At 71.0% G+C, this 55815-nt stretch carries 58 protein-coding genes and 3 pseudogenes (1 of these 61 only partly in view); 26 read left to right on the forward strand and 35 right to left on the reverse strand.

Going from position 1 to position 55815, the window contains the following annotated elements; translation table 11 throughout:
- Positions 1-101: 101 nt before the first annotated feature.
- A pseudogene (locus tag AB0B76_RS38230) lies at positions 102-790 on the reverse strand (IS6 family transposase).
- A gap of 401 nt (positions 791-1191) precedes the next feature.
- Here AB0B76_RS38230 and AB0B76_RS38235 point away from each other — a divergent pair.
- On the forward strand, positions 1192-1914 hold the full coding sequence (locus AB0B76_RS38235; protein ID WP_360384852.1) for a helix-turn-helix domain-containing protein: 723 nt from the start codon (positions 1192-1194) through the stop codon (positions 1912-1914).
- A gap of 71 nt (positions 1915-1985) precedes the next feature.
- Positions 1986-2288: an integrase core domain-containing protein gene (locus AB0B76_RS38240; RefSeq protein WP_360384854.1), complete on the forward strand. Its 303-nt coding sequence runs from the start codon at positions 1986-1988 to the stop codon at positions 2286-2288.
- A 113-nt stretch (positions 2289-2401) separates the two neighbouring features.
- Here AB0B76_RS38240 and AB0B76_RS38245 read toward each other — a convergent pair whose 3' ends face one another.
- Positions 2402-2692, reverse strand: coding sequence for a hypothetical protein (locus AB0B76_RS38245; RefSeq protein ID WP_360384856.1), 291 nt, complete (start codon positions 2690-2692; stop codon positions 2402-2404).
- A gap of 735 nt (positions 2693-3427) precedes the next feature.
- Between AB0B76_RS38245 and AB0B76_RS38250 the strand changes: the two genes are divergently transcribed.
- Complete coding sequence (locus tag AB0B76_RS38250; RefSeq protein ID WP_360384858.1) at positions 3428-3712, forward strand: hypothetical protein; 285 nt, start codon at positions 3428-3430, stop codon at positions 3710-3712.
- Between the two features lie 279 nt (positions 3713-3991).
- On the forward strand, positions 3992-4258 hold the full coding sequence (locus AB0B76_RS38255; protein WP_360384860.1) for a hypothetical protein: 267 nt from the start codon (positions 3992-3994) through the stop codon (positions 4256-4258).
- Positions 4259-4513: 255 nt separating this feature from the next.
- Here AB0B76_RS38255 and AB0B76_RS38260 read toward each other — a convergent pair whose 3' ends face one another.
- The 8 genes and pseudogenes from AB0B76_RS38260 to AB0B76_RS38295 form a co-directional block, all read right to left on the reverse strand.
- On the reverse strand, positions 4514-4648 hold the full coding sequence (locus AB0B76_RS38260) for a hypothetical protein (protein WP_360384862.1): 135 nt from the start codon (positions 4646-4648) through the stop codon (positions 4514-4516).
- A gap of 303 nt (positions 4649-4951) precedes the next feature.
- A complete protein-coding gene (locus AB0B76_RS38265; RefSeq protein ID WP_360384864.1) occupies positions 4952-6142 on the reverse strand; it encodes an SPFH domain-containing protein in 1191 nt (396 codons plus the stop codon).
- Entirely contained in the window at positions 6103-6339 is a 237-nt protein-coding gene (locus AB0B76_RS38270) for a hypothetical protein (RefSeq protein ID WP_360384866.1), read from the reverse strand. The genes AB0B76_RS38265 and AB0B76_RS38270 overlap by 40 nt, the downstream gene beginning before the upstream one ends.
- A 180-nt stretch (positions 6340-6519) precedes the next feature.
- Positions 6520-6777 carry a hypothetical protein gene (locus AB0B76_RS38275; RefSeq protein ID WP_360384868.1) on the reverse strand — a complete coding sequence of 86 codons (258 nt, stop codon included), beginning with the start codon at positions 6775-6777 and terminating at the stop codon, positions 6520-6522.
- Between the two features lie 349 nt (positions 6778-7126).
- On the reverse strand, positions 7127-9034 hold the full coding sequence (locus AB0B76_RS38280; protein WP_360384870.1) for a GAF domain-containing protein: 1908 nt from the start codon (positions 9032-9034) through the stop codon (positions 7127-7129).
- A gap of 600 nt (positions 9035-9634) precedes the next feature.
- Positions 9635-9745 (reverse strand): annotated as a pseudogene (locus tag AB0B76_RS38285) (IS6 family transposase); the annotation flags it as partial.
- Positions 9714-9944, reverse strand: coding sequence for a hypothetical protein (locus AB0B76_RS38290; RefSeq protein ID WP_360385088.1), 231 nt, complete (start codon positions 9942-9944; stop codon positions 9714-9716). The pseudogene AB0B76_RS38285 and the gene AB0B76_RS38290, both read right to left, overlap by 32 nt.
- 68 nt (positions 9945-10012) lie before the next feature.
- Positions 10013-10123: an SHOCT domain-containing protein gene (locus tag AB0B76_RS38295; RefSeq protein WP_360384872.1), complete on the reverse strand. Its 111-nt coding sequence runs from the start codon at positions 10121-10123 to the stop codon at positions 10013-10015.
- A 267-nt stretch (positions 10124-10390) separates the two neighbouring features.
- On the opposite strand from AB0B76_RS38295, the gene AB0B76_RS38300 reads away from it, so the two are divergent.
- On the forward strand, positions 10391-10780 hold the full coding sequence (locus tag AB0B76_RS38300; RefSeq protein WP_360384874.1) for a hypothetical protein: 390 nt from the start codon (positions 10391-10393) through the stop codon (positions 10778-10780).
- Between the two features lie 167 nt (positions 10781-10947).
- Here the strand turns inward: AB0B76_RS38300 and AB0B76_RS38305 are convergent, their stop codons facing one another.
- Positions 10948-11604, reverse strand: coding sequence for a TRIC cation channel family protein (locus AB0B76_RS38305; RefSeq protein ID WP_360384876.1), 657 nt, complete (start codon positions 11602-11604; stop codon positions 10948-10950).
- 64 nt (positions 11605-11668) lie between these two features.
- On the opposite strand from AB0B76_RS38305, the gene AB0B76_RS38310 reads away from it, so the two are divergent.
- Together AB0B76_RS38310 and AB0B76_RS38315 are read left to right on the forward strand one after the other, a co-directional pair.
- Positions 11669-12916, forward strand: a complete 1248-nt coding sequence (locus tag AB0B76_RS38310; protein WP_360384878.1) for an amidohydrolase family protein — start codon at positions 11669-11671, stop codon at positions 12914-12916.
- A gap of 9 nt (positions 12917-12925) precedes the next feature.
- Positions 12926-13009: pseudogene (locus AB0B76_RS38315) on the forward strand (IS6 family transposase); the annotation flags it as partial.
- A 28-nt stretch (positions 13010-13037) separates the two neighbouring features.
- Here the strand turns inward: AB0B76_RS38315 and AB0B76_RS38320 are convergent.
- The 6 genes from AB0B76_RS38320 to AB0B76_RS38345 form a co-directional block, all read right to left on the reverse strand.
- Positions 13038-13550, reverse strand: a complete 513-nt coding sequence (locus AB0B76_RS38320; protein WP_360384880.1) for an integrase core domain-containing protein — start codon at positions 13548-13550, stop codon at positions 13038-13040.
- A 244-nt stretch (positions 13551-13794) separates the two neighbouring features.
- The gene (locus tag AB0B76_RS38325) at positions 13795-14373 is read right to left on the reverse strand and encodes a hypothetical protein (protein WP_360384882.1); all 579 of its coding nucleotides are present in this window, start codon (positions 14371-14373) and stop codon (positions 13795-13797) included.
- The gene (locus AB0B76_RS38330) at positions 14336-16522 is read right to left on the reverse strand and encodes an alpha-galactosidase (protein WP_360384884.1); all 2187 of its coding nucleotides are present in this window, start codon (positions 16520-16522) and stop codon (positions 14336-14338) included. The genes AB0B76_RS38325 and AB0B76_RS38330 overlap by 38 nt, the downstream gene beginning before the upstream one ends.
- Before the next feature lie 41 nt (positions 16523-16563).
- Positions 16564-17388: a carbohydrate ABC transporter permease gene (locus tag AB0B76_RS38335; protein WP_360384886.1), complete on the reverse strand. Its 825-nt coding sequence runs from the start codon at positions 17386-17388 to the stop codon at positions 16564-16566.
- Entirely contained in the window at positions 17385-18290 is a 906-nt protein-coding gene (locus AB0B76_RS38340; RefSeq protein WP_360384888.1) for a sugar ABC transporter permease, read from the reverse strand. The genes AB0B76_RS38335 and AB0B76_RS38340 overlap by 4 nt, the downstream gene beginning before the upstream one ends.
- A gap of 1 nt (position 18291) precedes the next feature.
- Positions 18292-19584, reverse strand: coding sequence for an extracellular solute-binding protein (locus tag AB0B76_RS38345; RefSeq protein WP_360384890.1), 1293 nt, complete (start codon positions 19582-19584; stop codon positions 18292-18294).
- A 190-nt stretch (positions 19585-19774) separates the two neighbouring features.
- Here AB0B76_RS38345 and AB0B76_RS38350 point away from each other — a divergent pair, with 190 nt between their 5' ends.
- The 7 genes from AB0B76_RS38350 to AB0B76_RS38380 are packed head-to-tail and all read left to right on the forward strand — an operon-like array spanning position 19775 to position 25651.
- The gene (locus AB0B76_RS38350; RefSeq protein ID WP_360384892.1) at positions 19775-20491 is read left to right on the forward strand and encodes an SDR family oxidoreductase; all 717 of its coding nucleotides are present in this window, start codon (positions 19775-19777) and stop codon (positions 20489-20491) included.
- 37 nt (positions 20492-20528) lie between these two features.
- On the forward strand, positions 20529-21236 hold the full coding sequence (locus AB0B76_RS38355) for a FadR/GntR family transcriptional regulator (RefSeq protein ID WP_360384894.1): 708 nt from the start codon (positions 20529-20531) through the stop codon (positions 21234-21236).
- A complete protein-coding gene (dgoD, locus tag AB0B76_RS38360; protein ID WP_360384896.1) occupies positions 21233-22378 on the forward strand; it encodes a galactonate dehydratase in 1146 nt (381 codons plus the stop codon). The genes AB0B76_RS38355 and dgoD overlap by 4 nt, the downstream gene beginning before the upstream one ends.
- On the forward strand, positions 22372-23184 hold the full coding sequence (locus AB0B76_RS38365; protein ID WP_360384898.1) for a hypothetical protein: 813 nt from the start codon (positions 22372-22374) through the stop codon (positions 23182-23184). The genes dgoD and AB0B76_RS38365 overlap by 7 nt, the downstream gene beginning before the upstream one ends.
- Entirely contained in the window at positions 23181-23813 is a 633-nt protein-coding gene (locus AB0B76_RS38370) for a bifunctional 4-hydroxy-2-oxoglutarate aldolase/2-dehydro-3-deoxy-phosphogluconate aldolase (protein ID WP_360384900.1), read from the forward strand. Before AB0B76_RS38365 ends, AB0B76_RS38370 begins: the two co-directional genes overlap by 4 nt.
- Positions 23810-24742 carry a sugar kinase gene (locus AB0B76_RS38375; protein ID WP_360384902.1) on the forward strand — a complete coding sequence of 311 codons (933 nt, stop codon included), beginning with the start codon at positions 23810-23812 and terminating at the stop codon, positions 24740-24742. Before AB0B76_RS38370 ends, AB0B76_RS38375 begins: the two co-directional genes overlap by 4 nt.
- An 18-nt stretch (positions 24743-24760) precedes the next feature.
- A complete protein-coding gene (locus AB0B76_RS38380) occupies positions 24761-25651 on the forward strand; it encodes an SMP-30/gluconolactonase/LRE family protein (RefSeq protein ID WP_360384904.1) in 891 nt (296 codons plus the stop codon).
- Positions 25652-25679: 28 nt separating this feature from the next.
- Here the strand turns inward: AB0B76_RS38380 and AB0B76_RS38385 are convergent, their stop codons facing one another.
- The 7 genes from AB0B76_RS38385 to AB0B76_RS38415 form a co-directional block, all read right to left on the reverse strand.
- The gene (locus AB0B76_RS38385; protein ID WP_360384905.1) at positions 25680-27764 is read right to left on the reverse strand and encodes an NPCBM/NEW2 domain-containing protein; all 2085 of its coding nucleotides are present in this window, start codon (positions 27762-27764) and stop codon (positions 25680-25682) included.
- A 956-nt stretch (positions 27765-28720) separates the two neighbouring features.
- Positions 28721-30217, reverse strand: coding sequence for a S53 family peptidase (locus AB0B76_RS38390; RefSeq protein ID WP_360384907.1), 1497 nt, complete (start codon positions 30215-30217; stop codon positions 28721-28723).
- 265 nt (positions 30218-30482) lie between these two features.
- Positions 30483-30626 carry a hypothetical protein gene (locus AB0B76_RS38395; protein WP_360384909.1) on the reverse strand — a complete coding sequence of 48 codons (144 nt, stop codon included), beginning with the start codon at positions 30624-30626 and terminating at the stop codon, positions 30483-30485.
- A gap of 157 nt (positions 30627-30783) precedes the next feature.
- Entirely contained in the window at positions 30784-31974 is a 1191-nt protein-coding gene (locus AB0B76_RS38400) for an ABC transporter permease (protein WP_360384911.1), read from the reverse strand.
- Positions 31971-32657 carry an ABC transporter ATP-binding protein gene (locus AB0B76_RS38405; protein ID WP_360384913.1) on the reverse strand — a complete coding sequence of 229 codons (687 nt, stop codon included), beginning with the start codon at positions 32655-32657 and terminating at the stop codon, positions 31971-31973. The genes AB0B76_RS38400 and AB0B76_RS38405 overlap by 4 nt, the downstream gene beginning before the upstream one ends.
- Positions 32654-33766 carry a peptidoglycan-binding protein gene (locus tag AB0B76_RS38410; protein WP_360384915.1) on the reverse strand — a complete coding sequence of 371 codons (1113 nt, stop codon included), beginning with the start codon at positions 33764-33766 and terminating at the stop codon, positions 32654-32656. Before AB0B76_RS38410 ends, AB0B76_RS38405 begins: the two co-directional genes overlap by 4 nt.
- The gene (locus AB0B76_RS38415; protein ID WP_360384917.1) at positions 33763-34254 is read right to left on the reverse strand and encodes a hypothetical protein; all 492 of its coding nucleotides are present in this window, start codon (positions 34252-34254) and stop codon (positions 33763-33765) included. The genes AB0B76_RS38410 and AB0B76_RS38415 overlap by 4 nt, the downstream gene beginning before the upstream one ends.
- A gap of 102 nt (positions 34255-34356) precedes the next feature.
- Between AB0B76_RS38415 and AB0B76_RS38420 the strand changes: the two genes are divergently transcribed.
- Both AB0B76_RS38420 and AB0B76_RS38425 read left to right on the forward strand, forming a co-directional pair.
- Complete coding sequence (locus AB0B76_RS38420; RefSeq protein ID WP_360384919.1) at positions 34357-35019, forward strand: response regulator transcription factor; 663 nt, start codon at positions 34357-34359, stop codon at positions 35017-35019.
- A gap of 11 nt (positions 35020-35030) precedes the next feature.
- The gene (locus tag AB0B76_RS38425) at positions 35031-36170 is read left to right on the forward strand and encodes a HAMP domain-containing sensor histidine kinase (protein WP_360385079.1); all 1140 of its coding nucleotides are present in this window, start codon (positions 35031-35033) and stop codon (positions 36168-36170) included.
- Positions 36171-36666: 496 nt separating this feature from the next.
- Here the strand turns inward: AB0B76_RS38425 and AB0B76_RS38430 are convergent, their stop codons facing one another.
- Entirely contained in the window at positions 36667-37686 is a 1020-nt protein-coding gene (locus AB0B76_RS38430; RefSeq protein ID WP_360384921.1) for a YafY family protein, read from the reverse strand.
- Between the two features lie 97 nt (positions 37687-37783).
- Here AB0B76_RS38430 and AB0B76_RS38435 point away from each other — a divergent pair, with 97 nt between their 5' ends.
- Positions 37784-38302 carry a VOC family protein gene (locus tag AB0B76_RS38435; protein WP_360384923.1) on the forward strand — a complete coding sequence of 173 codons (519 nt, stop codon included), beginning with the start codon at positions 37784-37786 and terminating at the stop codon, positions 38300-38302.
- Positions 38303-38599: 297 nt separating this feature from the next.
- Here the strand turns inward: AB0B76_RS38435 and AB0B76_RS38440 are convergent, their stop codons facing one another.
- Positions 38600-39283 (reverse strand): hypothetical protein, encoded by a 684-nt coding sequence (locus tag AB0B76_RS38440; RefSeq protein WP_360384925.1) that lies wholly within the window; start codon positions 39281-39283, stop codon positions 38600-38602.
- 161 nt (positions 39284-39444) lie between these two features.
- Between AB0B76_RS38440 and AB0B76_RS38445 the strand changes: the two genes are divergently transcribed.
- Both AB0B76_RS38445 and AB0B76_RS38450 read left to right on the forward strand, forming a co-directional pair.
- Positions 39445-40557 carry a histidine kinase gene (locus tag AB0B76_RS38445; RefSeq protein WP_360384927.1) on the forward strand — a complete coding sequence of 371 codons (1113 nt, stop codon included), beginning with the start codon at positions 39445-39447 and terminating at the stop codon, positions 40555-40557.
- On the forward strand, positions 40554-41210 hold the full coding sequence (locus tag AB0B76_RS38450; protein WP_360384929.1) for a response regulator transcription factor: 657 nt from the start codon (positions 40554-40556) through the stop codon (positions 41208-41210). The genes AB0B76_RS38445 and AB0B76_RS38450 overlap by 4 nt, the downstream gene beginning before the upstream one ends.
- Here AB0B76_RS38450 and AB0B76_RS38455 read toward each other — a convergent pair.
- From AB0B76_RS38455 to AB0B76_RS38470, 4 genes are all read right to left on the reverse strand, one after another.
- The gene (locus AB0B76_RS38455; RefSeq protein WP_360384931.1) at positions 41195-41332 is read right to left on the reverse strand and encodes a hypothetical protein; all 138 of its coding nucleotides are present in this window, start codon (positions 41330-41332) and stop codon (positions 41195-41197) included. The two genes, AB0B76_RS38450 and AB0B76_RS38455, sit on opposite strands and share 16 nt — an antisense overlap.
- A gap of 99 nt (positions 41333-41431) precedes the next feature.
- A complete protein-coding gene (locus tag AB0B76_RS38460) occupies positions 41432-41917 on the reverse strand; it encodes an SRPBCC family protein (protein WP_360384933.1) in 486 nt (161 codons plus the stop codon).
- 107 nt (positions 41918-42024) lie between these two features.
- Positions 42025-42900: an AraC family transcriptional regulator gene (locus tag AB0B76_RS38465; RefSeq protein WP_360384935.1), complete on the reverse strand. Its 876-nt coding sequence runs from the start codon at positions 42898-42900 to the stop codon at positions 42025-42027.
- 92 nt (positions 42901-42992) lie between these two features.
- Positions 42993-43847: a hypothetical protein gene (locus tag AB0B76_RS38470; protein ID WP_360384937.1), complete on the reverse strand. Its 855-nt coding sequence runs from the start codon at positions 43845-43847 to the stop codon at positions 42993-42995.
- A 92-nt stretch (positions 43848-43939) separates the two neighbouring features.
- On the opposite strand from AB0B76_RS38470, the gene AB0B76_RS38475 reads away from it, so the two are divergent.
- Both AB0B76_RS38475 and AB0B76_RS38480 read left to right on the forward strand, forming a co-directional pair.
- The gene (locus AB0B76_RS38475) at positions 43940-45100 is read left to right on the forward strand and encodes a nitroreductase/quinone reductase family protein (RefSeq protein WP_360384939.1); all 1161 of its coding nucleotides are present in this window, start codon (positions 43940-43942) and stop codon (positions 45098-45100) included.
- Between the two features lie 578 nt (positions 45101-45678).
- Positions 45679-46320 carry an NAD(P)H-binding protein gene (locus AB0B76_RS38480; RefSeq protein ID WP_360384941.1) on the forward strand — a complete coding sequence of 214 codons (642 nt, stop codon included), beginning with the start codon at positions 45679-45681 and terminating at the stop codon, positions 46318-46320.
- Between the two features lie 180 nt (positions 46321-46500).
- Here AB0B76_RS38480 and AB0B76_RS38485 read toward each other — a convergent pair whose 3' ends face one another.
- Together AB0B76_RS38485 and AB0B76_RS38490 are read right to left on the reverse strand one after the other, a co-directional pair.
- Positions 46501-47349: a hypothetical protein gene (locus tag AB0B76_RS38485; RefSeq protein ID WP_360384943.1), complete on the reverse strand. Its 849-nt coding sequence runs from the start codon at positions 47347-47349 to the stop codon at positions 46501-46503.
- Between the two features lie 310 nt (positions 47350-47659).
- Positions 47660-49300 carry a GH25 family lysozyme gene (locus tag AB0B76_RS38490; RefSeq protein WP_360384945.1) on the reverse strand — a complete coding sequence of 547 codons (1641 nt, stop codon included), beginning with the start codon at positions 49298-49300 and terminating at the stop codon, positions 47660-47662.
- Positions 49301-50089: 789 nt separating this feature from the next.
- Here AB0B76_RS38490 and AB0B76_RS38495 point away from each other — a divergent pair.
- Positions 50090-50641: a hypothetical protein gene (locus AB0B76_RS38495; RefSeq protein WP_360385081.1), complete on the forward strand. Its 552-nt coding sequence runs from the start codon at positions 50090-50092 to the stop codon at positions 50639-50641.
- Between the two features lie 189 nt (positions 50642-50830).
- Complete coding sequence (locus tag AB0B76_RS38500; RefSeq protein ID WP_360384947.1) at positions 50831-50980, forward strand: zinc-binding dehydrogenase; 150 nt, start codon at positions 50831-50833, stop codon at positions 50978-50980.
- Positions 50981-51026: 46 nt separating this feature from the next.
- Here the strand turns inward: AB0B76_RS38500 and AB0B76_RS38505 are convergent, their stop codons facing one another.
- On the reverse strand, positions 51027-51752 hold the full coding sequence (locus AB0B76_RS38505; RefSeq protein ID WP_360384949.1) for a peptidoglycan-binding domain-containing protein: 726 nt from the start codon (positions 51750-51752) through the stop codon (positions 51027-51029).
- A 3-nt stretch (positions 51753-51755) separates the two neighbouring features.
- Complete coding sequence (locus tag AB0B76_RS38510) at positions 51756-51920, reverse strand: hypothetical protein (protein ID WP_360384951.1); 165 nt, start codon at positions 51918-51920, stop codon at positions 51756-51758.
- A 79-nt stretch (positions 51921-51999) separates the two neighbouring features.
- Here AB0B76_RS38510 and AB0B76_RS38515 point away from each other — a divergent pair, with 79 nt between their 5' ends.
- The 3 genes from AB0B76_RS38515 (at position 52000) to AB0B76_RS38525 (ending at position 55357) form a co-directional block, all read left to right on the forward strand.
- Positions 52000-52524 carry a DUF6232 family protein gene (locus tag AB0B76_RS38515; RefSeq protein WP_360384953.1) on the forward strand — a complete coding sequence of 175 codons (525 nt, stop codon included), beginning with the start codon at positions 52000-52002 and terminating at the stop codon, positions 52522-52524.
- Complete coding sequence (locus AB0B76_RS38520; protein WP_360384955.1) at positions 52521-52841, forward strand: hypothetical protein; 321 nt, start codon at positions 52521-52523, stop codon at positions 52839-52841. The genes AB0B76_RS38515 and AB0B76_RS38520 overlap by 4 nt, the downstream gene beginning before the upstream one ends.
- Positions 52842-52960: 119 nt before the next feature.
- On the forward strand, positions 52961-55357 hold the full coding sequence (locus tag AB0B76_RS38525) for a hypothetical protein (protein ID WP_360384957.1): 2397 nt from the start codon (positions 52961-52963) through the stop codon (positions 55355-55357).
- A gap of 70 nt (positions 55358-55427) precedes the next feature.
- Here the strand turns inward: AB0B76_RS38525 and AB0B76_RS38530 are convergent, their stop codons facing one another.
- On the reverse strand, positions 55428-55815 hold the 3' portion of the coding sequence (locus tag AB0B76_RS38530; protein WP_360384959.1) for a hypothetical protein. Its footprint extends 68 nt past the window's final position; only the last 388 of its 456 coding nucleotides appear in the window; its start codon lies off the right edge, out of view; its stop codon occupies positions 55428-55430.

Raw genomic sequence — 55815 nt, forward strand, 5'->3', positions numbered from 1 at the left:
CCGGGCGGCGGCGCTCCGCCGCCCGGCCGGGCCAACTCATCCGCAAGGGCGCTGTTGCGTTTGCCGATCGGAGGGTGCGTTTGAGCGAGTGCGGCCGGTCTTCAGATAGCGGTAGCAAGCTCGGTGAACGCCGCGGCGACGCGGAGTCCGCGCGGCGCGTCGAGTCCGAGTTCGTAGTGGCCGCGGCGGAAGTTCTGCATGAACGCGTGTCCGGCGATGATGACCTGTGCTGTCTGCTCCGTTCTCAGCCCGCGCATCGATCTCAGCCGGTGCTTCAGCCGACTGTGATCAGCCTCGATCGGATTATTGGCGTACTGCTCGACGTGGTGCCACGCCGACGGGATCAGCTCGTCCAGGACGGCGGGGTAGACCGCGGCAGCGTCGGTGACCACCTCGGTGGGCTCAACCTTCAGCATGGCAGCGCCCGGCGGAAGCATCGCCGCGCGGCGTCGGCGTCCTGACGTGCCGAGACCAACACGTCGATGACCTGCCCGTGCTGGTCGACGGCGCGGTACACATACCGCCAGACTCCGTTGACCTTGACGCAGGTCTCGTCGACGAACCACCGGTCGCCGGGGGAATGCCGGCCAAACCTGGCAGCGTCGGCAAGCAGCGGTGTGCAGCGTTGCACCCACCGGAACACGGTCACGTGGCCGACCTCGACACCGCGCTCGACGAGCGGCTCCTCGACGTCGCGGTAGGACAGGCCGTAGCGCAGGTATCAGCGGACCGCGACCACGATCACCTCAGACGGAAATCGGAACCCGGCGAACGCCGACCCCGGCGGCACCCTCGGCAGTTGCCGGGCAGCGAGCTTCGTCGCTTAGCGATCGAGGAGCGCGTGGTGCTGCCCTCCAGGTAGCGGCTCCCCGATCGAGGACATCCAGCGTGGGGCCCGGGCGCCCCATGGGGCAGCAACGAGTCCGAGGTTCATGAGCCAAAAGAACATGGCTTGCGGCAAACACCGAAGCTGGCTGGGCGCGGCGGGCGCTGATCGAGGTCAAAGGGTCGTGGGTTCAAATCCCGCTGTCCCGACACGGAAGATGGCTTGAGCTGCAGAAACGCACTCAAGCCATCTTCGCATTCCGATGGATTCAACGGGCCCCTATAAACCCCCCGCTTTGGGGTCTCCGATGCGACCGGACTGTCTCGAGCGTGTACCGTTCGATAACTCGGTCCAGGGGTTCTGACGTGCGCTTTTTGTGCGTCTCCGCCGCGCTCGTCGTGGGCAGGCTGACGGTCATGATCCTGTCGTTCGGGTATCTGGTGTTGCGCCAAGTCCTGCACCTGGTGATCCTGGGGCTGCGCGGCGAGCGGTCCAAGGAGATCGAGATCCTGGTACTGCGTCATCAGGTCGCGGTGCTGCGCCGTCAGATCCACCGGCCAGACCTCGCAGCCGCCGACCGGGCGGTGCTGGCCGCGCTGTCCCGGCTGCTGCCGCGCCGGCGATGGCCGACGTTCTTCATCACCCCCGCGACGCTGCCGCGCTGGCACCGCAACCTGACCGCTCGCAAGTGGACGTATCCGCGCCAACGTCCCGGGCCTCCACAGGCGCGAGCGGAACTCCGTACCCTGGTCCTGCGCCTGGCCCAGGAGAACCCGACCTGGGGCTGCCGGCGCATCCAGGGCGAACTGGCCGAACTGGGCCACCCGATCGCGGCGACCACCGTGTGGGCGATCCCGACCAAGGCCGGCATCGACCCGGCACCTCGCCGGGCCGGGCCGACCTGGACCCAGTTCCTCACCACCCAGGCCAAGGGCATCCTGGCCTGCGACTTCCTGCACGTCGACACGATCGGACCGACCCGGATCTACGTACTGTTCCTGATCGAGATCGAACCCGGCGGGTCCACATCCTCGGTGCCACCCCGAACCCGACCAGCGCGTGGGTCGCCCAGCAGGCCCGCAACCTGATAATTGCACTCGGGGCGAGGGTCGAGCAGTTCCGGTTCTTGATTCGCGACCGGGACGCGAAGTACAACGCCATGTTCGACCAGGTGTTCACCGCCGCGGGCATCAGGATCATACAGACGCCGCCGCAGGCGCCGACGGCGAACGCCTACGCCGAACGGTGGGTGCGGACGGCACGCCGCGAGTGCCTGGACCGGATGCTCATCTCCAACGCACGGCACCTACTCACCACGCCGGGGCAATACGTCGCGCACTACAACGAACACCGACCACATCAAGGGCGCGACCAACGCCCCCAGCCCTTGAGACCTTGCCGGCACCGGTCACCGATCCCGCCACGGCCCGGGTCCACAGCCGCAAAGTCCTCAATGGACTGATCACCGAATACTCGCAGGCAGCATAGCCAGAACCGAGTTTCCGGACGGTACATGCCTGACGTGGGAACGCTCAACGCAACGGACCCTGGTGATGAGCTCCCGGTTGGGCTGCGTCAGCTCGCCTGCGCACCCCAGTTGCGCAGGACCCCGACGACCCAGCCGACAGCGAGCAGTACCGCGATCCCGGCGAGCGCGCCAGCGACCGGCACTGTGTACCGCTCGCCCCGCAAGAACCACAGCAGCCACACGGAGGCGGCCCACGCGAGGCCGAGCGACCCGAAGTACGCCGCGAAACGACCTCTCGGCAGGGTGCCGAACCTGCCCCACATCCGCTGCGTCGTCGGCCGGCGCAGCAGCCCGACCGACACCACCGCGTAGCCGAACAGGCCGCCACCGATGCTCACCAAAGCCAGGTATAACAAGCCCTCCGCGAGCCGCATGCTGCTCCTCACTGCGGTCGTGTGCCGTATCGCCTGCCTGCGCCGCGCTAGCGGCACCAGCCGTGCACCCTATCCGGCCAGCCCCATGAGCTCCACCAGTGGTTGCCGAGCGCATTCGACCAGCGTAGATGCACGGTGGTTCTGAGGTATATGCCGGCGCTGCTCGGGCACATGCCCAGTAAAAGTAGACGTAGCCGATGTGCGCTCACCTGATCACGCGGTGGGGCAGCGCCCTGCCACGATGATCAGCCGGTCGGACAAAGTTGCGGCGGGTGTCGCGCCGGTTGTCCGTCGTGGTCGGGATCGTGGTCGGGTCTGCGTTATCGATGGCATCCTGTCGCAACCGCCAGCCGACTACGTCCGCCGAGCGACCGTCCCGAACAGCTCACTCCGGACGGTGCCGCGGCCTGCGCCGCACCTCACACGCAGAGCACGGCGGCACCACGCACGACCGCGCCGATAAATATCGGCCCCATTCCCACGCCCCCCCGCTACGGTCTCCCTGCGACGGCGGTCGTGTCGAGGTAATGAGGGGTGCGATGGCGAAAGCGAGCGTGGCGGTCTGCGTCGCGGTGGAGGACGGGCAGCCGGTGGAGGAGGCGGTCACCGCCGCGCTGGCACCGTTCGACATGGCCGACGACCCGGACGGACGCTGGGACTGGTGGCGCATCGACAGCGGCCGGACGCATGCGCGCCTACATGGCCCAGTACGACCTCGACCCGGACCGGATGAGATGGCACGGCGCCAACGATCCGGTCGGTCGGTTCGGCTATGACGCGGACGCCTACCTGCGCCGACAGGAGGCCCGCGCGATACCACCGGACGAGTTGCTGCGGCTCGACGGAGTCTGGGTGGACTACGCCAATTTCGGTGGCGATGTATTCAGCGAGGACCGGTGGGATCTCTACTACGTAGCGGCGGACGCCTACCTGGATGCGCTGCCCGCGGAGGCCTACATCGTCCGGGTGCATTTCCACTCATGATGGACCCGCTGCCGACCTTCGATGAGCTGTTCTGGCCGTTCGAAACCGGGCCCGGCTGACCTGAACGCGGTCGGCAGGACCGCGGTCGATCTGCGCTTCCAGCGGTCAGCTCGCCCTTGTCGACCAGGTCCGTCGCGTGGGGGAAGGAGCCGGACGAGCCGATGTGGTCGCGGTGCAGGTGCCTGTCGCGTCACCTGCGGGAGGATTCCACGAGGACGTCGACGAGATCCTAGGTAGGCCAGCCCAACTCACAGCGGCCCGTCTGCCAGAGTCATCATTGTGGTGACATTCGAGTTCCTGATCACCGATGTCTTCGACATTCGGGGACGCCGTGGTCTGCTCGTCGTCGGTACGGCCCTGCAGGGCCACGCTCGCCCGGGTACGACCATCCGCGACGTCACGACGGGGCACTCGTTCCGCCTGCTGGGCATCGATCTGCATTGTTCGCGAGACCCGGAATTGAGCGGGTTCGCCTTGGTGGTCGACCGTGCCGAGCGCGACTATGCCCAGCCAGGCCGTCTATGGGTCGCAGACGTCGAACCGTGATCCGGTGCGCTGATCTGCCGCCGACGGACGGTGCGCGCCAGCTTTTCCTCGCTGGCTACGGGCGGTGACCAGCTGGGCCGAGTGCCACGGAGGTTTGTTGATCTGCTTGAGATCAGCGCATTTTGTTTATGGCTTGAGGTCTGGTAGTCAACACAGCGACGCCTGATCACGGCGCAGGACGATCCGGCGCCGCACGGCCGCCTCGGCTTGGTCCCGGCTCCGCGACTCGGGACCCAACCTGAGCGCCGGCCTTGCTCAGACGTCATAGGAGTCGCCCGCCAGCCAGGCGTTGAACCACTCCTGCAGGGTGAGGTGCAGTTTGCACTGCTCGCACTCGTCCAACCGCCACATCTGACCGCTCGGATGCCAGCAGTCCAGCAACGCCCACATGGCAACGGAAACACTCGACCTCAGATCCGTCGGGCGGTCGAGCCAAGTTCCTCACGCAGGAACCGTCCGACGTCCACACTCTTGGGTACGGTCACCGCTTGATCTCTCCTTCGGTACTTTCGTCGGTTCGAAGGATCAAGCGGTACCCGTCTCCATCTCCTCAACCACCGTAAAGGTGGGCGATTCGTACACCGCTCCCGTGGACGTAACCTGGGCGGGCATCCTGAGGATCGCAACTACGGGAGGAGCAAGGCTTTCCCTATTCGGCAAATTCCGCCAGTTGCTGTACCCGCACGGGCGGGGTCATCCCGCCTCGCGTCGAGCGACCTCCGTAGATGTCGTGGGATCAGCGGCCGGTGCAGCAGTCATGCCTTTACGCACGGCTTCCAGCAGCATGGTTCCCTGCGCGGCGAGCGAGGCCACGACGCTGTTGAGCCCCTCGGCCCCGTCCAGCACGGTGAGGTTGGCCCCCTGCAGACCCTCCGCGGCGGCGCGGAGCAGGTCCGGCAACTGCTCGATCATCATCTGATCGAGGGCGATGCGACCCTGCGCGGCGGCGGCCTCCGCGGACAGTTTGGTGGCGTCGGCGTCGGCGCGGGCGAGGGTGACGATCCGTTCCGCCTCCGCCTGGGCAGGGCGGATTACTTCGGCGATGAGCTGGGCCTGGCGTAGCTCGGCGTTCTTCTGCGCCACGAGAGCCTGCTCGGCCAGCACGTGCTGCTGCGCCTGAGCGGCTGCAAGAGGGCCGGCCTGCGCCGCGGTCTGCTGAGCCTGGTCGATCTCGGCCTGGTAGCGGGCCTGGGCGATGGCCGTCTGGCGGGCGTACTCGGCCTGGTTGCGCGTGCTCTCCTGCCGGGCCATCGCGCTGGCCTGGTCCGCGATCGCCTGGGCCACGTTGGCCTCCTGGTTGACCCGGGCCTGGTGCGGGGCCGCGAGAGCCTTGATGTAGCCGACACCCTTGTCGTGGATGCTGCTGATCTGCAGCGAGTCGATCTCCAGCCCGATGCGGGCCATCTCAGTCTTGCTCGCGTCGACGATCGCGTCGGCGAGGGTCTGCTGCTCGCGGATGATCGCCTCCACCGTCATGCTGCCGATGATGCTGCGCAGGTGCCCGCTGAAGATCCGGCCGACCAGCACCGGCATCTGCGACTGGTCACCCTGGAACCGGCGGGCCGCGGCGGCGATCGACTCGTGGTCATCGCCTACCTTGAACGCGATCACGGCCTGGACGTGCAGGGTCAGACCCTGCTGCGTGTAGCAGTCCTCCTCGACCTCGGCCTCCTGCATGGCCAGGGTCAGCCGGGACGCCTTGGAGAAGATCGGGACGACGAACGCGCCGTGCCCGGTGACGATCTTGAACGGCAGGGCATCGGCTCCGCGCTGCTTCCTGCCGCTGATCAGCAGGGCTTCGTTCGGGGCGGGTACACGGTAACCGAACATCGGGTTGGCCTCTCTCAGCCAGTAGTGGTGTGGTCCGCCGGCATCGGCGGCCACGGTTCGACGTCGACCTGACGCGTGCCGCGGAAGTGGATGACGAGTACCTGGGCGCCAGCCGGCAGCGGCTCGACGGCATAGGCGAGGTAGTGGTGCGGGATGCCCTGGACCACGACACGGATCTCGCCGGGCAGGTCACCCCCACGCACCGCGGTGACCACCAGGCCGACCTTGCCGACCAGCGACTGACCGCGCACAGGCTGCTCCAAACCCCGTGGCCCGCCCTGCACGAACCCCAGAGCGACCACGCATCGTTGACGTGTGCGATCCAGATTGTGCACCCGCGACGCCACTCCGTGTGTCCCGCGCTCGCACGGATGGCGTGGTGGTGGTCACGCGCCGACGTGGATGCCCAGGTGGCGCTGCAGGTTGGGTTCCTACTCCCGGATGATCTCGCGGGTGACGGGGGCGGTGTCGCCGCGGCCGAGCAGGAAGTAGCGAACCATGTGCACCAGCGGGCTGCCCTCGGCCCCAGGCGAACTAGCAGTGCGGCCGCATGCCGGTGGATCGCGTAGGGCGAGCAGGATCGAGGCGACGGCGTCGAGCTCGGCCGGGCCGGCTAGGCCGAGGTACCGTGCGGCGTCGACGACGCGGCGCGGCCGGATCTCCTCGTTAACCTCGACGGCGAATCCCAAGGCGCCGCTCGTCGCAGCGTTGTAGATACGCAGCAGGTACGAAAGGTAAACACAAGCGCCAAGGCCCGCCGGAGATCTCCCAAGTGGACCAAGGCTTCATCGGTCATGCGCATACCCGCAAAGACCGGTCCTCGTCGCCGCGCACGTCCAATGTGGACCTGGTTTGCTCGAAAGTTGCTCGTCTGTCGGAACGCGGGCAAGTCCGGGTCAGTCCGCTGGGGGACCGTCAGGTGTGGCCTCATCCTGAGGGAATTCACGTGCCCTCCGATCGGCAAACGCAACAGCGCCTCCACAGCCGGTGTACGCCGTCCCGCCACGTGTTCCGATCCGCCCGTCGGCTGAGGTCGGGTTAGGCGAGGCTGGCCAGTTCGATGGGCAGGTCGAGGGGCAGTTCGGCGTGCAGGGAGGTGCCTTGGCCGGGCGGGCTGTCGATGGTGATGGTTCCGCCCAGCGCATCGACGCGGTCGGTCAACCCGACGAGGCCGGAGCCGCGTGCCGGGTCGGCGCCGCCGACGCCGTCGTCGCGCACGCCCAGGCGCAGCCAACCACTACGGACCGTTACGTCGATGCGCACGTGCGAGGCGTGTGCGTGTTCGGCGGCGTTCGCCAACGACTCCGCGACGATGTAGTAGGCCGCGACCTCGACGGGTTCGGGGAGCCGGCCCTCGAGGCGCACGTCGAGCTCGACCGGGACGTGGGAGCGCCGGGCGAGTCCTTTGATCGCGGGCCGTAGGCCGACGTCGGACAGGATCGTCGGGTGGATGCCGCGCGAGATCTCCCGCAGGTCGTCCAGCACTCCGGTCAGGCCGTGCGTCACCGAGGACAGCCGCTGCCGCAACTCGGGCAGTTCGAACGGGACGCTCGCCTCTGTATCGCCCGCCTCGATGGCGATCGTGATGAGGTGCTGCTGGACGCCGTCGTGCAGCGTGCGCTCGATCTGCCGTCGAGCCTGGTCGGCGGCGACCACCACCCGCACCCGGGAGGTCGCCAGGTCGGCGCGGGCCTGGGCGGTGGCGATAGCGGTGGCGATCAGGTCGGTGTACTCCGCAAGCCGTGCCTCGGCGTCGCGGGCCAGCGGCTCCTCCCGGGTGATGGTGGCGGTCACGACGCCCCACAGGCGTCCCTCGACGAAGATCGGAGCGCCGACCGCGCCGCGGACATGATGCCGGCGCAGGTGGGCGGCGAGCGGGCCAGGAGCGTCGGCGTAGCTGTCCATCCGGGCGGCGCGGCCAGTCTGCAGCACTTTCGCTGAAACGTTGCGACCGTCCAGGGGCAGCCGCGTGCCGACCGGTAGGCCGATGTCAGGAGTGCCCCAAGCGGCGACCACGGTCGCGGTGCCGTCGGCTTCGTAGCGGACGATGTGCGCGCCGTCGGTGCCGATGAGCTGCCCGAGTTCCGTGGCAACCGCGTCCAGAACCTCGGCCGGTGCGGCGCCATGCGCCACGGGGGTAGCGATCCGCCGTAGTGCGGTCTGGGTCTCGGCGAGCCGGGCGAATTCCTCGACGCTTTGCTGCACCGAGCTGCCCATCTTGTTGAACGAGCGGGTGAGCTCGCCGACCTCACCCACGCCGATCTCAGCGACGCGACTGTCCAGCTCGCCGTGGGCAAGGTGGCCGGCCATCGCGGCCGCTCCGCGCACCGGCCAGACAACGACTCGGGTCAGGTACCCGACGACGAAGACATTGACCAGCAGCCAGCCGACCGTACCCGTGACGACCGCCGCCGTGACCTCCCGACCGACGGTCGCGTGGGAGCGTGCCTCCCGGTCGGCCGCCAGCTGCCGTTCGCTGGATGCGAGGCTGTCGAGCTCGGTTCGCAGCTCGGTGACCCTGCGCTCGCCCTCCTGGATCGTCGCCGTGCTGTGCGCCGAGGGGTCGCCGCGTTGCGCCGCCTGCAGCACCGGCATCGCATGATCCTGAACGTAGGACTCGCTGTGCTCCGCGATCCGCCGCGCCAGGGCCGCCTGATCTGCGGTACTGGCCAGCCGCTGCAGCCGGGCGCTTTTGTCGGCGAGGGCGGCCCGGTCCACCGTCCACGCCCGGAGCAGGCTCGGGTCCCTGGTGGCGATGAAGCCTCGCCCGGTCCTGTCGAGGTCGACGACGAGCTGCTCGTCCTGCTGCTCGGTTGCGAGCATCTCCTCGGAATGGGCTGACAGCCGCTCCGCTTCGCGCTGCTCACTGATCGCCATCAGCAGCACACCGAACACGACGCCGGCAATGGCCGTGAGCACTCCGATACTCACCATCACCCGGAGCATCAGCCCACCGTGCACGGCAACCTCCGATTCCGATCCGCGGCTCCCGGCCGGCAGGGCCGCTCCTCCTGCTTGCGGGGCGCCCTCGGATGGCACGCCGGCAGCGGCGCAAGCGACCGAGTCGGTCAACCAACAGCCCGTGAGGGGTGTCGCCAGTCGACGCATCGCCTACGTCTTGGGAACATGGCCTCCACACGTGACGTGTTGCAGAGCGCATCGACGGCAGACCCGGTCACGGGCAGCCCACCCGGAGGCGGCGGGCCGGGTTCTGCTCCATCGAGCGCGAGCCTGCTGGGACGACCCCACCCCCAAGGCGGTGACGCGGCCCAACGACGCGACCAGCCTCCACGAGTCATTCGGGGCAGTCCATACCCACCGACCGAGCGATCAACAACATCCCTGAGCTCTCCATTGAGACTATGCCCAAAGCGGAAGCGACCCAGCTGACCCGACCGGGGCGACGCCAGCCACGCCGGATTCGGCGGGTACCTCGACCACGCGGTTGTTGCCCGGCATTGTCGATGAGGGCATAGCCGTCGTTCGTGGTGAGGGCGCTGTTGCGTTTGCCGATCGGAGGGCCTGTTTGACGAGTGCGGCCGATCTTCAGACAGCGGCGGCGAGGTCGGTGAACGCCGCGGCGATGCGCATCCCGGCGCGGGCGTCGAGCCCGAGTTCGTAGTGTTCACGGCGCAGGTTCTGCATGAAGGCGTGTCCGCCGCCGCACCGTCCGCGCGGACACCCCACCGCCCTCGCCGGCGGCCTGCAGTCGCGCGACCGGGCCGCCGGCATACTGGACGGTGACGAACCCGAGCACGTCGGCTGCGACGACCCGCCGCGGTGGCTTGCCGACAGCGGTGAAGAACACCTTCAGGTCGTACGCGACCGCCGCGACCGTGTTCGGCCGGGACCGCATCGCCAGGAAAGCATGCGCGGCGAAGGCCCCACACCAGCGGGCATGGGGCCTTCTGCAACTCCAGCGTGCTATCGCCCGCTGCCGAGAAGTCGAGCCTTCTGCGCCTCGAACTCCTGCTGGGACAGGATGCCCTGCTGCGTCAGCGCGGCCAGCTTGCCGAGTTCGTCGGCGACGGACACCGGCGCCGCGGACTCGGACAGGCGGCGCAGCAGGGTGACTGAGGAGATCCGGCGCAGGGGACCTTGCGTAGAAGGAGCGGTGGTACGAGCTGGTCCGGGATGCGTTGCTGGGTGAGTGCCGGGCGCGGTCGATCGAGTCGCCAGCGTCTGATCGTCTGGAACGGATCGTGCGCTCCGGGCTGCACCAGGCCGGGCGGGGGCTGGCCGGGCGGATCGCCGGCCGGTTGCCGGTGGACGTGTCGGGCGCGGCTGCTGGCGTTGGTACAGGTGCCGGATACCGACATCGACGAGGCGGACCCGAGCGTGCTGGCGCTGATCAAGGCGGCGACCGGCATCGTGAGCTTGTCCTCGATGCTGGCGGAGATCGCCCAGCTGGAGGCGGTCCGCTCGGTCGGGCTGCCGTCCGGGCTGTTCGCCGATGTCGCGGCGAAGGTTCTCGCGGGCTGGCGGGCGCGGGCTGCGCTGGAGTCCCGGTCGCATCTACGCGAGCACAGCGACGAGCTGACCCTGACGCTGCTGGCGGCGTTGGTGCACTGCCGTACCTGGGAGATCACCGACGCGCTGGTCACGGTGCACGCGATCGAGGCCCGCGTGGACCGGCGGGTGACCAAGCAGCCGGTGGCGGAGTTCAAGCGGGTGCAGGGCAAGGAGAAATAACCTGCGTCACCTGGTCGCGGAGTACGAGGCGTCCGGGCCGACGTACCGGCGCACGGTCCTTGACCATCATGGCGATCCGCATGCAACTCCCGTCGGCGAGCCGGTATTCGACCATTATCGACTTTGTCGAGGAGTTTGCACGCATTGAATGCGGCGGCCGGCTCCGCCTATGCGTCGTCGCCGGGTGAGCCGCGGTGGCCGGCGGCCCCGGGTGGTCGGGGTGCCTTGAGGTCGTAGCGCACGCCGATCATGCGGATCAGGAAGCAGACCGCCGCGGCGCCGAGCGCGGCCGGCAGGCCGTAGAAGCCCAGCCGGACAGCGGTGACGGTGATCGCGGCGCCGACCAGGGCGGGGATGGCGTACAGGTCGCTGTGCAGTACCGACGGGATCCGCCGCACGAGGGTGTCGCGGATCGTGCCCCCGCCCACCCCGGTGACCATCCCCAGCAGGACCGAGGGCCCGATCCCGAGCCCGAAGGCCAGTGCCTTGCTCGCGCCGATGACCGCGAACACGCTCAACCCGATCGCGTCGAGCACCACGATCGGTGTCTCCAGCCGATGCAGCCGCCTGCTGAGGGCGAACGCGATCACCCCACCGGCGGCGGCGAGGGCGAAGTACCGCCAGTCGCGGAAGGTGGCGGGTGGCAACGAGTCGATGAGGACATCGCGGATGGTGCCGCCACCCAGTGCGGTGATCATGCCGAGCGCGACCACGCCGACCACGTCGAGCTGTGCGGTGCGTACCGCGGTCAGCGCTCCGTTGAGCCCGAAGGCGAAGGTGCCGGTCAGATCCAGGGCGAGCAACACCGGCGGTTCGAACGTCACACCGGCCGCATACCCAGAGCGTCAGCGGGAAGTGCAATATCAGCGCGCGAACTACCGAGAGGCCATGACCGCGAAAACCTCGACCGAAACCGCCGTCGTAGCCGAACGGTGCTGGGACGGGCTGGCCGAGACGCCGTCCGGCCACACTGAGGTCCTGGTTCGCGGCGGGCGCATCGTCGAGGTCGGCGAGCGGGCCGGGCGTGGCACTGGGCAGGTGGTCGACCTCGGCGACCGCATGCTGCTGCCCGGCTTCATCGACTGCCACATCCACACCACGGTGGACCCGTCGGCACTGCTCTCCGCGTTCGTGGCCGACCCGGCCACGGTCATCGCCCTGCGGGCCCTGCCGGTGCTGCGGGATCTGCTCGACCGCGGGTTCACCACCGTGCGGGACCTGGCCACCTTCGCCACCGAACCGATCACGATCCACCTCCGTGACGCCGTCGCAAACGGCCTGATCGCCGGGCCGCGCATGCTCGTGGCCCCACACCTGATCTCGGCCCGCGGCGCCCACGGTGACATCTCCACCCTGCTCGCACCCGAACACGGCCGCGAGATCGGGGTACTCGCCGACGGGCCGACGGCCGTCATCCGCGCCGTGCGCGAGGAGATCCGCGCCGGGGCGGACTGGATCAAGTTCGGTGCCACCGGCGGGTTCGGCACACCCACTGACGACCCCGGGCAGGCCACCTATACCCAGCGCGAGATGGACGCCCTGGTGGACGCCGCCGGCGACCTGGGCGTGCCGTGCACCCCGCACGCCTACGGCGACGAAGGCGTCGCTCGGGCCGTGCGGGCCGGGGTGCGCTCCGTCGAGCACGGCAACCTCGCCTCTGCCGAGACCCTGTCGCTGATGCAGCGGCGCGGGGTGTTTCTCGTTCCCACCCAGTTCATGGTCGCCGACGCGCTGGACCACCTCGACGACGAGGACTACTGGCAGGGCAAAGACCCCGAAGAACGGGAGAAGTTCCGGCGCTACGCCGACCAGCTGCGTGACAGCGCCCGCAACGTCGCCGCCAGCGACGTGCAGATCGCCTTCGGTACCGACGCCGGCATGTTCCCCCATCACCAGAACTGGAAAGAGTTCCCCGCCATGGTGCACACCGGCATCACCCCGCTACGGGCGCTGCGGGCCGCCACCAGCACCGCCGCCGACCTCCTGCAACGGCCCGACCTCGGCCGGATCCGGCCGGGCGCCACCGCAGACCTGATCGCCCTGCCCGGCAACCCGGTCGACGACATCAACGCCACCAGCGCCATCGACTTCGTCATGCACGACGGCGCCGTACACCGCCCAGTCGCCATGTCATGAACCACCAGTAGCGAAAGGAGCCGAGAGGTCGACCACGTCACCGTCTACCGGTGGGTGCAACGGTTCACGCCCCTGCTGGCCGACGCGGCCCGGTAAGGCCTGTACCGTGCCAAAACTGTGTTCAGGCTGTGAGCTGGGGATTTGTCGGGTGGATCAGGCAGCTCGGTGATACTCGTTGATGACGCCGCCCAGGACGCGGCGTCGCCGGATCGGTTTGTCGATCGCGATGACCACGCCGGGGTCGTAGTCGGGTGGATGCTGGTCCAGGCTCCGGTGGGGCCGGTGCAGGTTCGAAGTGGTCCTCGTAGTCGCGTAGCGCGGCGCGGGCGTGCTGTTCGTTGTAGATCAATACCCGGTCGGTGCACTCCGCTCTGACGCTGCGCACGAAGCGCTCCGCGAACGCGTTCGCCCTTGGCGTGCGCGGCGGGGTCTTCACCGCGTCGATGCCTTCAGCGGCGAACACGGCGTCGAAGGACGCCGTGAACTTCGCGTCGCGGTCGCGGACCAGGAACCGGAACCGTGTCACACGGTCGCCGAGGTCCATCACCAGGTTCCGGGCCTGTTGAGTGGTCCACGCCGCGGTCGGGTGGGCGGTGACGCCGAGGATGTGCACCCGCCGGGTCGTGATCTCCATGACGAACAACACGTACAGCCGTCGCAGCGTGATGGTGTCGATGTGGAAGAAGTCGGTGGCCAGCAGCCCGGACGCCTGAGCGTGCAGGAACGTCCGCCAACTGGTGTCGATCTCACGCGGGGCGGGGCCGGTCCGACGATCTCCGAGCGACCCCGCGACGCATGGGACATCGGAACCGCCGCTGACGGTGCGGTGATGTCGTAGCGGCATAACCCACGAGGAGCGGTACAGGGCGCCCGTGGCGCTAGCTGTGGTAGGGACCGCCAGGCTGTGTCTGGGCGTGGGCCACGAAGTCGCGGACCCTACGAATGTCGGGAACGTCCCACAGGACCGGGGTCAGGGACGGCTCGCTGGACCAGGCGCGCCACCCCTGCCGGCGCCCACCGGTGAAGACGTCTGCGGCGCCCGGAAACCCACCGAACGCCAGGCTTCCGGATCCGTCCGGCTCCTGGGTGATGACCGGTGGCGGCAATGCATGCAGGTACTCCGTACGCAGCCGGCTGCCCGACCATCCGCTGTGGACCAGGACCCGGCGGTCGGTGATCGTGTACCGCGTGCGCCGGGACGAGACGACCCGCACGACGAACCGTCCGGCCACAATATAGAGGCCGACCAGCACGAAAGCCGCACCCCACAGGACGAAGAAGAACGGTGCGCCGCTGAACAGCACGCCGCTCTCCCAGAACACCGCAAACCCGCACCACAGGAGACTGATCGGCACGAGCAGGACGTCGGCACGCCGGAAAACCCGGTGCCGCACCGGACGGCCATCCCAAACGATGCGCTCACCCGGCAGCAAGGAGGTCTCCACGCCCTGCATCATGTTCCCCCCGCGCAAACTGTTGACGGTTGACCACCGGCTCCCGAGTAGCGATCTTGGTTACCGCATCTGCCGCCGTTGGTGCGCGGGCGACTTCCGGTTGACGGCTACGGCTGGTGATGTGCCAGGCCGCGCCTGGTTCCTGATCTGCCGAGTCGCGGTGCAGGACGACGACTTCGGCGTCGTGTGCGGCGGTCCATTGCACGGGCAGGCCGACTGCGGCGAGGTGGCTGCCCGAGTACTGCTGTTCGCCGGCCCGGTAGCGCGCCTGCGGTGCCAGCCCGCGCAGCGGCAGGCGGACCGGGCGGGACGGCAGCAGGCCGGCGCCGTCGAGGCGGCCGGTGTGCCAGGCGAGGACGACGACGGTGCATTCGTCCGGGGAGAGGTACTGCACCGCGCATCGGGCCTGGTCGGGCCCGCCGACGAGGTGCACGGTGCCGTGCATGATGATGTCGCGGATCTCCTTGTACAGCGCGATCCAGCGGGCCGCCTCGTCGCGCTGCCCGGCGGTCCAGTGCCGGATGTCGGCGCCGACGCCGAGGACGCCGGCCATCGCGAGCACGAACCGGAACGCGAACGAGCGAGGGCGGGGGTCGAAGAGCCCGGGCGCGTCGGTCACCCAGGAGCTCAGCAGGTGCGGTGTGTTGGCGTGCAGGAAGCCCCACTGGATCGCGAGGCGGTCCAGCGGGCCGGTGTTGTCGCTGGGCCAGAACACGTCGGCGCGGGCGGCCATGCCCAGGTCGGTGCGGGCGCCGCCGCCCGCGCACGCCTCGATGAGCACGTGCGGGTGGTCACGGCGCAGTTGCTCGAAGATGCGGTACAGGTTGGCGACGTGGGCGCCGTCGAGGTCGAGCACCCCGATGGCGCCGGGCCGGCCGGGCTCGGTCCGCGGGCGGTTGAAGTCCCACTTCAGGTAGTCGATGTCGTGGGTGCGCAGCAGCCGGTCCACGGTTTCGTGGACGAACTCGGCGACGTCGGGTCGGCCGAGGTCGAGCAGGTACTGGTTGCGGACCGGGGTGAGCGGCCGGCCGTCGACCGAGTACACCCAGTCGGGGTGCTCGGTGTAGAGGCGCGAGCGCGGGTTGACGCACTCCGGCTCGACCCACAGCCCGAACTTCAGCCCGAGGGCCCGCACGTCGCCGATGAACGCGTCGAACCCGGCGGGGAACTTCGCCGGGTCGGGCGTCCAGTCGCCGAGTCCGGCGGTGTCGTCGTTCCGGCCGGTGAACCAGCCGTCGTCGACGACGAACGTCTCGACCCCGATGCCGGCCGCGACCCGGGCCAGCTCCAGCTGGCTGGCGGCGTCGACGGCGAAGTACGTGGCCTCCCAGGAGTTGTACAGCACCGGACGCGGGCCGAGCCGCTCGCCGGCGAGCCGCCGCTGGTAGGCGTGCCAGACGCGGGCCAGGCCATCGAGCCCTTCGCCGCTGTAGGCTCCGGCGGCGACCGGCAGCGTCAGCTGCTGCCCGGGGGCGAGCTCGAGCGGTCCGTCGACGAGCCGCCGCCCGGCCCGGATCCGGGTCAGGCCGCCGGTGTCGCGCTCCGCCTCGATCTGCCAGGAGCCGGTCCAGGCCAGGCCGACACCCCAGACGCAGGTGTCGTCGGCCCGGTCGCGGATCGCCAGCCACGGCGCGTACAGGTGGCCGGGGACGCCCTGTGCGCTGCCGACCGCAAACGCGCCGTGTGCGAGGTCGACGTGGTCGAGCTGGAACTCCTGCGCCCACTGGCCCCACTGGTAGCTGATCCGGGCACCGTGCGGGGTCGGCACGCAGAATCCGGCGGAGCCGGCCCGGGCCAGCCGCACCGGCTCGGTGCCCTCGTTGGTGAGCTCCACCCAGCGTTCCACCACGTCGGTGCCGGCCGGGATGCGGTATTGCAGCACGGCCCGAAGCCCGTTGACCGGATCGGCGAACGAGACCGCCAACCGGTCCTGCTCCGCCGTGGCGTCCTGGTATTGGAACGACGCGTGGGTGGCCAGGTCGGCGCCGGTGAACGGCCGGTCGGTCCTGGTGGCGTACTCGATCGGGGCCGCGTCGCCCTTGGTGAGGAACGGGACCGGGCCGTCGTAGCCGACCGGTGACGGCCCGTCGGAAACGCCGTGGGGGCCCCATGCGACCAGCTCGAGCCAGCGGCCGTGTGGCGGGACCGCCACCGTGTATTCCGTTCGGGCGCCGCGCAGTGTCCACTGCAGGGTCACTTGACCGCTCCGATCGCGAGGCCGGACACGAAGTGTTTCTGGAAGCGCAGGAACACCGCGACCGTCGGGACCGCCGCGATGACGGTGCCGGCGGCGATGACGCTCCATGACGAGACGAACTGGCCCTGCAGCCCGAGCAGCGCCGGGGTGACCGGCATCTTGTCATCGGTGCGCAGGACGGTGATCGCCCACAGCAGGTCGTTGAAGATCCAGGTGAATGACAGCGCGCCGAGGGCGGCGAGCGCCGGCCGGGTCAGCGGCAGGATGATGCGGGCGAAGATCTGCCCCGGTCCCGCGCCGTCGATCATGGCTGCCTCCTGGATTTCGCCCGGCAGGTCGCGCATGAAGCCGTACAGCACGAATGTGTAGAAGCCCAGCCCGAAGCCGACCTGTACGGCAATCAGCGCGTACAGCGTGTCGTAGAGGCCGGTGAGCTCGCTGAACTTGGCGACGGGGATGAGCAGGATCTGCGGTGGTAGCAGGTTTCCGGCCAGCATGAGCAGCAGGATCGTGCGCCGGCCCGGGATCCGGTACCGGCTGAGCGCGAACGCCGCGACCGCCGCCAGCATCAGGCTCAGCGCGACCGACGGCACGGTCACCAGCAGGCTGTTGATGAGCGCCTGCAGCTCTCCGCCGTCGGTCCACGCCTGCCGGTACGTGTCGAGCGTGAACGAGTGCGGCAGGCTGCCGACGCCGTGCGCGGCGATGTCGTCGAAGGTCCGGGTCGACATGACGACGACCCACAGCACCGGCGCCAGCCACAGCAGCGACAACAGGACCATTCCGGTGTGGAAGGCCCAGGTACGCAGCGCGCGGGTCATGCGTCCCCCTCTTCCCGGAAGGCCCGGACGAGGTAGCCGAGGATGACCGCCAGCGCCAGCACGAAGATGACCACGGCGATCGCGGAGGCGTAGCCGAGGCGCAGGCCCTGGAACGCGGTCGAGTACATGTAGGTGCTCAGCAGTTCGGAGGAGTGGTACGGGCCGCCGCGGGTGAGTGACCACACGATGTCGAAGGAGCGCAGCGAGTCGATGACGATGACCGACAGCACGACGGCGTTGACGCCCTTGAGCTGCGGGATGGTCACCTTCCACAGCCGTTGCCAGGCGTTCGCGCCGTCGACCCGCGCGGCCTCGTGCAGCGCCGGGTCGATGGCCTTCAGGCCGGCGAGGTACAGCACCATGACGTACCCGATCTGCCGCCACAGTGCGGGGAGGATCACGGCATACAGGGCGGTGTCCGGATCCGCGAGCCACGGCCGGATCAGGTGCTCCAGGCCGACGCCGCGCAGGATTGTGTCGGCGAGCCCGTCCGGCTGGTAGAAGACCCGCCAGACCAGGGCGGTGACGACCAGCGAGAAGACGACGGGCGTGAACAGCGCGGCCCGGTAGAAGCCGACGCCGCGCCGGTCCCGCTGCAGCAGCAGGGCCATGCCGAAGCCGCCGGCGACCGACAGGCCACCGAAGAGCAGGAGCCAGATGACGGTGTTGAGCAGGGCGCCGCGGAACGTCGGGTCACCGGCCAGCTCGGTGTAGTTGTCGACGCCGACGAACCGCGGCGGGGTCATGCCGTCCCAGCGGGTGAAGGAGAACCAGAACCCCTGCAGCGCCGGCCAGAACACCCAGATGCTCTCTACCGCGAACGGCACCAGGACGAAGGCCGCCAGCAGCGGCGACAGCCGAGGCCGCCGCCGCCGCGGGAGCGTGGAGACAGAAATGGCCACGTCAGCCCTTGAAGACCTTCTCGGCGCCGGTCTGCCATTCGCGCAGGATCGCGTCGATCTGGTCGGGCTTGTCGATGAATTTCGTCAGCGCGGTGTCGGCCGTGGGTTGCAGCGCGTCGCTGGAGTCGCGGTTGAAGAACTGGGTGAGCTCCTTTGCGCTGTCCAGCATCGCCTTGCCCTTGGCGACCAGCGGCGAGTCGGCGGCCTTGGCCTTCGGGTTGGCCGGCAGGACGATGCCGGAGCTGGACTGGATGTAGGCCTCCTGCGCCTCGACACTGGCCAGGTAGGTGAGCAGGGCCTTGGTGCCGGCCGGGTTGGCGGTCTTCGCGCTGGCGAAGAAGCCGTCGGTCGGTGCCTCCTCAGCCACCGGTACGGCCGGATCGATGATCGGGAAGCGGAAGAAGTCGAGGTCGTCGAGGGCGTCCTTCGGGGCGGCGTCGGCGAAGAACGTGCCGATCAGGAACATGCCGGTCTTGCCCGCCAGCAGCGCTGTGGTCGCCTCCTGGAACGGGTAGGCCTTGCCCTTCGGGTCGAAGTACGGCAGCGCCTCGGCCCACTTCGTGAAGACCGCCTTCACCTTCGGGTCGTCGAAGCGCTGCTTGCCGGCGAGCAGCTCGCGGTGGAACGGTGCGCCGTTGACCCGGATGTTGAGGTAGTCGAACCAGGCCGACGCCACCCACGGGGTGTCGCCGAGGCCGATGCCGATGGGCGGGATGCCCTTGCCCTGCAGCGTCTGGCACAGCGCCAGGAACTCGGTCCAGGTCTTCGGCTCCTGCACGCCCCACTTGGCGAAGTTGGACTTGCGGTAGAAGAAGCCCCACCAGTAGTTGTTCATCGGCACGAACACCTGCTTGCCGGCGCCGTCGGTGGACAGGGTGCGCAGCGACTGCGGGTAGTCGGCGAGGCCCTTCCAGACGTCGGAGACGTCGAGGAGCAGATTCTTGCTGGCGTAGTCGTTGGCCACAGAGCCCGCGTACCACGTGTAGACATCGGGCGGGTTCGCCGAGGTCAGGTAGGTCGGTAGCTGCGTGCGGAAGGTCTCCGACGCGACGGTGTTGAGCGTCGTGGTGCCCTTGCCCAGCTTGTTGAAGTCGGCGACCAGCTTCTCCATCGCCGTCTTCGCCTGTGGCGAGGAGAGGTTGGACTGCAGGGTTATCGCACCGGAAGCCTTGTCCGGGTTTCCGCCGGCGGAGCTGGCGCAGGCGCTCAGGAATGAACCGGCGCCGAGCGCGCCCACGCCGAGGAGACCGAGGTGTCCAAGGAATCGACGGCGACCGGGGTCGAAGTCGCTCACGGGGGGTGTCCCTTCCTCAACGACACGCTGCGTGACATCGCGCTGTGTCGGTCAAATGATGGTGTGACCAGAAGGTTGCATGCGCAGCTGGATTGCTGTCAAGATGTATTCGTAATTAATGGTTAATCCGCGATACCGCGGTGGGCAGACGGGTCAGCATATGCGGCGGCTGGAAGGCAGAACGGCGCTGGTGACAGGTGCAACAGGAGGCATCGGGGCGGCGACCGCACGCCGGCTCGCGGCCGAGGGCGCCGCCGTTGCCCTCATGGACGTCCGCGATCCCAGCCCGCTCGCCGACGAGCTGACCGCCGCAGGCAAGCGCGCACTGTCCGTAGTGGCCGACGTCGCTGACGAGGACGACTGGGCGGCCGCGGTCGCCGCGGTCCGCCAGGATCTCGGCCCGGTCGACATCCTGGTCAGCAACGCCTACGCCGTCGAGGTCGCACCGGCCCACCGCACCAGCCGCGCGTCCTGGGACCATCAGCTCGCGGTCAGCCTGACCGGCACGTTCCTCGGCCTCAGGGCCTGCCTCGACGACCTGCGCGACCGTCAGGGAGCGGTCGTCCTGGTGTCCTCGGTACACGCGCTGGTCGGCCTGCCCGGACGGCCCGCCTATGCCGCCGCCAAGGGAGGCCTCGTCGCGCTCGGCCGCCAACTCGCCGTCGAATACGGCCCGCAGGTCCGGGTCAACACCGTCCTGCCCGGGCCGATCCTCACCGGGGCGTGGGACGGCATCTCCGAGGAGGACCGTCGCCGCAGTGTCGCCGAGACGGTCGCGAAGCGGTTCGGCAGCCCGGACGAGGTGGCGGCCACCGTGGCTTTCCTCGCCTCCCCGGACGCCGCCTACGTCACCGGCGCAAGCCTGGTGGTGGACGGCGGGTGGACCGCGATGAAAACGTCAGCGTGACGGATCGACAGCAACGAGCGAGAGGGTGCGACAAGCATTGGCTAACTACGCGGGCCGCGGCGTGCACGGGCAGACCGTCGAGGTGATCGCCCGCCGCATCCTGGCCGGGGACGTCGCCGAAGGCGAGACGCTGAATCTCGGCGCGCTCCAGGAAGAGCTCGACGTGAGCCTCACCGTGCTGCGGGAGGCCCTCAAGGTGCTCTCGGCGAAGGGCATGGTCGACGCCCGGCAGAAGCGCGGCACGTTCGTGAGGCCCAGGGCCGACTGGCACCTGCTCGACGGCGACGTGATCCGATGGCAGTTCGAGGAGGGCGCAGACCCGCGGCTGCTCGACAAGCTGCACGAGGTCCGCAGCATCATCGAGCCGGCCGCCGCCCGCCTCGCCGCGATCAGGGCCGTCGACGAGGACTTCAGCGCCCTGGAGCAGGCCCTGGAGGAGATGATCGAGGCCCGGGGCAACCCCGCCGCGTCCGTCGCCGCCGACCTCGCCTTCCACCGCGCGCTGCTCAACGCCACCCACAACGATCTGCTGGTACGCATGGAGGTGGTCATGGAGACCGGCCTCGCCGAGCGCGACCGACTCGTCCACGGCGGCGCGCACGACGACCCCGTCCCCAGCCACCGCGCGGTGGTCGACGCGATCCGCTCGCGCAACGAATCGGCCGCCGAGGCCGCGATGCGCGGACTGCTCGCCAAGGCCGTCCGCGACGTCGAAAAGATCCGTGCACCGAAGGGCCCCCGGTGAAGATCGACCGCATCGAGACGTTCCTCGTCCCGCCCCGTTGGCTGTTCTGCCGCGTGGAGACCGACGAGGGGATCGTCGGATGGGGCGAGCCCCTCGTCGAGGGCCGCGCCGAGGTGGTGCGCAGCGCCGTCGAGGTCCTCGCCGAATACCTCCTCGGGCAGGACCCGCTGCGGATCGAGCAACACTGGCAGATCCTCACCAAGGGCGGCTTCTACCGCGGCGGCCCGGTGCTCTCCAGCGCCGTCGCCGGGCTCGACCAGGCCCTGTGGGACATCGCCGGCCAGGCCTATGGCGTGCCGGTTCACGCCCTGCTCGGCGGCCCGGTCCGCGACCGTGTCCGGGTCTATTCCTGGATCGGCGGCGACGAGCCCGGCGAGATCGCCGAGGCCGCCGCCGAGCAGGCCGCCGCCGGGTTCACCGCCGTCAAGGTCAACGCGTCCGGCCGGCTCTCCCCGATCCCCACCGCGGCCGAGGTCGACGCGATCGTCCGGCGGGTCGCGGCGGCCCGCGAGGTCCTCGGCGACGAGCGCGACATCGCCCTGGACTTCCACGGCCGGGCCGGCGCCGCCGCGGTGCGCCGCATCCTGCCCGAGCTCGCCCCGCTGCGGCCCTTCTTCGTCGAGGAGCCGGTTCTGCCCGACCAGGCCCACCACCTGCACGACATCGTCACCTGCTCCCCCGTGCCGATCGCCACCGGCGAACGGCTCTACGGCCGCTCCGAGTTCCTCGGGCCGCTGCAGGCCGGGGTCGCGGTGGTGCAGCCCGACCTGTCACACGCCGGCGGCATCTCCGAGGTGCGGCGCATCGCCGCCCTCGCCGAGACCTACGGCGCCGTGCTCGCGCCGCACTGCCCGCTCGGCCCGATCGCGCTGGCCGCGAGCCTGCAGGTGGCGTTCGCGACACCGAACTTCCTCATCCAGGAACAGAGCATCGGCATCCACTACCACCAGGGCTCCGAACTCCTCGACTACCTCGTCGATCCCGAACCTCTGCGCTATGTCGACGGACACATCGCCCGCCTCGACGCGCCCGGCCTCGGCGTCACCGTCGACGAGGCGGTCGTTCGGGCCGCCGCGCGCACGCCACACGCCTGGCGCAACCCGATCTGGCACCACGACGACGGCTCGTTCGCAGAATGGTGAGCCACCTGGTACCGCTTGCCGTCGACTACACAGCGACGCACGGCGGGCGGTGGACGACACTGTCCGGCGGCGGCCGGGAATGGCTGTGGCAACGCCCCGATCCGGCCCGCGACGCTGTGCGACCCGGTGACCCGTTCGTCGACGCCGGCGGCTTGGAGGAGTGCCTGCCGACGGTACGCGGCCGGCCCGACCACGGCGACGTCTGGTCCCGGCCGTGGCACGCCGTCGGACCCGGCACGATCGCCGTCGAACGGCCCTCCTTCGTCCTGACCCGCCGGATCACCAACCATGCCGGGGTCGTGGTGGCCGACTACCGGCTCGCCGCCGAGCCCGGCCACCGGTTCATCTGGGCCGCCCACGCCCTCCTCGACCTGTCCCCGGCCGCCCGGCTGCACGCCCCGGCCGGCACCCGGACCAGGCTCTACCTGGACCCCGACCCACCGTCGGAAGGACCCTGGCCGGCGCCGGCCGGGGTGCCACTGGACCGCCTCGGCCCGGACGACGGCACCGCCATCGGCGCGGTACTGCTGGACTGCCCGCGGGCCGGGGTGACCGACGGCGCCGACCGGCTGACCCTGGAACTGCAGTGCGACGGCCAGCCCCGCTCCACCGCACTGTGGCGCAACCTCCGCGGCTGGCCCGCCCCCGAGCCGTACCGCAGTATCGGGGTCGAACCCATGCTCGGCGCGGCCTTCGACCTGGCCGACGCCGGCCCGGACGACGCCGCCGTGGTCCCCGCCGCCGGTGAGCTCACCTGGCGGCTGACCGTCTCCGCACACCGACTCGCCCAGGGAGATACCCGGTGAACCTGCTCGAAGCACTACGCACCCATCGCCTGCTGGCGATCGTGCGCGGTCCGGACCCGGAAGCGGCCCTCGCCGCGGTACTGGTGCTGGCCGAAAGCGGCATCGCGCTCATCGAGGTGTCGCTGACCGGCGCCGACGCCCTCGGCACGATCCGCCGGGCCCGTGCCGCGCTCGGCCCCGGGTTCGGGCTCGGCGCCGGCACCGTCCTCACCGCCGCGGACGCCCGCGCCGCGGCCGACTCAGGCGCCACGTTCCTGGTCACCCCGGCGCTGGCGCCCAGCCTCGGCGAGGCAGCGCGGCTCGGGCTGCCCGTGCTCGCCGGGGCGCTCACGCCCACCGAGGTGGTCCAGGCCCAGGCGGACGGCGCCACTGCAGTCAAGCTCTTCCCCGCCTCGCTCGGCGGGCCGCAGTACCTGGCCGCGCTGCGGGATCCTTTCCCTCACACCGCGTTCGTGCCGGTCGGCGGCGTCGACGCGGACGGCGCCCGGGAGTACCTGCGGCGCGGCGCCGCCGCGGTCGGGGTCGGCTCCCCGCTGCTCGGTGACGCGGTCCACGGCGGAGACCCCGATGCCCTGCGCGAGCGCGCCGCCGCCTTCCGAACCGCAGCAGCGGCCGGAGCGCCCGCATGACCGACCTGCTCACCCTCGGTGAGACGATGGCGGCCTTCCGGACCGCCGGCCCGCTTCGCCTCGGCGGCACCGCCCAGCTCGGCGTTGCCGGCGCCGAGTCGACGGTCGCGATCGGGCTGTCCCGGCTCGGACACCAGGTCGAATGGATCGGGGTCACCGGCGCTGACGAACCGGGCGAACTGGTCCGCCGGACTCTCCGCGCCGAGGGCGTCGGCCTGACCTGGGCCCGGATCGACCCGGCCCGCCCGACCGGGCTGATCCTGTTCGAGCCCCGGGTGGGCGACATCAGCCGGGTTACATACCACCGGGCCGGGTCAGCCGGCTCCGGGCTCGCACCGTCCGACGCGGAGCAGGCGTTCGGGACACCACCCCGGCTCCTGCACGTCACCGGGATCACCTGCGCGCTGGGCTCCGATCCGTACCAGGCGGTGCGCACCGCGGTGGACCGGGCCGCGGCCGCGGGCACCCTTGTCTGCCTCGACGTCAACCACCGGCACCGGCTGTGGTCGGTCGCCCAGGCCGCCGCCGCACTGCGCCCGCTCCTGCCCTCGATAGACCTGGTGATCGCATCCGACGACGAACTGGCGGTGCTCACCGACGCCACCGACCCCGTCCGCGCACTGCGCGACGCCGGGGTGGGCGAGGTCGTGGTGAAGCACGGCGCCGACGGCGCGACCAGCCACAGCGACCTGGGCGTCGTACACCGGGCCGCCCGGCAGGTGCCGGTCGTGGACACCGTGGGCGCCGGTGACGCATTCGTCGCCGGCCTGCTGTCCGCCCTCCTCGACGGCGCCGACGCGCCGGCCCGGCTCGACCGCGCGGTCACCACCGCCGCGTTCGCCGTTGCCACCCGCGGCGACTGGGAGGGCCTGCCCACTCGCGACGAACTCGCGCTGCTGGACCACGAACCGGGCACAGCGCTGCGCTGACCCGTCAGAAGGAGAGCGATGGAACTGACCCCGTGGAGTACCGACCGGCTGGAACTCGGTGAAGGAGCGCGCTGGGTCGGCGACCGGCTGGTCCTGGTCGACCTCCTCGCCGGGCGGCTGCTGCAGACGACCGGCGACGCACCCGCCGCGCTGCGCGAGCTGCTGAAGCTGGACGTTCCGCTCGGCGCGGTGGCACCGGTCACCGGCCGGCCCGGCGACCGGCTCGCCGCGGCGGGCACCCACGTCGAGCTGCTGGACGCGTCCGGCCGCCGCACGCCGATCGCGGACCTGCCCGGCGACGGCCCCGGACCGGCCAGGGTGAACGACGCGGTGGCCGACCCGCACGGCCGGTTCTGGGCCACCACCATGACCTATGCCGCCACTCCCGGCAGCGGCACGCTCTTCCGGATCGAGCCGGGCGCGGCGCCGGTCCCGGCGGTCACCGGGCTCACCATCGCCAACGGTCCGGCGTTCGACGCCGCCGGCACCACGATGTACCTGGCCGACACCCCCCGCGGATGGGTCGACCGGTTCACCGTCGACCCACGCACCGGTGCGCTGAGCGGACGGGAGCCGTTCCTGCGACTGGTGCCCGGACAGGGTGTACCGGACGGGATGACGGTCGACGCGGACGCTCACCTGTGGGTGGCGCTGTGGGGCGGTTCGGCGGTCCGCCGGTACCGCCCGGACGGCATCCTGGACCGGGAGATCCGCCTGCCCGCGACGCAGCCAGCCAGCGTCTGCCTCGGCGGCCCCGGCCTGCGCCGGCTGTTCATCACCACCGCCCGGTATGGGCTCGTGCCGGCCGGTCCGCTCGACGGCGCGCTCTTCGCGGTCGACGTCGAGGTCCCCGGCGCGCCGGCCGCGCCGGTCGGCGCCGGTTTTCTGACGACGGTCGCACCCAGGTGAACCGTCACCTGGGTGCGACCGTCCCGGCTCAGCAGCTGGCGTTCAGGCCGATCCAGTTGGCACGGTCGTTGTAGCCGCCGTCGCCCCCGTCGCCCACCACCAGGTCGAGCACCCGGACGTTGGTCAGATCGACGTCGATCTGGCGGGTGTCGTCACGAGTCAGCAGCCCGCTGTCGAACAGGACCCGGCCGTCGCCGATCACCTGGAAGGTCGCGGTCGCGCCCTCCGGTCCAACGTTGCGCACCGCGTCGTCGATGCCGACCATCGCGGTCAGCCGGCTGCACCGACTGCCCAGGTAGTAACGGACCGTGGAGGGCGACGCGACCCCGATGCCGGTCGGGTACACCTGGCCGAGCACGCTCAGCGGCGACCAGCCGCCAACGCTGAGATCGATCGTCGGGCTCATCCATCCGCTGGTGGCGCTGATCCACGCGTGATGCGACAGCGCGACCTCACCGTCGGGCGGCACCGGCGCGACCACCACCGCCGAGACCGTGGTCTGCGTCAACCGCCCGTGTCCGATCGCGTCGTACGACGTGGTGGCGGTCAGCTTGGCCTCGCCGACGGTCGCGGTGGCCGGGAGCGTCACCGCGAAGGCGAAGGTGGCAGCGCTGCCGCCGGCCAGCACCGCCGGTGATCCGCTGAGTGGTTTGACCGTCCAGCCGGCCGGCGCGGCCAGCCCGACCTTCGGCGCGAGGACCGGCAGCGTGCCGTCGTTGCGTACGGCGACCTCGACCCGCGCCTCGTCACCACCGGCGAGAACCGGCGCGGTGCCGTCCGGCGTCGCAACGGCGCCGACCTTCGTCACCTGCGGCAGATCGGCGGTCAGGTGCGGGACACCGGGCACGCCGCCGGCCCGGCCGATCCGGAACAGCGCCGCGCCATGCGCCGCGACGGCCGCGCTGATGGTGCCGGCGCTCTCGGTAACCTGGTTGGTCCATGCGTTCTTGAGCGTGAACCGCGACCCGGACAGGCCGAGCGACGAGGCCGTCGCGATCAGGGTCTTCGGGCTGTCGCCGCGGTTGAGCAGCACCACGGCCCGGTCGCCGTTGGCCAGCCGCTTCACCCACGTCTCCGTCGCACCGGCGGGGCCGACCCGGACGGCTTGGACACCGGCGGGGTCCTGGTCGATCGCCACCACGTCGGCATCGGTGAGCATGTCGATGGAGGTCTGGCTGAGCTTACGGACGTCACTGCCGATCACCAGCGGCGCGGCGGCCGCGGACCACAGCGTCATCTGGGTGCGGAACTCCTCATCGGTCATCCCGAGCTCGGGGCCCAGGTAGTCCGGATCGTTGAAGTGACCGGGCCCGGCGACCTCGGGGTGCCGCGCATTCGCGTCGTAGTTGCGCAGCACGTCCTTGAACTTGATGTCATAGACGAACCCGACGTCGGTGTAGGTCCGCCAAGACTGCGCGATCGCTGGCGCATAGCTCCAGGAGTACGTCGACTGCTGCTCCAGCGGGTAGTTGCCCCAGTCCGGCGAGGTCACCGGGTTGCACAGGTTGAAGATGATCGGCCGGTGGCTGGCGTTGTTCTGCAGTGCCTGCGCGAACTCGGTGTAGACGGTCTTCGGGTCCAGGTTGGCCGCGATCCCGCAGAGGAAGTCCACCTTCACCGCGTCGAACTTCCAGGCGGCGAACTGGTCCGCGTCGCGCTGGTAGTAGCCACCGCTGCCAAGGCCACACCGGCCGGGGATGTACGGTCCAGCGTCCGTGTAGATGCCGGCCTTCAAGCCCTTGGCGTGGATGTAGTCGACCAGCGGCTTCAGCCCGTTCGGGAAGCGGGTCCGGTCGGGCTGCAGGTCACCGGCGGCGGTGCGCGGCTGCGGGTCCTGCCAGCCGCCGTCGAGCCAGACGATGTTGTAGCCGGCCTGCGCCAAACCGCGTGAGACCAGGGCGTCGGCGACCCCTCTGACCGACTCCTCGGAGAAGTCGCCGCCGAGGCCGAAGTAGGTGTTCCAGCCTTGGTACGGCGTCGGGCTGAGCGCCTGCTGAGGCGATGCCCCCGTGCCGGTGACAGTGTCGACCGCTGGGCTGGCGCTGGCGGATGCGGGCGCGATCAGCAGACCCGCCGCGAGGGCGAGCAGGGCGGGGAGCGCATGTCGTTTCACGTCGAATTCCTTTGCTGCCGGGGAATGGGCGGACGCGTTGATGGGCTACCTGCTGGGCTTGTACTGGTCGCACGCCTGCTGCTGCAGCTCGCGGGCGCTGCCGGGGGCACGTCCGGCTGGCAGACCAGTCATGCCCGCACTCCTTCGGTGTTTCCGTGATGTTGCAACCGACGACGAGGGCCTGTCAAGATTAATTCGTAAATTACGAGAAGTTGGTCGACGGTGCGAGTGATCGATTGATCGTTCGTTGGCCCAGGCCGAAGGAGTTGGCCGGATGAGTCGACCTCGGTGTCCCCGCCGAGGACGGCGACGCCGGGCTCGAGGTTCTGTGCCGACCGGCATCCCGCACCGCACCCATCACCGAGGGGACGGGGAACGCGACAAGCGCGTCGGATCGAGCGTGAAGCGACTTCTCCTCATGGCGCCGCTCGTCTGCGTCCGGCTTGGCACGAATGGGTGCGGCACGTCAGGCACCGCGAGCTGCGCCGAGGTGAGGCGTGCGGGCTGCGCTGGTCCGAACTCGACCTCGCGAGCCGAAGACCGCCGCCGGACGTCGCGCGGTCGCCCCCTGGACCGGCGCACCATGAAAGTGCTGCGGGAGTACCGCCGCCGCCAAGCGCAGCAGCGGGAGCGGCGGCTCGCCGCCGGGAAGGTGTGGCGCGCGGCGCAAGGCACACGTCCGCGCGGCGCAGGGCGCGCGTCTCCGCGGCGCAGGGCGCGCGTCTCGACGTACAACAGCAGCAGCGCGAGGAATGCGAACACGGCGTGGCTGACCGGTGTGATCACCGGGCCGTCGCCCCGGAACGGCCTCATCGAGCAGGAGTGCCGGGCGTAGGTGAGTGTGGCACTGGCGCCCAGGCCTCACTGCGCGACCAGCGCAGGACCCCGGCGGAAGGTTGCCGCCACGCCGAGCGTGCCGGGGAGCGGGCCGCGACCCGCTCCCCGGCACGCCGGTGTTATCCGCCGTGTGCGGCCGTGACGAGGTCCGGCAGCAGGCGGGCGGCGTTCGGCGTGCCCAGACCCGTGACCGGATCCCAGCCCGTGGTGGCCGGGTAGCCCGCCACGCTCGGGTCCGCCGTGTTGTTGCCGGTCGTGACGTCGTAGAAGTCCGTCGCGTAGCGGCCCGGGTCGGCGCCCAGGCGGTACAGGGCCGGGTTGATCAGCCCGAGTCCGCCGCCATTGATCTGATCCGCGATCGCCACCAGGCCGGCCCACTGCGGGCAGCTCAGCGACGTGCCGCCGATGTCGTACCACCCCGTGCTGCACGGCGCCGATCCACAGATCAGGCCGCTCTGCCCGTCCGGCGGCAGCGACAGGTAGACCAGCGCACCGGTGCCGGCGCTGGCCTGCAGGCCGATGTCGGGCACGCCGCGCATGCCGCCGATCGGCGTGCTGCCGGCCGGCAGGACATTCTGGTAGGCCGGCTTGCCGAACACGTGGCTGAAGCCGCCGCCGGAGAAGGTCCAGCCGACCTCGGCGACGCCCGGGAACTGCTGGCATTTCGCCGGCGGGTCGACGCTGTCGGCCACCCGGGAGGTGGTGTTGGCGGGGTCGGTGCACAGGTACGTGCCGCCCACCCCGGTCACCAGCGGGTCCGACGCCGGCCACCCGACCGTCGGATACGGGATGAGCGCGCCACCCTTGCCCACCGGCTGCTTGCGATCGTTGGCCGAGCCGCCGTCGCCCGACGAGGCCAGCACGGTGATGCCGTTCTCGGCCGCCGACTTGAACGCGTGCCGCAGCTGCTCCAGGGACTGGGAGCTGCCGAACGCGTCCTCGGCGGAGCCGAACGACTGCGAGATGACGTTGGCCAGATGATGGTCGACGACGTACTGCTCGGCGTCCATCATGACCGGGAAGCCCTGCACCCCGAGCGTTTCCGCGGTCGGCGTGGCGACCAGCAGGATGTTGGCCATCGGCGCGATCGCGTGCGCGGTCTCGACGTCGAGGGCCACCTCCAACGCCCAGGCGCTGCGGTTCTCCTGGCCGGTGCCCTTGCTCGTGGGCGGCGGCGCCTTCGTCGCCGGAGACCCCTGAACGTGCAGCACGCTGAACGTCGGCATGCCCGGCGTGCAGACCACGCCCTCCTCGCCGCACATCGGCTGCAGGCCGAAGGCGGTGTCGAAGACGTGGAGGTCGTGACTCATCGTGTCACTGCCGTACGAATCGACGACCGCGATAGTCTGACCGCGCCCGTCGAAGCCCGCGGCGTAGAGGGGCTGCAGGTTGTACGCGGCCCGGATCGCCTGCGGACTGAAGCACCGCCGCCCGACCGAGGCACATTGCGCCTGGGTCGGCGGCGTCTGCGACGCCGAAACCTGCACATACTCCGACACGGCCGGATAAAACACTCCGGCCGCGGCGCCCCCGGGCACTCCCCCGCCGGACAGCCCCGCGAGCGCGAGCATAGCCGCCGCGGCACCGCCGACTAATCGGCGCTGATGATCGTTCATGCAACCTCCTCGTTGCGAGCCCCTATGAAGCGGACGCGCGCCGCCGGTAGGCAGGCGGCGCCCGATGCGCCACGGCCGCACCGCTCCGATCGTCGGGCTGGACAACCGACCTGGCACACCGCGACCGTGTCGCCCGGCGCAGGGGGTGCGCGCCAGACGACACCCGGAACCAGCGATTCGGGGTGCCCGCCCGTTACACCGCCCGGCAACACCATTCGGCGAATGCCGCAAAACCCCTATAGCGCAGCCGGCCGCGCTGTATTGCTCAGGACGTGAAGGCCCGCAGGCCGTCGAGTACGCGGGCGATGTCCTCCTCGTCGGTGTACGGGGCCAGGTCCAGGCGCAGCCCGTGCTCGTCGGGCACACGATGGCGAACTGCGAGCGCCTCGTAGCGCGCACCGTAGGCCATCCCGGGGCTCAGTCCGAGCGCGACCAGGCGTTCGGCCCTTCTGTCCCAACCGACCGGAGCCCGCATTCACCACAGCGCCGCGGGTACCGCCGGCCGCGGGCTGCACACGGTCCGATGTGGACGATGCACGGCTGCGGCCGGCGGGCGTGGGTTCGGGTCAGACGGCGCGCAGCGCCTCGGTCGGGGCCAGGCGGGCGGCCCGCGCGGCGGGATAGATGCCGGCCAGGGCGCCGGAGCCGAGGCTTGCGGCGAGCCCGCCGACGACGGCCACGGTGGGGACGACCGCGACCCAATCTCGGCTGACGGCGTAGGCGATGGTCACCGCGGCGCCGATCGCGGCGCCCGCCACGCCGCCGGCGGCGGCCAGCACTACCGACTCGACAAGGAACTGCCAGCGGATGTGCCGGCGGGTCGCACCGAGCGCGCGGCGCAGGCCGATCTCGCCGCGCCGCTCCAGCACCCCGATCACCATCACGTTCGCGATGCCGAGACTGCCCACGACGAGCGCCACGGCACCGAGGCCGAGGAATAGGCCGGTGTAGACCTGCTCGGCGGCGGCCCGGGCGACCAGCGCGTCGGACGGGCGACTCACCTCGACCTCGTCGGGATGTTCCGGGTTGGCGAGCTGCGCCAGCCGGCGGCGGACGGCCTCGACGGTCTCGTCGGTCGACCGCTCGTAGATCTTCGTGGGGTTGCCGTCGAAACCGAGCCGCTCCTGCGCCACGGGGAAGCCGACGAGCGCGGCGGCGTCCACGGCCGGGTCGAGCACACTCGGGCCGAGCACGCCGACCACGGTGAACCACTGCCCGGCGAGGTAGACCTGCGGGCCGGGGCCCGCGACGCCGAGGCGGCGAGCTGCGGACGCCCCCAGCACCACGGCCGGGTAGTGGGCGGTGGCGTCGTTCAGCCAGACGCCGGCGACGACGGGGACCTGCAGGGTCTCGGGCAGGGCCGGGCTCGCCGCGAGGATGGTCAGCCCGCCGGTGCGGCCGACTGGCACCTGGTCGTTGCGGTAGACGGCGCCGCGCACCTGCCCGATGTACGCCACCTGTGTCACGCCGTCGATCTGGCCGATCATCGCCGGTGCGGTCGTGGGCAGGACTGCGGGCTCGCCGGTCACGTCGCGCCCGGCGGTGACGGTCAGCAGGTTGGTACCGAGCGCGTCGATCTGTGCGAGCAGCCGCTGCTGGCTCGACGCGGACACCCCCAGCACGGCGACGACGCAGGCGATGCCGATCGCGATGCCGAGCCCGGACAGTACCGCGCGCAGCGGGCGTCCTCGCACGCCGAGCAGTCCGACGGGTAGCACGTCGGCGAGGCGCATCCGGGAGCGGGGGAGCCGGCTCATCGGCGCGCCCCCGTCAGCTCATCGGTTTCGACCGCGCCGTCGCGGATGCGGATGCGGCGGGGGAGGGCGCCGGCGAGGTCGGCGTCGTGGGTGATCACGACGATCGTGGTGCCGTCCGCGTGCAGCTCGTGCAGGAGGTCCAGGATCGCGCTCCCGGAGGTGGAGTCGAGGTTTCCGGTCGGCTCGTCGGCGAGGACCACGGCCGGCTCGCCGAGCAGCGCTCGAGCGATCGCCACCCGCTGGCATTCACCGCCGGAGAGCTGGCCGGGTCGATGCCCGAGGCGCTGGGCGAGGCCGACGCGGTCCAGCGCGGCGGCGGCCCGCTCGCGCCGCTGCCGTCGTGCGGTGCCGGTGTAGAGCAGGCCGGTGGCCACGTTGTCCACCGCCGACAGCGTCGGGTTGAGGAAGAACTGTTGGAAGACGAAGCCGATGCGGTACGCGCGGAGGGCCGCGAGTTCGGCGTCGCGCATCCGGCCGGTGTCGCGCTCGTCGACGAGGACGCTGCCGGTGGTGGGCCGGTCGAGCGTTCCGGCCAGCTGCAGCAGCGTGCTTTTGCCGGAGCCGGACGGACCGACGATGGCGACGAGCTCGCCGGCCGAGACGGTCAGGTCCACACCGTGCAGGACCTCCAGCGTGCCGTACCGCTTCGTGACGCCCCTCAGCTCGATGACTGGCCGGCTCATCGGCCCGGTACCTCCACCTGGACGCCTTCGGCGAGCCCGGCCCCGGTCACTTCGACCCGGCCCGAGCTGAACAACCCGGTCGTCACCTCCACCGTGCGCCGCTGCGCGCCGTTGCGTACCACGACCGCGAACCGGCCGCCCGGCGCCACGGTCAGCGCCTCGATCGGCACGCTGAGCACGCCGCGGCGGGTCTCGCCGTCGAACGTCACGCTGACCGGGCCTTCGGTCACGTCGCCGAGGTCGGCGGTGATGCGTATCTCCGCGGTTACCGCTTGCGGGCAGGTCGTGCCCTGGCATGGGGCCGGCTGCCCTCCGGACTGCGCGGCGCTGCCGCCCTGGTTGCCGGCCAGCGGTACGGCATCGGCGGCGACGGATGCCACGTCGCCCGTCGCGGGACGCCCGGTCGGCAGCTGGACCCGCACCTGCTGCCCGCCGCGGACGTAGGCCCGGGCCGCCAACGGGACGTCGACGTACGCACTGTGACCCGTGCCGGTCCCGGACAGCACCCGCTCACCGGCCCGGGCCGGTCCCCCGACAAGAGCGTCCACTGTGGACACCCGGAGCTCGCCGGGCGCGACGACCGCGTCGCCGGGCGCCACCGTGCCGGTCTCCTCGACGCCGAGCCGCCGCTGCCAGCGCCTGACCGCGGCGGCGGTGGCGCCGGTGTAGTCGCTGTCGACGGTCAGCTGGCCGCCCACGCCGAGCGCCACGAGGTTCTCCTCGAGCTGTCGGACGTCGGCCCCCTCGTCGCCGGGGGAAAGCGCGCGGTACACCGGGATGGTCCCGTACAACAGGGGGATCGGCCGCTGGTCCACTGTGTACACCCGGTCGCCGCGCCGGACCACCGTGCCCGGCGAAGGTGCGGCGGTGACCGTACCGGCGCGCTGGCCCACGATCGTGTACGTGCCGGAGTAGCCGAGCCGGCCCGGCAGCTGGACCGTGGCGACCAGGTCCCCTCGCGCGACCGGCGCGGTGGCCAGCTCGACCGCCGGCGCGGCGACCGCGTCCGACGGCTGCGAGTGGCCCACCACCCACCACACGGCGGCGCCGGACACGGCCGCCGCCAGTGCGGCGACCGCGGCGAGGCCGGCGACCGCGGGCCGGGTCATTTCGGCAATCCAGGCAGGTCGGGCACGCCCGCCGCGTCGGGGACCAGCTGCCGGCACGCCTCCGCGGCCTGCTGCCACGCCGGCGACGCGACGAACTGCTTGTCGAGGGTCCAGCCGCCGTTGGCGTCGGGATCCGGCACGTCGACGCCGTGATCGCGCATGCAGCCGGCGAAGACCAGGAGGTTCTCCCGGCTCTGCGCCTTGGTGTTGGGCCGGCCGGCAGCCAGCCACGCCTCGTTGAACGGCTTGCGGCAGTCCGCCCGGGCAGCCTCGTACGCCTCGTTGCCGCGCAGGTTCTGCGGCTCGTTGAACTGCGGGTCGTCGTTCTCGTCGAACGTCGGGTCCGGCAGGTCGTACCCCTTCTGCCGCATGCATTCGGCCACCTGTACCGCCGCCGCATGCAGGTCAGTGCCGTCACCACCCTGCTTCGGCGTGCTGCTCCCGCACCCGGCCGCCACGGTGGTGCTCAGCAGTACCAAGAGGAGCACACATCCTCGTCTCATGGCCGGGACTCTGCCAGGCGGGGTGTCAGATTCCCATGCAGGGAACCCTTGAACCGGTCTTTATCCCGCCCGGTGTGTACTTGGGGCATGCGGGTGCTGGTGGCTGAGGACGACGAGGTGCTCGCCGAGGCGGTCGCACGGGGCCTGCGCCAGCAGGCGTTCTCCGTGGACGTCGCGCTCGACGGGGACCAGGCGCTGGAACGCGCCGCATACACGCGGTACGACGTGGTGGTGCTCGACCGGGACCTGCCCGGCGTGCACGGCGACGACGTCTGCCGACGACTGGTCGCCGGGGGCCACGACCACCCGCGCGTCCTCATCCTGACCGCCGCGACGACGGTCCGCGACCGGGTCAACGGCCTGAACCTCGGCGCCGACGACTACCTCGGCAAGCCGTTCGCCTTCGACGAGCTCGTCGCGCGGGTGCACGCGCTGCTGCGCCGGGCGAGCCCGGCCCGGCCGCCGGTGTTGCAGCGGGCCGGCATCCGGCTGGACCCGGCGCAGCGGATCGTGCTGCGCGACGGGCGGTACATTCGCCTGGCCCGCAAGGAGTTCGCCGTGCTGTACGAGCTGATGGCCGCCGACGGCGCCGTGGTGAGCGCCGAGGAGCTGCTGGAGCGCGCATGGGACGAGCACGCGGACCCGTTCTCCAACACCATGCGGACCACCATCGGTACGTTGCGTAAGAAGCTCGGCGAGCCGGCCGTCATCCAGACGGTCGTCGGCGCCGGCTACCGGCTCGCCGGGTGATGCCGGTGCGGATGTTCGACGGGAACCTGCGGCGGGTGCGGGTCACCGCGCAGACAAGACTCACAATCACCTACGCCGCGCTGTTCTTCGTCTCCGGCGCCGCCCTGGCCATCTTCATCATCACGCTCACCCTGTGGCCGTTGACCGCCGCGACACCCACCGGCCTGGAACCGTCGCCGCAGAAGCCGGTCGAGGCGAAGTTGCAGGTCGCCGCCGCGGCGCTCGAGGCAAAGGCGCAGGCGCGGCACGAGCTGCGGGTCCGGCTGATCGCGGGCTCCGGCATCGGGCTCGCGGCGATGACCGTCGTCGCCGGCGCGGGCGGCTGGGTGATGGCCGGCCGCGTGCTCCGCCCAGTCCACGCCGTCTCCGGGACCGCCCGCCGACTGTCCCAGCGCAACCTGCACGAGCGGATCCCGGTCGGCGGCCCGAGGGACGAGATGCGCGAGCTGGCCGAGACGTTCAACGACATGCTCGCCCGGCTGGAGGACTCCTTCGAGGCGCAGCGCCGGTTCGCCGCCAACGCCTCCCACGAGCTGCGCGGGCCGATGACCACGCAGCGCACCCTCGTCGAGGTGACCGCCGCCGCGCCCGACGCCAGCGAGGACGTCCGGCAGCTCGCCGCCGCCTTGCGCCACCAGCTCGACCGCCAGGAGCGGCTCGTCGACGGGCTGCTCGCGCTCGCCGCGAGCGAGCACGGCGCCGTCGAGCTGACCCCGGTCCGCCTCGACGAGCTGGTCTCGGACTGCCTCGCGGCCCTTCCCGCGAGCGACGTGACCGTCCGCAGCCAACTTGCCCACACGACGGTGACCGGCGACCAGATCCTGCTCGACCTGCTCCTCAGCAACCTGCTGCGCAACGCCGTGCAGCACAACATGCCGCGGGGGCAGCTGTGGGTCGAGACCGGGCCGGGCCGGCTCACCGTGGCGAACACCGGACCGGAGGTCACCACCGAGCGCCTCGCCGAGCTCATCGAGCCGTTCCGCCGCGGCCACCGCGACCGGGTGGGCTCGACCGGCGGCGCGGGACTGGGGCTCGCGATCGCCACTGCCGCGGCCGCCGCCCACCACGCCACATTGAGCCTCGCACCGCGCCCAGGCGGCGGGGTGTGCGCGACCGTCCGGTTCCCGGATCAGTCGGTCATTCCCGGCTGAGCGCCGGCATGCCACCCTCCAAGATCCAAATACCGAGCCAGCCCACCTGGATAGATCTTTGGCATCGCCGGAATCCGGAACCGGTCAGATGCCCCCCGAGCCGCTCCGGCCCGGTTCGCCACCTCGAGCACCACCCAAGATCGAAGACCAGGCGGCACGGACCCGCACTGACCAGCCCGGACCGTGTGCCGTGCCACAACTCGTCGCACCGGTTGTGAGCTGCGATTCTGTCGGGCGGTGCACGATTGGGTCGTGGTGTTCCGAGCTCACAGGCAATGCACGGAAATTGGCACGGCACACGCCCTGGTGCCGCAGCTCGTGACTCACCGGCAGCTCTTCCGCGTGGCGCCGACGGCGGCCCGGGCTACCAGGACTCGTGATGGGATACGCCGCACACCCACCCGACCGGCTACAAGAAGCCGCACGGCGGATGGGCGCGACAGCCAGATGATGCCACCGCCGTCCGCCCGGGTCTGCGTAGGCAAACTAACGCACGTCAGCCCGGCGGCGACGTCGGGCGCACTCGGCCGCGGCCGGTGCGTCGTAACCGCGTCCCTGAGCCGCCTGGTCCCGCCGTGGCGGCCTCGAACAGCGCAGCTGTCGCTCTGAGATGGGCGGCCAGCTCCGCCGGACCGCTGACTTCGAACGGCAGCCCGATCGAAGCCAGCCGCAGCGCGTGCCATTCGAGGGTGTCCGGCGGCGCGAGCCACCGGCAGGTACCGTCCTGCTGGTCGGTCAGGGTGCCTGGCGGCGGCGCGCCGAGGCGGTCCACCACATGGGCGGACAGTGCGTGGATCACCACGTCGGCCGGGTAGGTCGGAGCCATCTGCATCGTGCGGTCGGCGACGAAGGCGGCGATGTCCCCGCCAGGTACTTCCCTCGTGGCCGCGCGTGCGCCGGTCGCGACGAGCGTCGTCACCCGGTCCAGTCGAAAGGTTCGCCAGTCGTCGCGGTCGAGGTCGAAAGCCAGCAGGTACCAGCGCCGCCCGGCCGTCACCAGGGCGTGCGGCTCGACGTGCCGTCCCTCGTCGCGGTACCGGAACCGGATCCGCTCGTGGTTGGCGATGGCCGCCGCGGCGACGACCAGCGCGTCGGGGTCCACCGGCTCGGCCGGTAGGGAGAACGGGTGGGCCACAGTGGAGGACGCCACGGTTTCGACCCTGCGGCGCAGCCGGGCTGGCAGGACCTGAAGCAGCTTGCCCATCGCCCGCACCGCCGCCTCGTCCACCCCGACCAGCGCCTGCGCCGCCGCCACGCGCAGCCCGACGGCGACGGCGACCGCCTCGTCGTCCTCCAGCAGCAGCGGCGGCATGGCCGCGCCGGCCGTCAACCGATACCCGCCCAGGCCGCCCTGCTCGGCGTACACCGGGTAGCCCATCTCCCGTAACCGGTCGATGTCGCGGCGCACCGTCCGGCCCGAGACCCCGAGCCGCTGCGCCAGCTCGCTCCCCGACCACAGCCGAGGCGTCTGCAACAGCGACAGCAGGGACAGCAGCCGGGAACGCGCGTTTGACATGGTTGTCATTGTGGCCCTCGACTAGGACGGAAACTGACCTACTCGAGCCCTACCTTGGGTGCTGGTTCCGCAAATGACGACACGAGGGAGATTCGCCATGAACAACACCGCACCCGCCGAGTACACGAACGTCGCGCCGTGGATCGTCACGCCGGACACCGGGCAACTGCTGGACTTCATCACCGCGGTCTTCGACGGCGTCGAGCTCGCGCGGGTCCCGCTGGAGGACGGGACCATCGGCCACGCCGAGATCCGCGTCGGTGACACCATCCTGCTCGCCTTCGACCAGCGACCGGACTGGCCGGCCATGCCGTCGCTGCTGCGGGTCTTCGTCGCCGATGCCGATGCCGCGATCGACCGCGCGGTCGCCGCCGGAGCCCGCATGGTCACCGCACCGGCCACCCACGCCTTCGGTCAGCGGGGCGGCCGGGTACGCGACCCGTTCGGCAACATCTGGTGGATCAGCGCGGTGGTCGAGGACATTGCGCCGGAGGAAGGGATGCGCCGGCTCGCCGAACCGTTGTACGCCGAGGCGATGCGCGACGCACAGGAGACCCTGGACCGAGAGCTGAGCGGCCGCACCGACCGCGTCGTCAGCCGCCCGCTGATCGGCTGAGCCCGGCACCGGGCAAGACATTCGGGATCTCCGAGTCCTGCGTGCAGCGTTGGGTACATCTGGCCGAATCGACGAAGGTGCCCGCCTGTGTCGGCGTGGCGCTGCCAGTCGCCGACGGGCAGCGCCACGGGGGCGAGGAAAGCGACGGCCCTGTTTGAGACTGGGTTTCCCCCAGTGGAGAAGGAAGGACCATCATGGCCTCGCCGGCGACCATAGCAGCGTCGCCGGGTCGACCGGCTCGAAATTGTTCGCCTGGTTGGTGGGGCGGTCAGGTCGGTCCGGCCCAGGCCCCGGCGCTCACCGGCCGTCCCGCAGCCAGTGCCAGGCCAGCGCGCCGACCCACAGCTCGTAGCCGAGCGTGCTCAGCGCCAGCAGCGGGAACAGCGCGCCCGACACGAGGGTCGCGCTGCCGACCAGGCTGAGCAGGGCGATGACGCCGGCCGAGCGGACCAGCCACGGGGCCTTGCCGGTGGCGCGCAGGCCCAGCGCGATTGCGCCGATGAAGAACACCCGGGCGAACACCGAGAACGCCAGGCCGAACGGCGCCACGGCGTCCCAGCCGGCGAGGATGCGCAGGTCGGCGCCGCCGGCCGCGGTCTCCAGGGCGACGTCGTGCAGCATGCCGGCCATCGGCCAGATCAGCGCGAGGAGGATGCCGGACGCGACCGCGACGGTGGCGAGGACGCCGCTGCTGTCGGCCCGGCGTAGCCGCGCCCAGACGGCGCCGAGGAAGCCCAGCAGGAGCGACCCGGCGGCCATGAAGGCGAAGTTGCCGATGCGGTACAGGTCGGCCGACTCCTGCACGCTCTGCCCGCGTTCCAGGGCGGGGTCGGACGGCGAGCCGCCGTGCGGCAGGACGAAGACCGCCATCGCGATCATCACGAGCAGCTGGCAGACGGTGAATGCGAGACCGAAGCGGGTGCTGGTCCGGACGGGGCCGGCGGTGACGGTGACGGCCGGCAGGGTCACAGGCGAAGTCATCGATGTTCCTTTCAACGGTGGTTGGGTGTGAGCAACGTACGGAGGCGAGCACTCTGCCGGCATCGACCCGCGGGCGGCTTCGCAGCTCAGCCTCTCGGTGCAGCGCCGATCAGCCCGTGGGATGAGGCGGCGCGCAACGGCGATGTCCTACGCTCGCGGTCGTGAACGCGTGGGTGGCCCGGCTGCGGGTGGCACGGTCGGACGCCGTCCTGACGGCGGTGCTGACCGTGATTGCGCTCGCCCAGACGCTCGTGTTCCCGATCGCCCATCGGGGGATCGGCGAGCTCTACGTGCTCGGGTCGATCCTGCCGCTGGCCTGGCGCCGGCGGTATCCGCTGGAGTCCGCGGCCGTGTCGAGCGCGTTCTGGTTCATCCCGCTCGACGGCTACCCCGTGCTCGGATACGTCGCCGTCGTCCTGCAGTTCTTCGCCGCTGGCGCCTACGGCTCGCCGCGCGCCGCCGTGTGGGCGGTCACCGCGTGGGGCTGCGTCACCGGGACCGTCGGCACGCTGCTCGGCCCCGAGCTGCCAGTAGCCGTGATCGGCGCGGTGCTGTCCGTCGTGGCGCCGGTGGCGGCCGGGCAGCTCGTCGCCCACCAGCGCCTGCAGCACCGGGCGCTGCTGCAGCTGGCCGCCGAGCTGGAGGCCGAGAAGCGCCGGGTGCGCGAGGCGGCGGTCAGCGAGGAGCGGGCCCGGATCGCCCAGGAGCTGCACGACGTCCTCGGCCACGAGCTGACCCTTATCGCCGTGCAGGCCGAGGCGGCGTCCGCGGCGCTGCGGCTGGCCCCGGAGCGGGCCGCCGCACCCGTCGAGGCGATCCGCGAGACCTCGCACCGGACCCTGCGCCAGATCCGCTGGGCGCTCGACGTCGTGGCGCCGCCGACCGACCCGACCGACGCGACCGCCGAGGGGCTGGCCGAGCTCGCGCGGCGGGCGGACGCGGCCGGGGTGGCCAACTCCCTCGCGCTCACCGGCGTGCCGTGGCCGGGCGAGACACCGGTCTGGCTGGCGGTGCACCGCATCGTCCGTGAGTGCCTTACCAATGCCGGCCGGCACGCGCCCGGCCGGGCGGTCGCGGTCGGCGTGCACTGGGCGCTGGACACCGTCACCGTCACCGCGGCCAACCCGGTGGACGGTCGTGCGCAGCCGGTGCCGGGGCGAGGCCTGGCCGGCATGCGGCACCGGGCCGAGCTGCTCGGCGGCACGTTCACCGCCGCGGTCCGCGACGGCTCGTTCGAGGTACAGGTGACGCTGCCCGCCGCGGGGGCGCGATGATCCGCGTTCTGGTCGTCGACGACCAGGCCCTGGTACGGCAGGGCCTGCGGCTGATTCTCGAACTGGCCGGGTTCGAGGTGACAGAGGCGGGCGACGGCGCCGCCGCGATCGCGGCCGTCGATGAGAAGCGGCCCGACGTCGTGCTCATGGACCTGCACATGCCGGTGCTGGACGGCGTCGAGGCGACCCAGCGCATCGTCGCCGGCGGCGACGGCCGCCGCACCCCGGTCATCGCGCTCACCACGTTCAACGCCGACGAGCACGTCGTCAGCGCCCTGCGGGCCGGGGCGGTCGGTTTCCTGCTCAAGGACGTGACGTCGGAGGGCCTCGCCGACGCGGTACGCCGTGCGGTCGACGGCGAGCCGGTCATGGCGCCGAGTGTGCTGGCCCGGCTCATGGACCATTTCGCAGCGCGGCCGCCGCGGCCGCCGGCGCCGCCCGCCGGTGTCGCCGAGCTCAGCGAGCGGGAGCTGGAGGTCCTGACCCGCATCGGTGCCGGCCTGTCGAATGCCGAGATCGCCGCGGAGCTGGTCATCAGCATGGCCACCGTGAAGACGCACGTCCGGCACATCCTGGCCAAGCTCGACGTCCGCGACCGGGCCCAGGCGATCGTCGTGGCGCACGAGGCCGGCCTGCGTCACGGGGCGCGCTGAGTGAGCCGGACGGTGAAGCCGACCGGCAGCAGCCCGGCGAACGGGTACGCCGGGCCGGGACCGCCGTCGGTGACCGTGACCACGACCCGGCGCCGGACACCGCTGAGTTCGCCATCCAGCACGGCCCGTGGCGCCGGTAGAACGCCTCGTACGCGGCGCGGGCCTCCGGCAGCGGTCGCCGTCAACAGGTCCGCGTCGCTCGCTCGGCTCGGGTTCGGAGTTCAGATCCCCATCATCGGATCGGAGCCGGCGTCCGGTTCACGCGGGGCGGTGGAGGCGACAGCGTGCGCGGCCAGGCCGGCGGCCATACGTCGCATGAAGCGGGTCAGGAACCACTCCCAGAACGGGCCGGTGAACCGCACGGCCGGCTGGAAAGTCGCCGACCACGTGACGGTCGTGCCGCCCCGGCCGTCCGATGCGAGTTCGACGAGGCCCCGGTAGGAACGGAACGTGCGCCCGCCGACGATCTCGTAGCCGAAGCGCCGGTCAGTAACCAGTTCGACGACGCGCTCCCGGGAAACCGCCCGCCCGGTGCGGAAGATCCTGGTGTCGCCGACCCGCGCCAGCCGGCCGGGATCCGTCCCGTTCTCGACCTCGGCCGCGTCGATCGGGGACCACAACGGCCATGTGCCCGCCGAGAGCAGCAGCCGGTAGACGGCATCCGGGGCGGCAGCGGAACGGGCGGAAACGCGATAACTGTTCGGCACGGCCCGACACTAGGAACGACCCCGCCCCGGCGACATGCACCGCGTTGCGCACCTGGTGTCGGATATTGCGCCGGTACGCCGCTGCCGTCGACACCCCGGCCGCCGCCCTATCCCGACCGGTGGGCCGACGGCCGCACGCCCGTCGCCCGCAGGTAAGCGGCCGACAGATGCCCCGGACTGCCGAACCCGCACCGCCGGGCCACCTGGCTCACGGTCATGCCTGCGGCCAGCAGCCGCGTGGCGTGCGCGATGCGCATCCGTTGGAGATGGCGGGCCGGCGTCTCCCCCGTGGTCCGCTTGAAGACCCGCAGAAAGTGGAACGGGCTGAGCCGCACGTGCGCGGCGAGGTCGGCGAGGCGCACCGGCTGGTCCAACCGCTCGCGCATGTAGGCGATCGCCGCGCGCACCCGGGCGTCCTCTCGACCGGTGTGCCCGGCCGGCCCGGCGCCAGCCGTCACGAGATGAACGGCCAGGAACTCCGCGGCCGTGTCGGCGTACAGCCCGTCGAGGCCCGCCTCGGCGGCCGAGGCCAGCGACGTAAGCATCGCGCCGAGGAACGCCCCACCGTCCCGCTCCGACCGCACCACGGCCGACGCGGGCACGCCGAGCGACGCGGCCGCCCGCTCGATCGCGTCGGCGGGCAGGTGCACCTGAACGGTCCGCATCGGCTCGGTGGTCTCGTACCGGACGCGGGTCGCCACCCCGGGAACGGCGAACCCGAGCCGCCCCGGCGCGATCGGTGCGGTGCGCCAGCCGCTCCCGGTGTCGACGTGCATGCGTCCGGCGCCGGCCGTCACGAGCCACAGGTGCCGGTCGGTCGACGGCGGCAGGACGAGTTCCTCGACGGCGGCGGGATGCGCGAAGCGCTGAACCAGCAGGGCCCGCCATCCCGGGTGGCTCCAGCTGGACAGCGAGCGGTCGACGAGCCGTTCGAGGCCCAGCCCGGCGTAGCCGCCCATGTCGAATCGACTGTGCCGGTTCATGATCCTCCGAGGGTAGCCGGGCGGCGGGGTCAGCACCCCACCGCCGACGTCGTGGGCGCTCCTCGGCCCGGGCGCAATGCCGCGAGGGCCGGTCAGGGCCGCCGGGTCGCCCAGGTGTCGAGGGTGGCGTGGATCGCGGCCAGGCGCTCGTCGTCCCACTCGGCGTCCGGGTCCGGCTCGAGGAAGCCCATGGCCACGGTGGCGATCCCGATTGCCGGTAGCGACCACGGCTGGGTGCCGGCCGCGCCGGGCGGGCTGGTCATGGTCACCCGGGTGGCGATCTCCGGCGTCGCCAGCGCGCTGAGCACCAGGCCGTGCATGGTCGCGGCGAGCAGCGTGGCGAGGGTGTCGAAGCCGGCGTCGAGCTGCGGGCGCAGCCGATAGCCCAGCAGCGTGGTGATCTGCCGCCAGGCCTCGGCAACCAGCGCGGTGTGACCGGCCTCGGCCTCGGCCAGCGCCGCCCGGACCTGCTCGCGCAGCTCACCGTCCGCCAGGCCGGAGAAGGTCGCGTGCAGGGCAAGATACGTCCGCCAGCCGGGCGAGGCCAGCACGGTCTGGAAGTCCAGCAGAGCCAGTCGACGGATCATCTCGAGCATCAGCGCATGCCGCTGCGCCGGGGTCCGCAGCCAGTCCGCGTGCTCGGCGAGGATCTGGCGGATCAGGGCCACCTCGTCGGCCAGGATCTCCGGCGTGGCGGTGCGGGCCAGCTCCTTGATGACGTCGCCGAGGAACAGGTCGCGGTAGGGCCAGTGCCGGTACGCGGTGCTGCGCGCCACGTCCGCGTCGCGGATGACGTCCTCGAAGCGAATGTGGTCGAGGCTCGCCGCCAGCCCGGTCCGGTTGATCGTCTCCAGCGCCGTCCGCAGCATCCGCGCGCGGGTCTCCTCGTCGGACAGGCGGCGCCGGCGCCGGCCAAGGCCGGTCGGGGCGACGAACTCGTGCGGCATGCCTCGAAACCTAACATCGGGACTTTAGACTCTGGGTCTCAAGTCCCAACTCGGCGACGCTCAGTGACAGACGCCGATGAGGGGAGCACAACATGCCAGGCCTGCTGTACACCGACGACCAGCTGCGCGCCATGTACACCGGCGGCCGGGGCAACGCCACGGCCCGCCGCTTCGCCCGCCTCTGGGCCGCCGTGCAGGGCGCCGGCCTTTTGCCCCGCCGCTGGGTGACGCTCGAGGTGCCGGGCCGGCGCACGGGCCGGACGACCCGCTTCCCGCTCGGCCTCGCCGATTGGGACGGCCGGTGGTACCTGGTATCGATGCTGGGCAACGACTGCAACTGGGTCCGCAACGTGCGCGCCGCCGGCGGCCGGGTGACGATCCGGCACGGCCGCGCCCGAGCCCGGCAGCTGGTCGAGCTGCCCGCCGCCGAGCGCGCCCCGATCCTCAAGCGCTACCTGCAGCAGGTACCCGGCGCCCGCCCACACGTCCCGGTCGACCGCGACGCGCCCCTCGCCGAGTTCGAGGCGATCGCGGCCCGGTACCCCGTGTTCCGCATCGAGCCCACAACGCCGCCCGGTGCCACACCGGTCCGGCGGCGGCGCCGGTGGCTGCGCTGGACGCTCGCCGGTCTCGCGACGCTCGCGCTGCTACTTGTCGCCACGGTCGTGGCGGCGGTGAAGCTGACGCCGGTACCGTCGCCGCTGAGCCTGCCGGCGTCCACCACCTCACCGGCGGGACCCCTGGACGGCGCCTACGGACCCGTCGCCGGGTCGCTCGCCGGTTTCCGGATCCGCCAGACCGTCGTCGGGCTCACGAGCGAGGTCGTCGGCCGCACCGCCGACGTCACCGGAACCGTCACCGTCGCCGCCGACCGGGTCACCGCGGCGCACCTGCGGATCGGCCTGCGCGCCCTGACCGCCGGCGGCGACAAGCCGGCACCCCAGTTCGACATCAGCCTCGACACCGGACGGTACCCGGACGCCACCGTCGAGCTGACCCAGCCCATCGCGCTGGAGCCGGGCGCCGCCGGCGCGACCGTCACCGTCACCGGGATGCTCACCCTGCACGGCGTTACCCGGACCGTCACCGTCGACCTGTCGGTACGCCGGGACGGCGACGGCCTCGATGCCGCCGGGTCCCTGCCGGTCGCCTTCGCCGACTACAGCCTGACCGGGCCCGAGGGTTACGGAGCGTTCGGCTCGCTGGCCGACCACGGCACGGCCGAGTTCCTGCTCCTGCTGCGCCGCAGCTGAGCCGCGCCAGTTCCGCCCAGACCAGACCAGCGGGTGCGGCCACACCGACGGCCACGGTGAAGCTCCCCGTCCGCCGACGACAAACACGCACCGCCCGGTGACGGGCGTCGGCGCCCAGTAGGGCACCGGCGCCCGTCGGTCGCCGTCGAGCCCGGGTCAGATCCGCAATGGACCGCCCTGCCGTCGGCTGGCGTCTTCGTCCACGATCGCGGACACGGCGCGCAGCAGGTGTTCGAGGTGCGCGCGTCTTATGCGGCCCTCGCCGCCGGGGATGGGCGGGGCGGGTCCAGGAACGGCCGAGCACGGTTGAAACCCATCGAAATCCGCTGTGGAGGGGTTTGCCGGCAAGCCGCCCGGGAAGGGCACCGCAACGCCTCGCGGGAGGACGAGCCGATGACGGTTGCCGTGGATCTCACCCGCTGCCGGGGTACGCGTGGTTCGCCTTTCCGCGCCCTGGTGTCTTCGGGATGCACGGCACGAGGCGCTGATGTACGCCCCGGCGCCCGGCGACGCGTACCGCGAGCAGGTGCTGTACGCCGGGACGACCTGACCATTCAAGGGGAGATGAGGAACATCCCATGAAGATCGTGTTGTTCGGCGCCACCGGCATGGTAGGCAGCCCGATCGCGGCCGAGGCGGTACGCCGTGGCCATGAGGTCGTGGCTGTCTCCCGCTCCGGAGGCGCCCCCGTCGACAGCCCGCTGCTGACCGCGGTGGCGGCGGACGCCACGTCGGCCGGAACGGTTGCCGAACTGACCCAGGGGGCCGACGTCGTGGCGTCGGCGGTGGTGCCGCCGCGGGACAGCCGGGACCCGCGCGCCCCGTTCTTCGCCATGTACGACGCTTTGCTCGACGGCGCCCGCGCCGGTGGTGTGCGCCGTGTCGTCATCGTTGGCGGTGCCGGCTCACTCCAGGTGGCGCCGGACACGGTCCTGAAGGACACGCCCGGCTTCCCGGCCGAGCTCAAGGCCGAAGCCCAGGCCCACGCCGACCTGCTCGCCAACCTGGACGAGGTCGACGACCCGGACTGGACCTACATCTCCCCAGCCGCGAACATCGCCCCCGGCGAACGCACCGGAGCCTTCCGCGTCGGCGGTGACGCCCTGCTGACCGACGCCGAAGGCAACAGCCGCATCAGCACCGAGGACTACGCCGTCGCGTTCATCGACGAGATCGAGACGGCCGGGCACCCCAAGACCCGGATCAGCGTCGCCTACTGACCGGAGCAAACCGGGCCCGGATGCCGTCGAGTCGGGAGGAACTGCGCCAGTGCCGCTTGGCTCGCGTCGAGCTTGCCCCGGTTGAGCAGGCCGACGGCGTCGGCCGGGATGACCTGCACGTCCTCGCCGGCGCTGTGCTTGGGAGTCGGATGCTCCCAAGCTGGCAGCGAGGGTTCGACACTAGAGGACGTACAGGGACACGCACCTGTTGCCGTACACCGGAATCCCCGGCAGCCGATAGGTCCGACCGGTGGTCAGACAGCTCATGATCTTGAACCCGTAGAGCGCGGTGACCGCGAATGCCGCAGGCGCGCCGACGCAGGTGGTCTGGTACCCCAGGGTGCCCGGGTTGTAGTCGACCTCGTACGCGGCGGTGACCGAACAGGTGGAGGCGTTGGTGGTTGTCGATGCCGTGCTGGTCGGCCACCCGGTGGCGTACCCGTCGATGACCACGCCGGGCCGTTGCAGGCTGTAGTGCACGACACTCGGGCTCAGGAACTCCCAACCGCCGTGGTACGGCCACATGCGTAGTTCGGGGTAGTTGGAGCCGGACGGCAGGATCATCTTTGCCGTCTCGTGCCACGTGTCGTAGTAGTCGCGCAGTTGGAGAACCACGGTGTAGTCGCCGGGCGTCGTGTCGTGGAAGCTCGCACTGACAGTGCCGTCGCAGGCGACCCAGTAGTACGACTCGTCGTTGCCGGTGACTGTGAGCCAGGCGCACAGGCTCGGGTCGGGCGACGTGTCAGTGAGGGAGAAGCCGATGTCGCGAGTGGTGTCGCTGTCCCACCCGTACCCGTCCAGGGTGACACTCGGTATCCGCATCGAGTACGCCAACGTGCCCTGCGCGTCGGTCGGGTCCTCGTAGTGCCAGTTCGCCGACCAGCCGGCTCCCGGGGGGACGTTGGTGGGCGGAGGGTGCGGCGGGTCGGCGTGGGCGGCCGTTGCCGGTAGGAGTGCGGTGGCGACGGCACTGACCACCAGCAGCGCCATGCCGATCCGCCCGTGGGTACGGCGTGCTCGGAGTGCCATGGGGTCCCTTCCGAGGTCGAGGTGGCCCAATGGTTATCGATGCCACCCGACCGCGCCTGCCAACGTCAGCTACCGGACAGCACTGCCGCGGCTCTGGTTCCCGCGGTGCTGTGTCACCGCGACCCGCAAACCGGAACGATCAAGCAGCGGGCGGGTCCGAGCTGCTGACATCGTGCCCCTCTCCATGCCGCTGCCGAAGCGGGACTTGAGGACGTCGAGCTCCTCAAACTCAGCCTGGTGCGAGAACTCTGCGCCCTCAGTGGCGGAAACAGCGAAAGGGGCCACGGGGCCCCTTTCGACGAGCGGAACATCAGCCGATCTTGGTGAACTTCTCCCAGTCGCCGACCGCCGTGCGGTTTGCGGTGAGCTTGCCGGCGTTGTTCATGTCCGCCGTGACGTACGCGCCGTTGGCGCCGGCCAGGATGCTCGTGCTGCCGTCGGCGTTGGTGAGCAGCTTGAACCGCTCCCAGGCGCCGACCACGGCGCGGTTGGCGACCAGCAGGCCGTCCTTGGTCAGGTCGGCCGTCACGTACGCCGAGTTGGCGTGCGCGCGCAGCGCCACGTCGCCGCCGCCGAGGTCGATCACGTCGTACTGCTCCCAAGGGCCTACCGCGTCCCGGTTCGCGGTCAGCGTGGCGCTCTGGCCGAGGTCCGCGGTGACGATCCTGCCGTTGACGTTCGCGCGCAGGGACAGCAGCGTCGGCAGCGGAACCTTGGTGAACTTCTCCCAGGCCCCGACCGCGTCCCGGTTGGCGACCAGCCGGCCGCCGTTGTTCATGTCGGCGGTCACGTACCGGCCGTTGGCCCCCGCGAACAGGCTGATCGTGCCGTCGGTGTTGTCACCCGGCGTGAACCTCTCCCACGCCCCGACCGCGCTGCGGTTGGCGACCAGGCGCCCGCCGTTGTTGAGGTCCGCGGTCACGTAGAGGCCGTTGGCGCGCGAGCGCAGCGCGATGTCGCCGTTGCCGGCGCTCAGGACGTCGTACCGTTCCCAGAGCCCGATCGCGTCGCGGCCGGCGGCCAGCGTGGCCGAGCTGGTGAGGTCGGTGCTGACGTACCGCCCGTTCGCGTTCGCCCGCAACTCGACCGGCGGATCGTCGGCCGGGACGTCCCCGGCCAGCCGGGTCAGAGCCGCATAGTCACCGTTGAACGCGTTGCGGTCATAGGTGCCGGCGGAGTTGTTCCCGCCCGCGTACTGCCAGATCGCGTACGTCGACCAACCGCTGGGGATGACCCGCGGCCCCGTCGTGGAGCCGAAGTCGGCCACGTCGAGCGGGTTGGCGCCGAACTCGGTGGAGTTGTTCGTGCACGGGTTCCACCAGTTCGGGTTGGTGTAGATCATCATGTCCCGGCCGATGCGGGCCTTCACCCGGTCCACGAAGCCGCGGATCCACGCGACCATCGCCTCCGGCGTCAGGTTCCAGCAGGCCGGGAGTTTGAGCGAGGAGTACGGCCACTCCAGGTCCAGGAACGGCACCAGCGTCTGGGAGTTGTTGCCCCACTCCGCGCGGTCGAGGAAGTAGTTGGCCTGCCCCACCGGATCGCCCAGGTCCGGGCGGGCGAACGCGTAGGCGCCGGTGAGGATGCCGGCGCCCTTCGCGGAGGTGTTGTCGGCGTGGAAGTACGGATTCGTGTAGTACGTGCCCTCGGTCGCCTTGACGTAGGCGAACCGGACGCCGCTCGCGGCCACGCCGGGCCAGTCGATCTGATACACGGAGTGGTCGTGGCTGGACACGTCGATACCCGGCTGCGAGAAGCCCGCCGGCAGAGTGGCCGCGGACGCGCCGGCGACGACGTTCGCGTGCACACCCGGCGGATTGCCGGCCTGAGCGTATCCGCCCCCATCATCCTCGGACTGAGCCGACGCGCCCCCCAACCCCAGCGCCAGCACGCCACCGAGGACAAGCAACGTGGCCGCGGCCAACCTGGACACCGGGAACCGTAACGACATGCGGAGAATGTACGCACGAACACGTAACCGCGTTACCCCGGGCAACCCGACACCATCCATGTCACATCCCGGCCGCCGGAACGCACGAGGCCGGGATGACCGAAAGCAGGGTTGGCACATCGGACGAACGGCGCCAACCGTTACGCCAAATGCTCCGACCCCTCGGCGGAGTGGCGGGCGCGGGCTTGGTGACGGCGCCAGTTCGACCAGTGCAGGCGGCGGCTGATGATGTGGATGGTCTTGACCCGCGCGTGGCGCGGGTCCACCTGCCGCCTCAAATACCGGCCGGAACACCACGGCGAGCTCCGCACGCTGGTTCCGTCAGCGGCGGCGCCGCATCCACCAAGCGACGTACATGATTGTTCAGAACCTCGTCCGCCGCCTTCGCACGCGCCACGGCCACCTGATCCCGCCGCAATACAGCAGCAGGCTCTACTCAAAGGGGTTGCGCTCCATAAATCCTCGCCTGCTTGATCTGCGGGGACTTCTCGTGGCACGTCCGGGTTGGCCCGGTTTTGCATTGCGCTTGAAGGCGTCGCGTCCGACGTCTTCAAGTCTGCCGGCCGGTTTTAGCGGATCGCACACCATTTCCGCGCGGCGCTTTGAGCGTTCGCGACAAGCGCAACTCCCCAGGCTGACGTCCGCGTGCTCGAAGCACCTCAATCCCGCCGCTAGTTTCCGCTGAACAGCATCTCCCACAACGTTCGAACCACCACATACAGTCCGCCCAGAGCAAAATCGCGCCAAGTCCACGCTCGTTTCTGACCAGGCCTGCGTAGCGAAGACGAACTGCGCGCCGTCGTCGCGGAGTATGACGAGACCAAGAAGACCGCCCTCGCCAAACGCGATGGCGTCTTGCGCGCATTCCACGCCGCCGGCTGGAGAGCCGTCGACCTGCAGCGTGTGACCGGCTACAGCCGCGAGACCATACGACAGGCGCTCAATCCCGACGCTCGGCTCGCCGCCAACGTGAGCCGCCGCAAGGCGGTCCACTCGGCGGTTCGGCCACCGGCCGACTATGTGCCGTACGGCGACCGGAAGCCGTACCTCGTCGCCGAGACGCTCGAGGAACTGCACGGCCCCATCGTCGGCACCGTGGCACTGCCGCACCATCTCGACTGGTCCGGCAGCCCGGAATATGTGCTCGACCGGCCCGCTCGGCTCGCCTCGATGTACAGAACCGTCTTGAACGAAGCAGCCACCGTGGATGATCTGCGCGACTGGATCGACGGGGCCACGCTGGTGCGGCTCTGGCCGGAGCTTTGGCTTCCGCCTCAGCTCCGTCGCCGCTGGGAGAATCGCTTTCCTGAACTCGCGGCCGCCCGCACCGCGGCGGCCTAGGAATGGACGCCTTCCACGAACGGCTGGCGCGACTCGGACTGGTCCTTCACCCCGACGACGCCATCGCCAATTCGATTGCCGCTTTCAGTGCGAAGGCCGCCACGGTGTAGCCGACAGCTCCGCTCGCCGCTTCCGGCATCGCCCTCTGCTCGGCATTCAACCGCCGACCCCGAACGCCGCAGAGTCGCCGTGGATTGGATTCTCGACGGCGTCGCCGGCGAGGTCCTACGGCCGGTCATCGACTCCACCTTCTCATTGGCGGAGATCGTCGAGGCCCACCGCCGGCTCGAGTCCGGATCCCAGATCGGCAAGATCGTGGTGACCGTACCCCGCCGATGAGCCGGGTCGCGCGGCAACCGTCGCGCCACCCGGCTCGGGGCCGGGCTCAGCCGACAGGCTGGGCGAACGACGCGGCCCACGTCTTCGGGCCCACGATCCCGTCCGGCTGCAAACCGTGCCGGCGCTGGAAATCGACCGCCACCGCCCGCGACTTCGGGCCGTAGATGCCGTCCACCTCGATCGTGAAGCCCAGCGCCAGCATGCGCGCCTGCCACGTGCGCACGTCCTCGCCGCGCGGGCGCGGCTGGCCCTCGGTGAACTTGAGCAGGCGGCCCGGGAACGGCGGGGCCGCGCGGCTCGGGGTGCGCTCGAAGAAGCGGCGCAGCAGCGGGCTGTGGTCCGTGGCCGCCGTGTCGCGGAACACGCTGATGTGCGAGTGCGAGACGTGGTTGTCGCCGTCGTACGCCTCGGTGGCAAAGCCGTTCTTGTGGCCGAAGTACTGCTTGTGCACGCCGTCCAGGGAGCCGATGATCTCGCGGACCTGCGGGAAGGCGCCGGAGCGGCACTCGTTGACGAGCCAGGCCAGCCAGGCGCGGGCGGCCGGCCAGCCCATCCCGATGTCGTACGCGCACGCCGCCGTCGGGAAGGTGCGCGCGCCCGACACGTCGCGGTCGAGCTTCATCGAGTAGTCCGGGCCGTGGATGCGATCGGGGCCCAGGTGGTAGCCGGAGGTGTGGTTGACATCGCCGACGATGCCGAGGAAGTGCTCCTTGCCGATCTGCTCGTCGGCGTACCGGCGCAGGAGCGTGAGGCCGGGTGCGTTGACGCTCATCGTTCACCCCTCCGGCGTTTCGGCGTTGCCCCGGAAGGAGCCGGTGGCGACGAGCGCCTGCAGGACGATCTCCGCCTCCGGGTCGGGCGCGCCCTCGAAGTCGGGGATGACGGGTTGACTGTCGCGCGGTGCGGTCTCATCGGCCGCGAACTCAATGGGTTCGGTCATACCAGTCGGATGCCGGGGCGCCCCGCCTGATACGCCGCAGCGGCACGTATCAAGACGAAAACCGCGGCATCTGTACCGCATGAAAACCGAACGGATCGAGGTCGGCGTGCGCCAGCGGGTCCTCTGGATCGGTTCCGAGGCCTACCCGCTCTCGAACATCTCGCGCGTCTCGACCGCCGACGTCGTGTACCGCAAAGGTGCCGCCGTCGGGCGCTTCATCGCCCACACGTTCTTCTGGCTCCTGCTCGGCGTGATCGTACTGGTGGGCCTGTTCGTCGGCGGCGTGCTGCAGACCGACGACCAGACCGACCTCGCGATCAAGGCGGTCGGCGGCCTCGTCGGCGTGCTGATCCTGGTGCGTCTGGTCATGCTCCTGGCGCTGCTGAGCCGGCGCAGCCTGTGGGCCCTGATCATCGAGACCGCCGGCGCGACCCACCGCGCCGTCATCAGCGGCGACCGCGCTCTGCTCAACACGCTGGTCGCCGAGATCGTCGCCGCCATCAACAACCCGGCGGCGACGTTCTCCCACACCGTCACCAACTTCGTGATGGGCGACCAGTACAACCAGCTCGGCCGCAACAGCGTCGGAAGGGTGAGCTCGTGAACTACGTCGGCGGAGATCAGTACAACCAGTACGGCGAGCACAGCGTCGGCCGCATCGAGCACCACGGCGGGCGCGACCCGGACGCCGCCTTCCGCGACCTGCTGCGCGCCGTGCAGCTGCTGCGCGCCCAGGTGCCTCCGGCCGACCGGCGGCTGGTCGACGAGCAGCTGCAGGTCCTCGCGGCCGGTCCGGACCAGGACCCGGGCACCCTGCGCCGCGCGCTGGGCGCGGTCGCGGGCGTGGCCACGGTCGTGGGCCAGGTGGGCGCCCCGGTGATCCAGGCCGTCCGTCAGGTGGCCGCCGCGCTCGGAATGTAACCACCGCGCAGCGATTGTGCCGCTCTGTCCACATTGGAGAAACAGGGCTGCGCCGGACCGCCCGACCGGTCTACCGTTTCATTCGACATTCGTCGAATCGACGGGGGTGGCAGCTCCAAATGTCTGGTAAACGTTTCGTCGCCGGGCTGGTCTCGGTGGTCGTCGGGCTCGCCGGGGCGGTGGTGGTCGCCCCTGGCGCGGCCCACGCCACGACCCAGCGGGCACTGCGGCCCACCAGCTGGATGTACACGGACTCCCGGACTCCCAACAAGGCCTACGTCAATCAGAGCACCGACGCGCCGGTCGGGGCGTGGAAGGACCACAACGGCAAGCACGTGTCGAGGTCCTACTTCACCTACGACATCAGCGCGTACAAGGGCCAGCGGATCATCGCGAACGGCTTCATCATCTCCGAGACCCAGGCCAACGACTGCGGCAAGACGCGCAGCCTGCAGCTGTGGACCACCGACCCGGTGGCGTCGAACGCCTCGTGGAACCGGCCCCCGCGCGAGCGGGCCAAGGTCGCGACGTTCGGCGGCACCATCTGCCCGGCCAGCTACCTCGAGGCCGAGCTCGGCAACACGATCCGCGACGCCGTCGCGGCCGGGAAGAAGACCATAACGTTCGAGCTGCGGGTGCCCGAGCGGCTCGAGGCCAACGTGCGCTACGGCCGGCGGGTGCAGCGCGACCCGGCGCTGATCGTCAAGGCGAACTCGGCACCCGGGGTGCCCTCGCAGCTCACCGTCGACGGGCGCTCCTGCGACGCCGGCGCGCCGCTGTACATCGGCACGACCACGCCGACGCTGAACGCCTGGCTCACCGACCCCGACGTGAACGACACCGGTGGCAGCGACTACGCCTACGCCACGTTCGCCGTGTGGCCGGTCGACCGGCCGCAGGACCGGGTCGAGCTGCCCGAGTACTGGGCCGGCGTCGCGCCGGCGCGGGCCTTCGGCACCGTCCCGGCCGGCCTCCTGCAGGACAACGGCACCTACGCGTTCGCCGTGCGCGGGCGCGACGACGCGGACGTGTCGGCGTGGAGCGACGAGTGCCGGTTCACCGTCGACGCCACGCGGCCCGCCCAGCCGCCGGTCGTCACCTCGGCCGACTACCCGTCCGACGGCGAGCAGCACGGCGGCCCCGGCATCCCCGGCACCGTCACGTTCTCGGCCAACGGCGTGGACGACGTCACCGGGTACCGCTACGGCGAGAACTCCCCGACCCAGTACGTCGCCGCGGCGGCGCCGGGCGGGTCGGCCTCGATCCAGTTCACGCCGTCACGCGCCGGGCTCGTGACGCTGCTCGTGGAGAGCCTCGACCGCGCCGGCCACGTCTCGGACACGGTCTACTACCGGATCTTCGTGCGCTTCAACGCGCCCGGGATCGACGACGCCGACCCCGACGCGTGGCTCGGCGACCCGCACCACCTCACGTTCCGGCCGAACATGGAAAACACGGTCAGCTACACGTACCAGGTCGACGACGGCGCGGCCCAGACGGTTCCGGCCGCCGCGGACGGCACGGCGCAGGTGACGGTGACCCCGGCGAGCGGCGCCGTGCTCACCGTGTACTCAACCACCGCGAGCAGCGTGAAGTCCGGCCAGAACTCGCAGTGGTTCCTCATCGACACGCGGCCGGTCGTCGAGTCGGCCGAGTGGCCGTTCGACGGCTCCCCGGGCGCGCCGGTCGGCACCGCCGGCCACTTCACGCTCAAGCCGCACATGCACGGCGTGGTCGAGTACACCTACCAGTTCAACCAGTACCAGGATGACGAGCGGCCGCCGCAGACGGTCGCCGCCGGCCCGGACGGCTCGGTGACGATCCCGTACACGCCCACCAGCGCGTACGGCCAGAGCATCACGGTGATCAGCCGGACCGCGGACGGCGTCGAGTCGGAGGAGACCGGGTGGTCGTTCTACCCGTCCTCGATCGCACCGACCGCCTCGTCGGCGGATTACCCGCTCGGTGACGGTGACGGCGGCGGCGGGCCCGGCATCGAGGGCGCGTTCGTGTTCCGGCCAACGGCGGCAAACGTGGTGTCGTACTCGTACAAGTTCGGCGCCGCCGAGGAGCAGACGGTCACGGCGGGCCCCGACGGCACGGCCACGGTGCACTGGACGCCCGACCCGTCCGCCAATCCGCCCGGCGGCTGGGTCGCGCTGCTGGTGCGCAGCACGAGCGCCAACGGGCTGGTGTCGGACTGGGGCTACTTCTCCTTCCGCGTGAAGTCGCTCGAGCCGACGGTCACCTCGGACGTGTACCAGTGGCCGAACGGCGGCAACGTCGGGCAGACGGGCACGTTCACCTTCACCGCGCACCTGAGCGGGAGCACCGAGTTCGTGTACTCGTTCGACGGCGAGCCGGAGCGCACGATCCCGGTCGGCGCCGACGGCACGGCCTCGGTCACCTGGGCGCCACAGTCGTCCTACTCGCACGGCCTGCAGGTGCGAAGCCGCACCGCGGGCGGTCTCAACTCGGGAAGCGCCTACTTCTCGATCTGGGTGAACCCATCCTGACCAAGGAAGGCGTGAGCCCGTCCTGAGCACGGAACCGGGCCGTGCGGCAAACGCCGCGCGGCCCGGCGCTCTAGCAGGAGCCCAGAGTGGCTTCCGGGCGCAGCGTTCGCGGGTCGAAGGCGATGGTCCGCTCGGCGCCGTTGTAGTTGCGGGTGACGATGCGGTCCGCCCCCACCGTGACGGCGACGATGCTCAGGCCGTCGTCGTCATCGGTGCAGCCGAACGACACCATGTCGCGGCTCGCCGTGGCACCAGCCGGGCGCAGGACCACCTCGGTGACCGGGCCGAACCGGCCGACGGGGTTGAACCGGTAGATGGCCGCCTCGATCCGGCCGTCGGCGGACCGGAAGGTGGCCTTCTGCTCGCCCCGGTGCGGAACCGGATCGTCCTCGCCCCGGTCGACGAGAATGACCACCGCCGCCGCCACGGCCGCGACCACGGTCAGGGCGGCCAGGACC

This window comes from Dactylosporangium sp. NPDC049140, from assembly GCF_040648435.1.

What these genes read in the sequence shown, in the direction of transcription:
- AB0B76_RS38240 (WP_360384854.1), top strand. Translation starts at nt 1,986, where the DNA reads ATGTTCGACCAGGTGTTCACCGCCGCGGGCATCAGGATCATACAGACG.
- AB0B76_RS38250 (WP_360384858.1), top strand. Translation starts at nt 3,428, where the DNA reads ATGGCCCAGTACGACCTCGACCCGGACCGGATGAGATGGCACGGCGCC.
- AB0B76_RS38260 (WP_360384862.1), bottom strand. Translation starts at nt 4,648, where the DNA reads ATGTGGGCGTTGCTGGACTGCTGGCATCCGAGCGGTCAGATGTGGCGG.
- AB0B76_RS38280 (WP_360384870.1), bottom strand. Translation starts at nt 9,034, where the DNA reads ATGCTCCGGGTGATGGTGAGTATCGGAGTGCTCACGGCCATTGCCGGC.
- AB0B76_RS38290 (WP_360385088.1), bottom strand. Translation starts at nt 9,944, where the DNA reads ATGCGGTCCCGGCCGAACACGGTCGCGGCGGTCGCGTACGACCTGAAG.
- AB0B76_RS38310 (WP_360384878.1), top strand. Translation starts at nt 11,669, where the DNA reads ATGACCGCGAAAACCTCGACCGAAACCGCCGTCGTAGCCGAACGGTGC.
- AB0B76_RS38320 (WP_360384880.1), bottom strand. Translation starts at nt 13,550, where the DNA reads ATGGAGATCACGACCCGGCGGGTGCACATCCTCGGCGTCACCGCCCAC.
- AB0B76_RS38325 (WP_360384882.1), bottom strand. Translation starts at nt 14,373, where the DNA reads ATGATGCAGGGCGTGGAGACCTCCTTGCTGCCGGGTGAGCGCATCGTT.
- AB0B76_RS38335 (WP_360384886.1), bottom strand. Translation starts at nt 17,388, where the DNA reads ATGACCCGCGCGCTGCGTACCTGGGCCTTCCACACCGGAATGGTCCTG.
- AB0B76_RS38365 (WP_360384898.1), top strand. Translation starts at nt 22,372, where the DNA reads ATGGTGAGCCACCTGGTACCGCTTGCCGTCGACTACACAGCGACGCAC.
- AB0B76_RS38375 (WP_360384902.1), top strand. Translation starts at nt 23,810, where the DNA reads ATGACCGACCTGCTCACCCTCGGTGAGACGATGGCGGCCTTCCGGACC.
- AB0B76_RS38380 (WP_360384904.1), top strand. Translation starts at nt 24,761, where the DNA reads ATGGAACTGACCCCGTGGAGTACCGACCGGCTGGAACTCGGTGAAGGA.
- AB0B76_RS38390 (WP_360384907.1), bottom strand. Translation starts at nt 30,217, where the DNA reads ATGAACGATCATCAGCGCCGATTAGTCGGCGGTGCCGCGGCGGCTATG.
- AB0B76_RS38395 (WP_360384909.1), bottom strand. Translation starts at nt 30,626, where the DNA reads ATGGCCTACGGTGCGCGCTACGAGGCGCTCGCAGTTCGCCATCGTGTG.
- AB0B76_RS38400 (WP_360384911.1), bottom strand. Translation starts at nt 31,974, where the DNA reads ATGAGCCGGCTCCCCCGCTCCCGGATGCGCCTCGCCGACGTGCTACCC.
- AB0B76_RS38405 (WP_360384913.1), bottom strand. Translation starts at nt 32,657, where the DNA reads ATGAGCCGGCCAGTCATCGAGCTGAGGGGCGTCACGAAGCGGTACGGC.
- AB0B76_RS38410 (WP_360384915.1), bottom strand. Translation starts at nt 33,766, where the DNA reads ATGACCCGGCCCGCGGTCGCCGGCCTCGCCGCGGTCGCCGCACTGGCG.
- AB0B76_RS38420 (WP_360384919.1), top strand. Translation starts at nt 34,357, where the DNA reads ATGCGGGTGCTGGTGGCTGAGGACGACGAGGTGCTCGCCGAGGCGGTC.
- AB0B76_RS38425 (WP_360385079.1), top strand. Translation starts at nt 35,031, where the DNA reads ATGTTCGACGGGAACCTGCGGCGGGTGCGGGTCACCGCGCAGACAAGA.
- AB0B76_RS38430 (WP_360384921.1), bottom strand. Translation starts at nt 37,686, where the DNA reads ATGTCAAACGCGCGTTCCCGGCTGCTGTCCCTGCTGTCGCTGTTGCAG.
- AB0B76_RS38435 (WP_360384923.1), top strand. Translation starts at nt 37,784, where the DNA reads ATGAACAACACCGCACCCGCCGAGTACACGAACGTCGCGCCGTGGATC.
- AB0B76_RS38440 (WP_360384925.1), bottom strand. Translation starts at nt 39,283, where the DNA reads ATGACTTCGCCTGTGACCCTGCCGGCCGTCACCGTCACCGCCGGCCCC.
- AB0B76_RS38450 (WP_360384929.1), top strand. Translation starts at nt 40,554, where the DNA reads ATGATCCGCGTTCTGGTCGTCGACGACCAGGCCCTGGTACGGCAGGGC.
- AB0B76_RS38465 (WP_360384935.1), bottom strand. Translation starts at nt 42,900, where the DNA reads ATGAACCGGCACAGTCGATTCGACATGGGCGGCTACGCCGGGCTGGGC.
- AB0B76_RS38470 (WP_360384937.1), bottom strand. Translation starts at nt 43,847, where the DNA reads ATGCCGCACGAGTTCGTCGCCCCGACCGGCCTTGGCCGGCGCCGGCGC.
- AB0B76_RS38475 (WP_360384939.1), top strand. Translation starts at nt 43,940, where the DNA reads ATGCCAGGCCTGCTGTACACCGACGACCAGCTGCGCGCCATGTACACC.
- AB0B76_RS38480 (WP_360384941.1), top strand. Translation starts at nt 45,679, where the DNA reads ATGAAGATCGTGTTGTTCGGCGCCACCGGCATGGTAGGCAGCCCGATC.
- AB0B76_RS38485 (WP_360384943.1), bottom strand. Translation starts at nt 47,349, where the DNA reads ATGGCACTCCGAGCACGCCGTACCCACGGGCGGATCGGCATGGCGCTG.
- AB0B76_RS38490 (WP_360384945.1), bottom strand. Translation starts at nt 49,300, where the DNA reads ATGTCGTTACGGTTCCCGGTGTCCAGGTTGGCCGCGGCCACGTTGCTT.
- AB0B76_RS38505 (WP_360384949.1), bottom strand. Translation starts at nt 51,752, where the DNA reads ATGAGCGTCAACGCACCCGGCCTCACGCTCCTGCGCCGGTACGCCGAC.
- AB0B76_RS38510 (WP_360384951.1), bottom strand. Translation starts at nt 51,920, where the DNA reads ATGACCGAACCCATTGAGTTCGCGGCCGATGAGACCGCACCGCGCGAC.
- AB0B76_RS38515 (WP_360384953.1), top strand. Translation starts at nt 52,000, where the DNA reads ATGAAAACCGAACGGATCGAGGTCGGCGTGCGCCAGCGGGTCCTCTGG.
- AB0B76_RS38525 (WP_360384957.1), top strand. Translation starts at nt 52,961, where the DNA reads ATGTCTGGTAAACGTTTCGTCGCCGGGCTGGTCTCGGTGGTCGTCGGG.